The organism is Allobosea sp. 10L422 (assembly GCF_056395345.1).
This window is the reverse complement of sequence record NZ_JBFTJI010000010.1, coordinates 1-57671: the sequence shown is the minus strand read 5'-3', so window position 1 is coordinate 57671 and position 57671 is coordinate 1. Positions and strand designations below refer to the sequence as shown.

The window sequence follows — 57671 nt, the reverse complement described above, 5'->3', positions numbered from 1 at the left end:
TCTCGATGAGATCCATCGTCGCCCCGGCAAGGCGAATGGCAGCTGTGTCGCAGGTCGTGCGGTGATAATGCGCGCAGCCGAACAGCACGAAGGCGAGATCGTAGAGGTCGCGACGCGGCACGCTCGCCGCTCCATCGGGCAGGAAGCGCTTCGGCACATAGCCGTTGGCTTCCTGCGCCTTCAGCAGCAGCGAGAAGCCGTACTGCGCTGCCTCCAGCGCCGCCTGGCTTCCGCTCAGTCGGGCAGCGTGGCTAAAGGTATAGGTCAGGCGCGCCGTCGTCAGCGCGCTGCGATCAGGCGCGGTGACCGGCCGACCATCCGACGTGAACTCTTCGACGAAGCCGCCCACCTTGCGGTCGACCGCGCGCTCGATCCAGGCCGGGATCAGCGTTTCATGAGTCCAGCGCTGCAGGCCGGCAGGCGACAGGTCGAGCATCGGCCGGCTCAATGCGCCTGCGTCTGCGCGTGCAGGATCTGGCCGAGGAACTGGCGGGTACGCTCGTTCTGCGGCGAGGTGAAGAACCGGTCGGGCGGCGCGACCTCGACGATCTCGCCGGCATCCATGAAGATAACCCGGTCGGCGACCTTGCGGGCGAAACCCATCTCATGGGTGACGCAGAGCATTGTCATGCCGCTCTCGGCGAGCTCGACCATGACGTCGAGCACTTCGCTGACCATCTCGGGGTCGAGCGCCGAGGTCGGCTCGTCGAACAGCATGATCTTGGGGTTCATGCAGAGCGAACGGGCGATCGCGACGCGCTGCTGCTGGCCGCCGGAGAGCTGGACCGGATATTTGTTCGCCTGTTCCGGGATATGGACGCGCTCCAGGATCCTGCGGGCATTGGCTTCGGCCTGTGGCCGCGGAATGCCGCGCACCTTCATCGGAGCGAGCGTGCAGTTCTCCAGCGCCGTCAGATGCGGAAACAGGTTGAAGCTCTGGAACACCATGCCGATCTCGCGGCGGATATCCTCGATGCCCTTGAGCCTGGCATCGACGGTCGTGCCGTCGATGACGATCTCGCCCTTCTGATGCTCCTCGAGCTGGTTGAGACAGCGGATCAGCGTCGACTTGCCCGAGCCCGACGGCCCGCAGATGACGATGCGCTCACCGCGCGACACGGTGAGGTCGATATCGCGCAGGACGTGGAAGTCGCCGTAGAACTTGTCGACCTTGCGCATCTCGATGATCGGGGCGCCGATCTCGGCTGCGGTTGAGGCGATAGCGGCCATCTGGAAAACCGTTCTGGACTGGCTGGTGGAAGAAGAGCCCGGCCTATGACCGGGCGCTTCCGCTGTTACGGGAACCGATGCGATTGCGCTGGCCCGTATGTCATCCTGGATCAAATCCGGGACGAAGTCGTGGTTGAGAAGGCAATCAGAACTTTCCGGATTCGAACACCGGCATCGGCGGCAGCTTGGACAGCGGGATGCCGAACCACTTCTGGTTGATCTTCGAGAGCTCGCCATTGCCCTCGATCTCGGCGATGAACTTGTTGGAGAACTCGGCCAGCGCGGTGTCGGACTTGCGGAAGGCCATGCCGTTGGCCTGTTCCTTCAGCGTGATCTTCGGCTCGATGCCGAGCTGCGGATAGTCCTTGTTGAGCTGGGCGAGGATGGTGTTGCTTGCGCCCATCGCCTGGACCTGGCCGGAAATCAGCGCCTGGAGGGTGGTGGCATCGTCGTCGAAGCGCTTGAGCGGCGTGCCCTGCGGGGCGACGGCGCTGATCGCGATGTCCTGCGTCGAGGCGCGCGCAACGCTGATGGTCACGTTCTTCAGGTCTTCCGGCGTCTTGATGCTGAGGCTCTTGGGAGCCAGCACATAGATCGTCAGCGTGCTGTAGGGGTTGGAGAACAGTACCTGCTTCTGGCGCTCGGGAGTGATGCCGAAGGTCGCGATCAGCAGGTCGACCTTGTTGGTCAGCAGATAGGGGATGCGGTTGGGCCCGGTAACCGGCACGAGTTCGAGCTTGACGCCGAGCGCCTTGGCCATCAGCGCCGCGACATCGGCATCGTAACCTGCCGGCTGCTGGTTCGCGTCGGTGCCGCCGAAGGGCGGATAGTCGGTCAGCACGCCGACCATCAGCTTGCCGCGCGCCTTGATCTCGTCAGGCGTCGCGGCCTGTGCCGGGGCCACGTTGAGTGCAGCGGCAGCGAAGCCGGCGAAGACCAGCGCGCCGAGGCTGCGGCGGCAAATCGATTTAAACAGCGACATGGACGTTCTCCTCTGAGGGGCAGGCTTGGTGTTGCGCAGCCGCGCTCAGCGCGCGGCGACGAGGAGCTTATGCTCCATTCTTTTGCTGTAGGCCGAGAGCGGCCGGCAGATGACGTAATAGACCAGCGCGACGAGCGCGAAGATGGTGAAGGGCCGGAAGGTGGCATTATTGATGATCTGCCCCGCGCGTGTCAGCTCGACGAAGCCGATGATCGAGGCCAGCGAGGTGCCCTTGATCAGCTGCACGACGAAGCCGATCGTCGGCGGGATCGCAATACGGATCGCCTGTGGGGCGATGATCAGCGCCATCTTCGGAGCATAGCGCAGGCCGAGCGAGGTCGCAGCCTCCCATTGCCCGCGCGGCACCACCTCGATCGCGCCGCGCCAGATCTCGCCGAGGAAGGCGCTGGCATGGAGCGACAGGCCCAGCGCCGCCGCCGTCCAGGGGTCGACCGACCAGCCGAACAGTCCGGGCACGAAGAAGGCGAGGAAGAGCTGCATCAGCAGCGGCGTGCCCTGGAAGAGCTTGATATAGCCAGCCGAGGCGATCCTCAGCCATTTGAACTCGCTGGTCCTGGCGAGGGCGACCAGCGCCCCGCCGATCGCCCCGCCGAGGAAGGCGACGAGCGACAGCAGCAGCGTCCAGCGCACCGCCATGATGATATAGATGATGTCGGCTGATCCGAGCGTGCGCATCGTCGTCACCTCACCGGGTTGGCTTGCGCAGGAAGGCGCGCTCGATCCCGGCGAATACCGTCCAGAAGAAGACGGACAGGCCGAGATACATGCATGTGACGACGAAATAGACCTCGAAGCTGCGGAAGGTGCGCGACTGGATGTCGCCCGCCACCGCCGTCAGCTCGCTCGCCGCGATCGCCGAGCAGACGCTGGTGTTCAGCATCAGCAGGATGAACTGGCTGGTCAGCGAGGGATAGATCGCCTGGATCGCCGGCTTCAGGATGATGTAGTGGAAGATCTGGAGCGGGCGCATGCCGAGCGACTTGCCCGCCTCGACCTGCCCCTTGTGAATGCTCTCGATACCGGCCCGGATGATCTCGATGCCGTAGGCGCCGACATTGACGACGAGCGCCAGCAGCGCTGCCGCGTTCGAAGACATCTTCAGCCCCATCGAGGGCAAGCCGAAATAGATCACGAAGATCTGGATCAGGAACGGCGTATTGCGGATCAGCTCGATATATTCGTCGATGATCCAGCGCAGCCATTTTGGCCCCGAGGTCTTGCCGAGCGCGCCGGCTACCGAGACGACCATACCGATCGCCATCGCCAGCGCCGAAAGCACGAGCGAATTGAGGAGCCCGTGCAGCAGCTCCGGCCACGCCGCGAAGACGTCGGCAAAATCGAATTCATAGCTCATGCGAACTGCCCCTGCCGGGCCGCGAAAGCAGAACAGCCTTCATGCGCCTTCCTCATCCAGTCCTCCCGGCCGGCATTGTTTCACCAGCTCGGCCGATGCTGTCGCACCATCCCTACAATCGCGGAATCAGCAAGCCGCCATCGACGTTGATCACTGTGCCTGTTGCATAGGCGAATTGCCCGCTCGTCAGAGCGGCGACGCAGGCCGCGACATCCTCGCCCTCGCCCCAGCGCCCGGCGGGGATCAGGCCCTCGGCGATGCGGGCATCATATTTGGCAGCGACCTTGGCGGTCATGTCGGAGCGGATCACGCCGGGACGGACCTCGAAAACGGGAATGCCTTCTGGCGCGAGCCTGACCGCCAGCGCTTTCGCCCACATCGAGAGACCGAGCTTGGAGACGCAGTATTGCGCCCGGTCGATCGAGACCAGCTCCGTCGAGGCCGAGGTGATGAAGACGATCGCCGGGCGTTCCGGCTTGTCCGCCAACATCGCCTTGGCGATTTCCTGGCTGAGGAAAGCCGCGCCGCGCAGATTGACGTCCATCACGAGGTCGAAGCTCTCCTCGGTGATCTCCAGCATGTCGCCGCGCACCGGCGCGCCGATGCCGGCATTCGAGACGAAGACATCGAGCCGGCCAAAGGCCTTTTTGACGTTCGTCACGAGGTCGGCATGGCTCGCGACAGCCGCGACGTCATGCTTGAAGAAGCGGGCCTTGACGCCCTCCGCCTCGAACAGCCTCAACGCTTCGGCGACAGCCTCATCCTCGGCGATATCGGTGAAGGCGATGTCGTGACCAGCCTTGGCAAGCGCCACGCCGATCGCGCGGCCGATGCCGCGTCTTGCGCCGGTGATCAGGGCGACGGGACGCATCATTTCACTCTCCGCGGTAGGTTGGCGTGCGCTTCTCTTGGAAGGCGGCGACGCCCTCCTTCACGTCCTCCGTATAGGAGACGAGCGAGCTCGCCAGCGTCTCCAGGATCGCGCCGCCATCTTCGCCCTCTGCCGCGTTGATGAGCTGCTTGACGATGAGGTTCGCGACCGGCCCGCGCTGGCTGATACGCTCGGCCATGGCTTGCGCCGCGGCCAGTGCCCCGCCCTTCTCCACGACCTGATCGACGATGCCGAGCGTCAGCGCCTGTTCGGCGGTGACGATCTCGCCGGTCAGCGCAAGGCGCCGCGCCACCTGCCCGCCGAGCCGCCTCACCAGGCGCTGCGTGCCCGACCAGCCGGGGATCATGCCGAGACCGGTCTCGGGCAGGCCGATCTTGGCCTGGACCTCGCAGATGCGGATATCGGCGGTGACCGCCAGCTCCAGCCCGCCGCCGAGCGCGTGGCCGTTCATTGCGGCGATGACCGGCGGCTTCATCCGCGCAAGCTTGTCGAAGGCGCGGTGGCCGGTGCGCACCCAGCCCTGCCCCATTTCCAGCGGCGAAAGGCCGCCCCAGGCGACAATGTCGCCGCCGGCGCAGAAGGCCTTGCCCTCGGCGGTCAGGATGACGGCGCGCACCGAACGATCGGTGTCGATAGCGTCAGCGAAGCGACCGAGCAGGCCCACCATGACGTCGTCGAGCGCATTGAGCTTTTCCGGCCGGGCGAGCGTGATCGTCGCGATACCCGCGGCGATGTCGAGGCGAACGGGATCGCTCATGCTGCCCTCTTGGGAACGTTGAGGCCGATCAGCGCCTCGTCGAACAGAGCGGCGTCCATCAGCTTCGGCGGATTGGGGACGAGGAGCGGGAATTCACTCCGGCTGAGGATCTCGCGCTCCAGATCCACGCCGGGCGCGATCTCGGTGACGACGATGCCTTCGGGCGTCAGCTTCATCACGCAGCGCTCGGTGATGTAGGTCACGTCCTGCCCTTGTGCGACGGCGCGCGGGCCGGAGAAGGAGATGTGTTCGACCGCCTCGACGAGCTTCTTCACCTTGCCTTCCCTCTCGATCACGAGCTTGCCCTCAGTGATGGCGAGCTTGGCCGCAGCGCTGAAATAACCGGAGAAGACGATGCGCTTGGCCCGCGCGGTGATGTCGATGAAACCGCCGGCGCCGGCCGTGACATGCGGCCTGACGCCGAGCTTCGAGACGTTGACGCAACCCTGCCGGTCGATCTGCAGGAAGGAGAGCAGCGACATGTCGAAGCCCGCCCCCTGAAAGTAAGTGAACTGGTAAGGCGAAGGCACGATCGCCTCGGCATTGGAGGCGCAGCCGAACTGGAATTCGAGCAGCGGCACGCCGCCGACGGCGCCCTGCTCGATCACCCAGGTCACGGCGCCGTGCTGGCCTTCCTCGATCAGGATACGCGGGACATTGGCGGAGATGCCGAAACCGATATTGACGGCATCGCCATGGCGCAATTCCTGCGCGACGCGGCGCGCGATGACCTTGGCGACGTCGAAGGCCGGCGTCTCGAAGCTCGACAGCGGCCGCCGCACCTCGCCGGAAATCGCGGGGTCATAGACGGTCTGCGTCGTCTGCATCTGGTCGGGGGCGACCACGATCGCATCGACGAGGATGCCGGGCACGAAGACAGCCTGCGTGTTGAGGCTGCCGGCCTCGACCACGCGTTTCACCTGCGCGATGACGATGCCGCCATTGTTGCGCACCGCCAGCGCTTGATCGAGCGGACCGAGCAGGCCGCCCTCGTGCTCGTAGGAAAGATTGCCGCGCTCATCAGCCGTGGTGGCGCGGATGATCGCGACCTTCGGCACGATGCTGCGGAAATAGAGCCAGTCATCGCCGTCGAACTCCACGCGGGAAACGATCGGCTCGGCGGCGGCGCGCGCATTCATGGCGCAGCCCTGGTGCTTGGGATCGACGAAGGTGTCCATGCCGATCTTGGTCAGCACGCCCGGCCGCTTGGCGGCGGCTTCGCGATGCATGTCGAACAGAATGCCGCTCGGGATGTTGTAGGCCGGGATCTCGTCGCCTGTGACCATCTTCCAGATCGCGGGCGGCTCGGCCGAGGAGGGGCCGGATGGGTAGGAGCCGCCCATGATCCGCGCCAGCAGACCGGGCTTGGCGAGATGGTCGATGCCCTTGACGCCCCACATGTCGCCGGCCGCGATCGGATGCAGCGTCGTCAGGTTGCGCGGATGGCCGGAGGCGTCGAAACGCCGGCCGATCGCCGCCAGCACCGCATCGGGGCAGCCGAGGCCGGAGGAGGAGGAAACCGTGACGATCGCCTCGTCCGGGATCAGGGCGGCGGCTTCGTCGGCAGAGAGGATGCGGGGAAAGGCCATGATTTTGTCTCTTGGGAGGTTTCAGCCGGCGGCGGCGAGCGCGCGCTGATAGGCGCCGCAGGATTCGCGGATGACGAGATGGGCGGGGCCGATGAAGCTCTCAGGCTCTGCGGCGGGATCGGCGATCTGCTTCAGCAGCAGCGCGGCGGCGCGCTCGCCCAAGCCCACGGGATCGACCGCGACGGTGGTCAGCGCCGGCGAGACATGGCGCGCCTCGCTGGTGTCGTCGAAGCCGACGATGGCGATGTCGCGCCCGACGACGAGGCCGTGCCGCGCCGCCGCCAGCATCGCGCCGATGGCGGTGACGTCATTGTAGCAGACCACGGCGGTCGGCCGGTCGGCGAGTGAGAGTACGGCGCTCATCGCCCCGAAGCCGCCGTCGCGGGTCGGCATGCTTTCGAGGTTGAGCGCCGGATCGATGCTGCGGCCGGCCGCCTCCATGGCGGCAAGGAAGCCGCCATGTCGTTCCTGCCGCACGACCATCGAATGCATGCCGCCGAGAAAGGCGATGCGCTCATGGCCGAGATTGATGAGATGGCGGGTGACCCGGCTGGCGCCGACTAGATTCTCCGGCACGACATGGCTGACATCGACACCCGGCAGGCGGCGGATCGCCACCAAAAGCGCGGTATCAGCCGCCCTCACCCAGTCGAGATGCTCGGGCCGCGTATCCAGCGCCGGGCAGAGGATGATGCCGCCGGCGCCATGTTCGCGCATCATCCGCATCACCTGCTCCTGCCGCACCACGCTCTCGGCGGTGTTGGCCATGAAGGCGACATAGCCCGCCATCTGCAGCACCTTCTCCACGCCGATCGCGAATTCCGCGAAGAACGGGTTGGAGAGGTCGTTGAGGACGAGTCCGACGATGCGGGATTGCGCATTGCGCAAATTGGCGGCGCCGCGATTATAGACATAGCCGAGCCGGTCCATGGTCGCGAGGACATGCTGACGTGTCTCGGACTTGACGCTGCCCCGCCCGGTCAGGACGAGCGAGACCGTCGATTTCGAGACGCCGGCAGCGTCCGCGATCTCGATGATCGTCACCTTCCCCTTGCTGCCTTGCGGCTGCGGCATCGTTTCATCCCTGATGCGCGTGGCGCCGTTCTTCTATTGGAACGTTCCATTATCAGTCTTTCGCAAGCCGCGCAATATCCCCTTTCAAACGATTTTATCGCCTAGTATAAGAGTTGAAACGCGTTTCGTCACTGGAACGTTCCAATAATCAAAATCGGAGGAAGCTATGGCCGAGATCACCCTGCCCCGCATGGACGGCAGCAGCGAGCGTTACCGGCTGTCGCCGGCGTCTCCCTATCCGCGCACGGCCCCGGCCAATGGCGTCCGCACCGTCTATGCCGCCGCCCATGTCGTCGCGGACCCGCTGAAGCTGATCGAGCCTTGGCGCGAGCCCGCCATTGACTGGGACGCGACGCTGGCCTTCCGCCATCACCTCTGGGGGCTCGGCTTCAAGATCGCCGAGGCGATGGACACCTCCCAACGCGGCATGGGGCTGGACTGGCAGAACGCGGCGGAACTGATCACCCGCGTCCTGGCCGAGGCCAAGACGACACCGGGCGCCGATCTCGCCTGCGGCGCCGGAACCGACCAGCTTGCTCCTCAGGATGCCCGCAGCCTCGACGACGTCATCCGTGCCTATGAGGAGCAGATCGGCCATATCGAGGAGCATGGCGGCAAGATCATCCTGATGGCGAGCCGCGCGCTCTGCCGCGTCGCGAAGGGGCCGGACGACTATCTTGCCGTCTATGGCCGCCTGATCCGCCAGTGCCGGAGCAAGGTGATCCTGCATTGGCTCGGGGAGATGTTCGATCCGGCGCTCGCCGGCTACTGGGGCAGTTGCAATTTCGAGCCTGCGATGGAGACGGTGCTGACCCTGATCCGCGAGCACGCCGATAAGATCGACGGCATCAAGATCTCGCTGCTCAACGCCGGCAAGGAGATCGCGATGCGCCGTCGCCTGCCGGAAGGCGTCGTGATGTATACCGGCGACGACTTCAACTATGCCGAATTGATAGCCGGCGACGCGCAGGGCTTCTCGCACGGCTTGCTCGGCATCTTCGATCCGATCGCTCCGGCGGCTGCGGCCGCCTTCGCCAAGCTGGAGGCAGGCGACCGCGCCGGCTTCCACGCCATCCTCGACCCGACCGTCGCGCTGTCTCGCCGGCTCTTCGAGGCGCCGACGCAGCATTACAAATGCGGCGTCGTCTTCCTCGCCTGGCTCAACGGCTTCCAGAACCATTTCCGCATGGTTGGTGGCGCGGAATCGGCGCGAGGCATTCTGCATTATGTCGATCTCTTCCGCCTCGCGGACCAGTCGGGGCTGCTGATCGATCCCGAATTGGCGGCCCGCCGGATGACGCATCTCTGCGCCCTCAACGGCATCGCCTGAGGAGCAAGCCATGCACGCCCCGCTGCTCGACGCCGAGATCTACGACCAGATCCGTGAGACCGCCCGGCGCTTCGCCGAGGATGTCGTCAAGCCCGCCGCCGGAGATCTCGACCGCGACGAGACCTTCCCCGCCGACATCTACCGCCAAATGGGCGAGCTCGGCCTGTTCGGCATCACCGTTCCGGAAGAGCATGGCGGCGCCGGCCTCGACACCTTCGCCTATGCGATCGTGATGGAGGAATTGTCGCGCGGCTATTCCTCGGTCGCTGACCAATGCGGCCTCGTCGAGCTGATCGGCACGCTCCTCACGCGCTACGGCACGCCGGAGCAGCTGAAACGCCTGCCGGACATCCTCTCGGCCAAGACCCGCATCGCCTATTGCCTGACCGAGGCGGAGGCAGGTTCCGACCTCTCCAATGTCCGCACCACCGCGCGCGAAACGGCTGATGGCTATGTCATCGACGGCGGCAAGCTTTGGATCCACAATGCCCCGGTCGCCGATCTCGGTTTCGTGTTGGCTTCGACCGATCCGGCCGCCGGCCATCGCGGCATGAGCATCTTCCTGGTCGACCTCAACGCGCCCGGCGTCTCGCGCGGCCCGAAGGAACACAAGATGGGCCAGCGCGCGAGCCAGGTCGGCGCGCTCAATTTCGACGGCGTCACCGTGCAGCGCGAAGCGCTGCTCGGCCCCAAGGGCCGCGGCTTCCACATCATGATGAGCGTGCTGGAGAAAGGCCGCGTCGGCATCGCCTCGCTGGCGGTGGGGATCGCGCAGGCCGGCCTCGAAGCGGCGCTGGCCTATGCTCGCGACCGGCGCCAGTTCGGCAAGCCGATCCTCGACAATCAGGGCCTGCAATGGATGCTGGCCGACATGGCCAAGGACATCGCCGCCGCCCGCGCCCTCGTAGAGCGCGCCGCGCTGCTGATCGACCATGGCAAGCCCGCGACCTCAGCCTCCTCGATGGCAAAATGCTTCGCCAGCGACATGGCGGTGGCGCAGACGGCCAATGCGGCGCAGATCTTCGGCGGCTCCGGCTATATCCGCGGCTTCGAGGTCGAGCGGCTCTATCGCGACGCCAAGATCACGCAGATCTACGAAGGCACCAACCAGATCCAGCGCACCATCATCGCGCGGGAGCTGATCAAGGGCGCCTGACAGCGCCAAGACCCCTCCGACGCGGTGCCCTGCCGCGTCGCCTCCGGCACAATGCCCTCGACATCGCCTGCCGATCGCGCTCGGCTGCGGAAAGGCGAATCCTGCAGCCTTGGGATTCGCGTCGAATGCGGGAGCGACAGGGATGAAAACGATCAAGGGACCGGCCATCTTCCTCGCCCAGTTCGCAGGGGATGCGGCGCCGTTCAATGATCTTGCCGGCATCGCCCGCTGGGCAGCGGGGCATGGCTACAAAGGTGTCCAGATTCCAAGCTGGGATGCGCGGCTGTTCGATCTCGCACGCGCCGCCGAGAGCAAGGCCTATTGCGACGAGGTGAAGGGCATTCTCGGCGAGGCCGGCATCGAACTCACCGAGCTCTCCACCCACCTTCAGGGCCAGCTCGTCGCGGTCCACCCTGCCTATGATCGCACCTTCGACGGCTTCGCCGCGCCGCAGGTGCGCGGGAACCCGAAGGCGCGCCAGCAATGGGCGACGCAACAATTGCGGCTGGCCGCGAAGGCCTCCAGCAATCTCGGCCTCTCGGCCCATGCAACATTCTCCGGGGCGCTCGCCTGGCCATTCATCTATCCCTGGCCGCAGCGCCCGGCCGGCCTCGTCGAGACCGCTTTCGAGGAGCTGGCCAAGCGCTGGCGCCCGATCCTCGACGCCTTCGACGAAGCCGGCATCGATCTCTGCTACGAGATCCATCCCGGCGAGGATCTGCATGACGGCGTTACCTTTGAAATGTTCCTCGAACGCGTGGGCAATCACCCGCGCTGCAACATCCTCTACGACCCCAGTCATTTCCTGCTGCAGCAGCTCGACTATCTCTCCTTCATCGATATCTATCACCAGCGCATCCGCATGTTTCATGTGAAGGACGCGGAATTCAATCCGAGCGGGCGGCAAGGTGTCTATTCCGGCTTCCAGCCCTGGATCGAGCGTGCCGGGCGGTTCCGCTCCCTCGGCGATGGGCAGGTCGACTTCGGCGCGATCTTCTCGAAGCTGACACAGTACGATTTCGATGGCTGGGCCGTGCTGGAATGGGAGTGCTGCATCAAGGATTCCGAGCAGGGCGCAGCGGAGGGAGCGCCTTTCATCGCCAGCCACCTCATCAACGTTGCCGCGCGGGCCTTCGACGACTTCGCGGCGAGCGGCATCGATCTGGCCACCAACCGTTCGCTGTTGGGACTGGATGGATGACGAGAGCGAGGGCAGGCAACCGAAGGCGGATCAGATCGGAGAGGCGATGATCCGCCTGTGATCGCGCCCGATCGGCGTCAGGCCACGAGAACGACGACGTCATTCTGCCGCGCAAAGAAGCTCTGCGAATGGCGTCGCTTCAGATCGGCCTCGCGCGCTTCGAGCGAGGCATCGGACAGCTCAGGCGAATGATGGACGCATGCGAGGCGCTTCGCCCCGACAGCCTGCAGCAGGCGCAGCCCCGCCTGCCAGGTCGAGTGGCCCCAGCCGCGATGCGGTTCGTAATCGAGCGCTTCGTCCCACATCGCGTCGTAGACGAGAAGATCGGCACCGCCGCAGAAGGCGGCGAGCGCGGGGTCCGGATCACCGTCGGCATGTTCATGGTCCGTCAGGATCACGATTGTCTGCCCGCCATGGCGGAACCGAAAACCGGCCGCGCACGGATCATGCTGTAGCGCGATCGTCGCGACGTCGACTCCCCCAAGCCCGGGATTGCCTCCCGCCGTGAAGCTTGAAAAGCGGACCCGGCTGGGAGCTTCGGCGAAGCTGACGGGGAAGAACGGCTCGCTGAACAGGGCCGACAGCTTCGCCTCCGCTTTTGCTGCCGTGCAAGCCGGCACATGCAGCGCAATCTCGCCGCCCATGCGCCAGAGCGGCGCAAAGGCGCTCAGGCCGATGACATGGTCGAGATGCAGGTGGCTGAAGAGCAGCGTCGCGTCGCGCTCCCCGGCAGCGGCCATCGCCTGCCCGAGCCGGCGCAGTCCCGATCCCGCATCGACGATGACACGGCGCCCGGCGATCCGCACCTCGAAACACGTCGTATCCCCACCGAAGCGGTTACAGAAGCGGCCGGAAATCGGAATCGATCCGCGCGTTCCCCAGAACCGAATGCCGAAGCCGCAATCGAGCAACCGCGTCGTCTCAGTCACGCGTCGGGCCCTCGAGCTCGCGCTTGGAAACAATCGCGACATTGTCCTGCAACCGCTTGACCATCAGCCGCATGACGGAGAGCGTCATGTCCGGGAATTCTTCCATCAAGGCGGTGAACACCTCCTTACGGAGCTTCAACGCAGTCAACTCGCCGGTAGCACGGATGGTCGCCGACCTGACCTCGCCGGTGACGACGCCCATTTCGCCGACGATCGCCGGCGCTTCGACCGAGGAAACCCAAACGGCGCTCCCTCGAGGTCCGATCAAGACCTCTGCCGTGCCGGCGATCACAACATAGGCTGCGTCGGATTCCGCGCCCTGCTCGAACAGCATGTCGCCGGCTGCGAAGACGGCCCGCTCGCTGGTGAAGGCCAGCAGCTTGATGCGCGCAAGATCGAGATTGGCAAAGATCGGCACGGCTCTGAGCGCTCTGACATCGTCGCGCTCGCTGCCTTCCTCTTTGATCGGGGGGGCGGCCGAAGCGGGTTGCAGGCCGGCTGCCCGGCGCAGCCTGGCGCCATCGAAGACGACCGACCGGTCCATGGGAATATCGCCATCGTCGTCACGCGCGACGACGATCAGGGTCCTGCCGTACATCGCAGCGCGAAGGCGCCGCAAGATCGCCTTGCCCTCGGTCGGGCTCAAGCTGCCCAGGGCATTGTCCAGGATCAGCAGCGAGGGGCGCTTGATCAGGCAGCGCGCCAGCGCAATCTGCGTTTTGACCGCCGGGAAGAGCAGACGGCCAGCATAGCCGGCCGGCTGCATGAGCCCTATCCGAGAAATCTCGTGATCGAGCCCGAGTCCGGTCACGGCTTCGCGGATGGCCTCGTCGACCCGCTCGCGAATGCCGGCGCTCGCTTGTGTCACGCGCCCGAACAGTAGGTTCTCCCGGACCGATGCAGCTCCCCATTCGCCGGAGTCGTAGAAATCGATGGTCTTCGCAGCGTCCTGCGAAATGCGAATGCGAAAGGCCCTGCGCGCCAGCAGGATGCGCTGTTCCATCCCCTCGTCGAGAAGGCCGAGCCGGTGCAGGGGTTCGGCATAGAGAAATGACAGCCCCAGGAACCGGGCCCGGTCGGCTTCGTCGATCTGCCCAGCCTCGGCCCGCGCCAGGCGCTCGCGATAGGCGGGAAACTCCTCGGCGGCGATGAAGGAAAAGCTGTCGAGAAGGAGATGGTCCGGGGCCAGGTCAGAGAAGATTTCGAGCATGGTCGCGGCGATGCGCTGGCCAGCCGCCGTGAGATCATCGCTCAGGCCCAGCGAATCGAGAATGCTCCGCGTCAACGCGTGCCCGGCCAGCCGGCCTCCGCCGAACAGGGCAGTGTTCGGAACGCCGAAGAGGATGTTTTCACCGATCGTGGCGGTGCGGATGTACTGCGTCGCATCATAGGGCTCGACGGCATCCTGCGCGCCTTGTGCGGCCAGAACCGCGCGAATACGGGCCCGGATTTCCGTCAGGCGGGCAGCCAGGACGGGGACTTCGTCCACGTTGAGTTTGCTTGCGAGGCCATAGCGGAACACGACGTCGGCAAGGCCGACGATATCCAGCGTTGCGGCCAGTTGGGCTGCCGACAATTCGCCCTCGGCTCCTCGCAGGGTCTCCCCGTCATGCGTCGGATCCGCATCGCGATCGGTCCTCACGCCGTCACCGCGCAGACCATAGGCGATGTTGTCGCGCAGTGATCCATCGAAGATCGCCGGCTCGCTGCCCGCATAGGCGATGCAGCGGCCGCGAGCCGCCACGGAAATCGCGTCGAGCGCGACATCGCCGATCTTGATGGAACCGCCGCTCGGCGTCAGTCGTCCCCCGAGGATGCGCGCGACGCAGCCGGCGCCCTCCCCCATGCCCGACAGCAAGACATGCTGCTTCAGTGGCAGCGTCAGCGAGACCCGGTCGAGCATTCGATCGCCGGTTGCGCTGACCGCGCTGAGGCCCTGCAGGGCGATCACGCCGGCCTCGGGGAATGGGTCGTTGACGGGCTCCGGTTGCGCGGAAGGAACCGAGAGCGCGAACTGTTCGGTGACCTGCTGAAACTTGGCTTCGACATCGAGACGCTGCTGGTCCCAATCGATGAGGTCCTTCACGGGCGGAGGCAGGTCGCGATAGGCCGCGATGACCGCCACAAGCTGGCCGATCCCGAGATTTCCGGTCAGGGTGGCATAGCCGCCGATCGTATAGAACAGGAACGGCGTGATCTGCGCGATCAGATTGTTGAGGGCTTTGACGGCGAATTTCCGCCCGTAGAGTCGGTACCGTATGCCGAACAGCGTTTCGAGCCTTTGCGCGACCTCTCCGCGTTCGAGCGCGGCGGTCCCGTGATTGGAGACCTCGTCCAGCGTCTCGACAACTTCCCCGATCTTGCCGGCCAGGGCGCGCGAAGCGATCTGGCGCTCCCTGCCGAGCCGGATCTGCTCCCGCCGCAACCGTGGAATGACGAGGACCTGCGAGGAGATCATCGCGACGGCGACAAGGCCGAGCAGAGCATTCTGTATCAGGATGAAGACGAGTGCGGTCATTGCCTGCCCGCCCAGGAAGACCGGCTGAACGAACGCATCCCCGACGAAGCCCCCGATAGGCTCGACCTCATCCTTGATGATCGAGGCGGCCTCCGAAGGCTTCAGGCGCTGGCGCTGCTCGGGCGTCGACGAAAGCAGGGACGAGAACAGATCGAAGCGGAGCCGCTGCAGCAATCGTTCGCCGAGAGCCCCCTTTTTCATATTGATTGCATATTTGAAGTAACCGTTGATAACGATCAACGTTAAAAATGAAAAGGACAAAATAAAAAGATAAGAGATACGATTTACTTTAACCCCATCGTATTTCACCTCTGATCCGAATAAATCAACGCCTGTACTGAACGACAGGAATACCGCGTATTCGCTGCCATCCCGAAAGGCATTTCCCTGCAAGGCGCCCGCGATGATGTATTTGGGCAACTCGAGAGAAAGATAATAGAACGGCAGAGACAGAATGACGATTGAAATAATCCTGAGCTGCTCTCGACAACTATTCTTCCAGATATAAGAAAAAAGTTGATTCAAACGGGGCATTATTTTTCCCCTTCGAAACGCTCACCCGTCCTAGGCGCCTCAAGCCGTGGAACACGAACAGACATCGTCAATATAAGGCGGAGCGATACGATCCGGACGCACCCGCGACAGCGTAGCCGGTCCCGGCGGCAGCAGGTTAAGGAAGCAGCGTCGCCATCCATTGACAAGAGGCACACGCCGGCCGAGCCGTTTGCGGGGCTTCTCGACCGGCTGAGCCTTCGTCCGGCTTCCAAGGCGCGGCTCAGCCGCCTTCTTGCGCGACCTTGCTCTGGCGGGACCGGATCGATCGCCACCTCGCATGCTGCATACTCGCATGCTGCATATCCCGTTCGGGTCCACCGCAAGACCCTGTGGTCGTCGAGGCGGCTCGGCGCTCCGTTGTGACTAGCCCGATGTCGCGCTTGCTCCCGGGACGCGGTTAAGTTTCATTAACCATGTAGTCGGGGGGCTTCATGTCGACGCGTCCTGCCAGATCGGGGTTGGTCATGACAGGGTCGAACATGGAGCTCGCGGAATCGGCCGCAAGGCCGCGCACGCGCGAAACACAGCCCGCATCGAGCTCCGTAGGGACGGAGCGGAACAGGCAAGCCCCGTCGGAGGCGAGTTGGCCATCGACCGATGTCGGCACGCTGCTGCTGCATTGGCTGACGGTCGCGGCCGTCATGGTGAGCCTCGCCACCGGATTGCGCATCTCGGCCGATGCACTCGACGCCGTGATTTCGCGATGGATGGCGCCGATCCTGCCGCAGGGCGAGATCTGGAGCGTCCATATCATCGCCGGCCTCACGCTTTTCGGCACATCGACCGCCTATCTCGTCTATATGGCGCTGAGCGGCCTCGGCAACCGCGTCGCTCTTCGGCGCCTTAAGATGTGGCGGATGGCCACGACGTCGAAGCTGCGGTGGATGAGCGCGAACATCCTGCTCCATTGGCTGCTCTATGCTCTGGTCGTCGTGCTCACCATCACGGGCATCCTGCTCTATCTCGGCTTCGGCGGCTGGGTCGTTTCCGTCCATGTGACGGCAGCGATGAGCATGCTCGCCTACACATTCGTCCATATCCTGACGCATTTCGGCTATGGCGGCTGGCTTCAGCTGTTACGCATCTTCAGGCCGGCCAGGCTCGTGCCGGCCGCGGGACAGCGTAGCCGGCGGCCGCTGCTGATGGCCGCTGTTATCGCGATCCCGGCCGCCGCTGCTGCGGCCGGATTCGATTTCGGCACCCGCGACGAACTGATCGTCGCGCAGACGCGGACCCCGCCGAAGCTGGATGGGGTGCTCGACGACGACGTCTGGCGCAGCGCCCGGCCGGTTCGGGTCAGGACGCAGCAGGGAGCCAACCTCGGCGGATCAGGCGAATCGACCGTCGAGATCCGCGCCGTGCATGACGGCGCCAAGATCTATTTCGCATTCCGCTGGCAGGATCCGACGCGCTCGCTCGCCCGGCTTCCCCTGCTCAAGCAGCAGGATGGCTGGCATGTCGTCGGCGCGCGTGCCGGCGAAACCGATGTGGTCGATTTCTACGAGGACAAGTTGGCGGTCATCTTCTCGCGCTCCGATGGGTTTGGAGCAGCCGGAGCGACGCATCTGGGTCCGAAGCCGCTCGACGACAAGCCGTCGTCGCTCAATCAGCGCGGTCTCCATTACACCACCGATGGATCGATCATCGACATGTGGCAATGGAAGGCCTCCCGCGGCGGCCTGCTGGGCTACATGGACGATCAATATATCGGCCCCCCGCGCGAGCCGACGGCCGACGAGGCCGCCAAGCGGGCACGTTACCAAGGCGGCTACTGGAACGATCCCGGCCGGGCCTTCTACAGCTATAATTTCGGCTTTGAAGGGCCGGGCGGCTATGCCGGCCCGGTCACACCGAAACGGTTGCCCAACGACCCGGCTGCCGCCATGTCTGCTCTCGGCCGGTTCGACCCGAAGAATCCCGAGCTGATCCATGACGAGGGCACCCGTTGGTGGCTGACCGAGACCGACAGCGCCCCCTACAGCGCGGAGGCCGACGCACGCATACCGGTTGGCACCGTCATGCCCGGCGTGGTGATCACGGGTGCCTATGAGGGAGATCGCGCCCAGATCCGGGCGGGTGCGCGCTGGAAGGACGGGTACTGGACCCTGGAAGCCTCGCGCGATCTCAAGACGGGCAGCGCCTACGATGTCGACTTCGAGCCCCAAACACCCGTCTATATGTGGGTGGCGGTATTCGACCACACGCAGACGCGCCATACGCGGCACGTTCGCCCTGTCACCCTCACCCTGCGCTGAGGCAACGAACCGCTTGTCGGCGAAATCCGATACTCGAACGAGCGCCCGGGTCGCCGCGCCCGTCCGATAGGACCTGCGGCGATCGAACCAGGGCAAGTCGCCTCAATCAGCACCGCGAACAGAGCAGGCCATGGCTAAGCAGGCATCCCTTGTCGTGAATGGCAAAGCCGTCGCGGTCTCGCGCGGCGACAGTTTGCTGGAAGCGGCCATGGGCGGGGGTATCGTGATTCCGCATGATTGCTGCACGGGGCAATGCGAGACCTGCCGTGTCCGCGTCTATGCCGGCGAAGTCGATGCAATGGGAACGCGACAAGGCGATACCGTGCTGGCCTGCCAGGCGCGGGTCATCGGCGACGCCGTCCTCCAGTTCGATGCGGTTCCCGAGATACGCAAGCTGGCGGCGACCGTCTCGGCCATCCGCCCGCTCTCTCCCGACATCATCGAAACGACGCTCCTGCTCAGGAAGGATTTCACCTATCTCCCGGGGCAATACGTCAAATGCAAGTTCAGCGGCTATCCGAGCCGCGACTACAGCCCGACCCTGCGCTGCGATGGAACCGGAGAACGCAATGAGCTGATCCTGCAGATCCGGCGCCAGGTCGGCGGGGTCGTGTCGCCGGATCTCGGGACGCGCATCCGCCCAGGGCACAAGGTGGCCGTGCAGGGACCTTACGGCAGTGCATTCCATCGGACAGACGGCGGGCGGATCATTCTGATCGCCGCCGGCACCGGCTGGGCTCCCATCTGGGCCATTGCCCGCGCCGCGCGTTACCGGGAGCCGTCGCGGGAGATGATCGTGATCGTCGGTGCGCGCGATCCCCGCAATCTCTACATGGCAGAGGCGCTGGCATGGTTGGCTGAAACGGGCGTTGCCAGCATCGCCCGCACCAGCAGCGACGGCAAGGCAGCCGGCATCCTCAGCGGTCGCCCCACCGATCACATGCCGGCGCTTCGGCCGGATGACACGGTCTACGTGGCCGGCTCCTGCGAGATGGTGGCGGCGGTGCGGATGCGTTGCGAGGCTGCCGGCACGACCTGCTACGCTGACCCGTTCATCGCCTCGGTGGCCAAGCGGACGATCCGGGACAGGATCGCGGGCCTCCTCTTTGCGCGCACTGCAAACTGGCCCGGGACATCGCAGACCCGGTCCGCCGCCGAAAACCTTCGCCCCTGACGCGGCCGCGCCTCTCGGCGCTCAGGGCGCAATCGGAATCGCGCCGAATTCCCGGATCACATGGCCCGCATCCGGGATGCGGGTGAAGGCGATGAACTTCTCCGCCGCCGGCGTCAGCGCCCCTTCCTTGTAGACATAGGCCACCTCGCCGCTGCTCGAATAGCGCGGATCCAAGGGATGCAGACCATCGATCTTCAGCACCTGCGTGCCGATGTCGAGAACCCGGCTATACGGCCCGAAGCCGATCGTGCCCTCCGTCAGGCGAACGGTCTCGACCGCTTCCTGGGTCGACGTCGCTGTCTTCGAGCGCTCGGTGATCTCGAGTTCTCGCCAACCGGGCATCGTCGCCCGCAAGGTCGTGAGCGTGCTGTCGGCTTCTTCGCGCCGGACGACGCGAATGCGCTGGTCGGCTCCGCCGACGTCCTTCCAGTTGGAAATCCGGCCGGCATAGATGCCCGTCAATTGCTCGCCGCTGAGCTGCGCGACGCCGGCGCTGGGATGAACGAAGAAGGCGCACGCGATCTTGGCCACCGGCACATAGATCAGGCCGCGTGCCCGCTCGGCATCGGTGAGAACCCGGGCGACGCGCGCCAGCTTCGCCGTTCCTGAACCGACCGCGGCGATACCACCGCCTGAGCCGATGCTGGGTGGAATCTTGACCTCGATGGTCGGCTCGGCCGCCCGGAAGCGCTGGGCCACGGCCTGAAGCATCTCCACGCCATCCCCGGTGCCGACCACGATCAACTCGTCTGCCCTGGCAGGGTTACAAAGGGTCAGAAGACCAAGAATCAATGCAATAGAGCGCGGTGTCATAGATCGATAAAATCTTCTGCCACGGGATGATCAGAATTGCCATGACTCCGTGAACAAATTCTAACCGAAAGCGCAAAAATGATAGGTAACTTCTTATACTTATGAATTTACGTAAGCTTCAATGGTTGCTGCTAGAGTGGATGAGAATTTCCGTTGTGGAGTAGGCTTCGTGCCGCAGGATCGGGCCAGCGTCAGGCAGATCGATGAATCCGGCCGAATGGATGGAGGCTTGCTGCGCCGTCTCTGGAACTCGATGGGCATCCGGAGAGCGCGCCTGCGCACGGCTTGGCGCGACTGGATTTCAACCGCGCATATCGGAACGCATCTCGCCTTCGTGGTGATGGTGACGGGAGCCGTAACCTTTGCCGTCGTCGGGCTCGTTGCCCTGTGGCGCCTCAGCGAGGATGCCGTCGAACAGGCCCATGCGCTGGCACAGCTATCCCGCCAGCAGATCGCGCGCAGGCTCGATGCCGAGGCCCTGCTCGCGCAGGCGCGCGTCTCGGTGCTGCTCGGCGAAGCGAGCCGGCAGACGCGGTATCTCGCCCAGCGGCTCGACATCGTGAAGGCGGTCGGCTCCGCCAATCACGTCGCGATCCAGGAGTTGCTGGCCCCCGCCAGCGTGACCGGCGAACTCGACGCTTTGCTCGTCGCCGATGCGACCGGAACCGTCATCGGCGGCAGCCGCGCGTCAGACCTGCTCGCGGCTTCGGAAGCCCTCTCCGCCCTCGGCGTGAAGGAGGCCATCACCTCGATTTTCAAGGATAATCGACGCCTGGTCAGATGGTCGCATCATGCAACCTACCGGGTGTCCGAAAGCTTCAATGTCGCGGTAGGGCTCCCGGAAGGCCGAACGATCGCACATCTCGCGATCGAACCCGTTTTTGACGACTTCGGCGATGTGGTGGGAGCGCTGATGGGGCTGAGAACACTCGCCCCTTCGGAGAAGACGCTCGAGCTCTTCGCCGGAATCGTCCAGGCCGGGGTCGCGGTCGTGGATGGCGACAGGATCATCTCCGCCGGCGGTGAGCCGCCCGTCGGCCTGAAGCCACTCGCTCCGCAAACGCCGGACGGTCTCATCGGCATGGCCGGCAGTGGACGCGTGGCGCGCTGTGTCACCGACGAACTCGGCCTTCGGATCTGCGTTCACGTCGACGCCGCGCAGGTCGAGGAAACGCAAAAAGAGCTGCAGCGCATCAGCGAGCGTCAGGCGGGGACCCTGTTTCGCTGGTTCCTGTTTCTCGCCGCCGGCGCGCTCGGCGTGCTGGTCGTGGTGGTCTTGATCAGCGTCAAGCGCGCGACCCGCGGCCTGCCTCAATTGGCGTCCGCCGCGACGTCGGTGGCGCGCGGCGATCTCGACATCCCCTTCAACGCATCCGGTATCGGCGAGGTACGCAGCCTCGGGCAAGCCTTCGAAGTGATGCTCTCGAACCTTCGCGAGAGTCTCGGCCGCATTCGGCAGCTTGCCTTCTTCGATCAGATGACGGAGCTCGCCAACCGGGAGAAGATCCGCATCGACGGGATGAGCACCCTGCTGAGCGGCAAGGATGTCGTGGCCTTCTTCTTCATCGACGTCGACCGCTTCAAGTCCATCAACGATACGTTCGGCCATAAGACGGGCGACGTCCTGCTTCGGCAGTTGGCCTCTCGTCTCAAGCAGTTCTTCGAGGAGCGGCTGGAGGCCGGAGACTTCCGTCATTTCTCGGCCGGACGCTTGAGCGGTGACGAGTTCCTGATCATTTTGAGCGGTCCGCTGACCATCGATGGTCTCCGCGCCTGTGCAGAAGCTCTGATCCACAGATTGAGCGAGAATTACGTTATCGATCGTACCCATATGACGATCGGAGCAAGCATCGGAATCGCGGTCTCCGGTCGGGACGGCGTCAGATATGACGAGCTTCTCGTCAACGCCGATGTCGCGATGTACGAAGCCAAACGGAAAGGGCGGAACTCTTTCGCGTTCTTCACCGCGGAAGCAGCGGAGCTCATGCATGAGCGGCGAGCGCTCGAGCAGGATCTGCGCACCGCCTTGCGGAACGGCTCGCTCGACGTCTTCTACCAGCCGATGATCTCTCTGGCCGACAACGGAGTTGTGGGAGCCGAGGCTCTGGTGCGTTGGGCGCATCCCTCGCGAGGCGCTATTGCGCCTGGAAAATTCATCAGTATCGCGGAAGAGGCAGGCCTGATCGCCGAACTCGGCCAATTCGTCCTCGCGCGGGCGATCGAGGAGCTTCGCCATGCGAGCGACATCAGGATCTCGGTCAATGTCTCGGTCCTGCAGCTGGAAGACCCGACTTTTGCGGTCTCGGTGGAGAACTGCCTCCTGAAGGCAGGGGTGCCGCCCTCGCGCCTGGAGTTGGAGGTGACCGAGTCCGTAGCGATGCGGGCCTCGGACGTCGTTCAAAGACAGTTGCGGCAATTGCGGGCGCTTGGCGTCCGCTTCTCGATCGACGATTTCGGAACCGGCTATTCCAACCTCTCGATGCTGGCCCGCCTGAAGTTCGATACGCTCAAGATCGATCGTTCGCTGGTTCAGGGCGCGCGAGCGGGCGTCGAACAACAGGTGATCGTCCGGACGATTCTGTCGTTGTCGCGCTCGCTGGGCTTCGGCACGATCGTCGAGGGCATCGAGCAGGCCGAGGATCTGGCCTTCGTGATGAGGGAGGGCGCGGACGTGGCTCAAGGCTACTATTTCAGCGAGGCAATTCCGATCGGGAGCTTTGAGGCCTTCGTGAATGCGAGACGCCTGCGCCGGATTTCCAGCTCAGGTAAATCGCACCTGACCCGGCTCGAATCTTATGCGGATATTAAGCGCCTCTCGCGATAGACCGCCGACGCTCGGGCCGACTTGCCTGACGATCGCATCGGACCCGATCTCGCATGCCTGCTTACTTGGAAGCGCGGTGAGAAGCGGCGGCCCCAGCGGCCTGCGGCGCTTGAGCAGGCCCTCTTCCAGCCTTTGGCCTGGTCGTCGGAGGGAAACCTTCGCGAGCGGTCAATCGAGCGGTCGCGGTTTTTCAGCGGCCGTTTACCGGAGCGCGATAGTTCATCATGCATGTATTCCCGTCCAGTGACGGAGGAGCCGCCGTGCCGCCCAGAGCAAATGCCCCTGCCGGCGGTTTCGCCCCACACCTGCATCGCTTCATGAGCGTGACGCTGGAACTTGCTCCTGACGTTCTCGTGCCGCGCCAGGAGACCGAGCTGCTCGGAAGAAACGCGATCGCGATCCTTCACGATCGCGCTCCGGGCTCCACGGTGATCGACATGTGCTGCGGCTCGGGCAACCTTGCTTTGGCCATCGCGGTGGAGGTTTCATCGGCCCGGGTCTGGGCGGCGGACATGACCGACAGCACGGTTGCGCTGGCCCGCAGCAACGCCGAACGTCTGGCCGTTCAGGACCGTGTCGCCGTCAGGCAAGGAGATCTGTTCGGTGCTTTGTCGGAGGATGGGCTTGCCGGCGCGGCCGACGTCATCGTCTGCAACCCGCCCTATATCTCGACCGCGCGCCTCGAAGGCGAGAGCGCCCATCTGCTCGAAGCCGAGCCGCGCGAGGCCTTCGACGGTGGGCCTTACGGCATCTCGATCCATCAGCGGCTGATCCGCGACGCGGTCGATTTCCTCAAGCCGGATGGCTGGCTGCTATTCGAATTCGGGAAGGGGCAGGACCGCCAGATCGCCGCGCTGATAGCCAGAACCAAGACCTATGACCCCGTGACCTTCGCTACCGACGAGGACGGCGTGCCGCGCGTCGCGCTCGCTCGCAAACTGCGGAACGCAGATTCCGCGACCTCATCCTCGGCCGGTTGAGCATGAGCCAGGTTCGTCCCCTGCAGGCCGCGGATATTCCGGCTGTCGCCGGGCTCTTTCAAAGGACCTTCCGGAACGGCAGGAGACCGCCACCTCCGGCGCTCGAAACCTATCTGCGCCGGCTGTATCTTGAGGGGCCGGTGTGCGACCCGGATATCGCATCCCTTGTCCATGTCGCGAGCGAAGGCGACATCTCCGGCTTCGTGGGCGTGAACGTGCTGCCGATGAGCCATGGCCCCCGCAAGCTGCGTGCGGCCATCTGCGGTTCGCTGATGGCCGAGCAGCGGACGAACGACCCGATGGCCGGCGCAAGGCTGCTCAGGACATTCCTGGCCGGGCCGCAGGAAATCTCCTTCAGCGAGACCGCGAACGCCCTCTCGACCCAGATGTGGACGCGACTGCGCGGTGTCGCCCTGCCCCAATACAGCCTGGACTGGCTCCGGGTGATCCGGCCCTCGGCCTTCATGCTCGACATGGCCTCGCGTCGGATCGGAGCCGCCCGCCGGTTCGATCCGCTCGCGCGCGGCCTCGACCGCTACCTTCGCGGGCGGATGCAGGAGAACGAGCTGCGTTGGACCGGTGTCCCGGCGATCTGGACGAGCAAGGGCCTCAAGGTCACCGAAATCGATCAGGCCGGCTTTGCGGCCCTCGTAGAGCCGCTGACGCGGCAGTTCGCCCTCCGCCCCGATTGGAGCGAGGAGCAGCTTGCACACATCATCGCCGAGGCGTCCCGGAAACCGGACTATGGCGAGGTGGTCTTCGCGTCCGTCTCCTCTGCCACAGGGGCCCTGATCGGCGCCTTTCTCTACCATGCCCATCCCGGCCGGGTCGCGCGCGTCCTGCAGGTTCTGGCCATGCCGGGACAGGCTGGTGCCGTCATCGACTGCCTGATCGGCGATGCGGCTGAGCGCGGCGCGGCCGGTCTGCGCGGCCGGACGCAACCTGCCCTGCTCGCCGCGATGCTGGGTCGGCGGGTTGCCTTCACGCAGCCCGCCTCAACGGTCGTGCATTCGCGCGACGAGGAGCTGGTGAACGCGTTCCTGAGCTCGCAAGGCTTCTTCAACGGGCTGGCCGGCGAACACTGGAACCGCCTGGCCGGAGAGCCGTTCGAGTAAGCCGCCGTTGCAAGCGCGGCGAAGCCATCAAGCTGGCCGCGCACGATCGCTGGATCCCTCGGCTCTGCAACGATGCTGATCGGCGCCCGTTTCCGCGGTGCCGATCTCAGCCGTCGATTTCTGTGACGGGGCGCACGAGCTGCGGGCCAAGGTGCAGATAGCGCGTCGCCCTGCGCTTTGCGGCGATATCGGCCCAGACCCGTTCGACCTCGACCGCGGTCAGCTTCGCGGCAGCGCCGACCTCTGCTGCCGAGATGCCGTTGTTGAGGCCGAAGAGGCAAAGATCCATGCGATCGTAAGGCAGGGAGAAGTAGAACTCCTCCTGCGTCTGCGCGAGGGAATAGGTGTCGGTCGTCGGCGGCCGCCGGCGGATCTCCTCGGGAATGCCGAGATGCGCGGCGAGCGCATAGACCTGGCTCTTGTAGAGATGCGCGATCGGCTTCACGTCCGCGGCGCCGTCGCCGTTCTTCACGAAGAAGCCCTGGTCGTATTCGAGCCGGTTCGGCGTACCCAGCACGGCGAAATTCAGCCGGTCGGCGTGATAGTACTCGATCTGCTTGCGCGTGCGCTGCTTCATGTTGGTGGCTGCGACGATGCCGAGATAGACCGCCGGCGGCATACGCAGCTTGGTCTGGCGGCCCTCGGGGTCCTGAACCACCAGTGAAGAGATGTTGTAGCCGTCCCCGGCGAGCGAATTGGCGATGACGATCTTCGAGGCCCAGCCAGGCCCGTAACCCGGCACCAGCTCGCGGATGAAGGCATCGCGCCGCTCATAGCAGCCCATTGCCTGCAGCGTCGGTCCGATATCCTCCACGACCGCCTCGACGCCAAAGGTCTCGGCGACCAGCCGGCCGAGGCGCAGGCTCTCGGGATCGGAGTCGCTTTCCGGCATGAACAGGCAGAAGACGTTCTTCGCCCCGGCAGCGCGCACGGCCAGCGCGACCGAGACGCTGGAATCGATGCCGCCGGAAAGACCGAGCACGAGGCCGCGCTTGCGCATGCCACGGAGCTGCCCGCGCAGTCCGGTCACGATGCGGTCGGTTTCCGCGGTGTTGTCGAGCATCAGCACGTCAGCCGAGAAGGCCGGACGACTCGGGGCAGGAGAGATGTTCATTCCGCCGCTCCCAGCGTTTCGGCCGCCAGCCTTCGGCTGACCTTTCCGGTATCCGTCTTCGGCAGCTCATGGCGGAATTCGATGAGCTTCGGCACCATGAAATCCTCGAGATGACCAGCGCAGTGGCGAATGATGTCCCGTTCGCTCAAGCTCTCGTCCGAGCGAACGACGACTGCGGCGATGGCGTGGCCAAGCACCGGGTCCGGCACACCGGTCACCACGGCTTCGGCAATGCCGGGATGGGCATGGAGAACGGCCTCGACTTCCTTCGGAGCAACCTTTTCGCCGCGCGTCTTGATGATGTCGTCCTTGCGGCCGACGAAATAAAGGAAGCCGTCCTCATCCGTCCGGAACAGGTCGCCGGTATGGAGACGCTTCTCCCAGGGAAACGGACCGGGGCGCAGCATCTGCGCGGTTGCAGCATCGTTGCGCCAGTAACCCTGCATGACATGCGGTCCGCGGATGACCAGCTCGCCCGCGACGCCGGGCGGCGCGCGGTTGCCCTCATCGTCGACGACGATCGCTTCCGTGTTGGGAATGGCGATGCCGACGGAGCCCGGCCGGCGGTCCAGCTCCTCCGGCGGCAGATAGGTGCAGCGCTTGCACTCGGTCAGGCCATACATCGAATAGAGCCGAACGCCAGGGAAGAGTTCGCGCAGGCGCGCGATGTGCGGGGGCGGCAGGGCCGCGGCGGTGTTCGAGATATAGCGCAGGCTCTGCAGGAAACCCGGTTCGACGTCGCGCATCTGCAGGATCAGCGCGGCCATCGTCGGCACGAGCGGGAAGCCGGTGACCTGCTCGGCGCGGATGCGCTCGAAGATCGCCTGCGGAAAGGCGAAGGACTTTTCGAGGACGAGGATCGCACCAAGCCGCATCGCCATCAGCAGCTGATAGAGGCCGTAGTCGAAAGCCAGCGGCAACACGTTGAGGATGATGTCGTCGGGGGTGTTGCGCAGATAGCTGGTGATCGAGTCCGCGGCAGCATCGATATTGCGATGCGTCATCATCACGCCCTTGGGGCGGCCGGTGGAACCCGAGGTGTAGATCAGCATGGCGAGGTCGACGTCGATCCCGCCATGGTTCACTGGCTCAGGCGCGACTTCGAGACAACGCTCGAAGGAGGCGGCGCCATCCAGAACAAGGCCCGATGGTCCTTGCGTCGACGCGACGAAGAGCGGCCGGTCCGACAGCGCGCGCGCCTGCGCCACGATGGGCATCAGCTTCGCCTGGGTCAGGATCGCCGCAGCCTCGCAATCGCCGATGACATAAGCGAGCTTGTCGGCCTTGGTGGAGGCGTTGATCGGGCTGAAGGTCGCGCCCGCCTTGAGAACCGCGAAGATCGAGACGACGGCTTCCCAGCAATTGTCCATGAAGACGAGAACGCGGTCGCCGCGTTGCACGCCACTCGCGGCGAGAGCAGCCGCGAGCCGGTTCGACAGGTCGTCCAACTCGTCATAGCGCAACCGCTTCTGCTCGGTGACCAGCGCGGTCTTCGCGCCACGCGCCGCCGCGCTTGTGATGAGGAATTGCTCGACCCGCATGAACCAGAACCGTCAGGCCGCCGCGAGCGCCGCGGTCTTCAAGGCGATGAAGGCCGTGATGCGCGCCAGTGAATCGAGATTGGCCGGCACGATATCGGCGTCCGCGACGGCGATCTCGTAACGGTCTTCGATGAAGGCCACGAGTTCCAGAACGCCGGTCGAGTCGATGATGCCGTTCTCGATGAGCGAGTCCGTATCGGCGATGGCGTGGGTGGTGTCGCCGAACAGAAAATTCTCGATGACGAAGGCCTTCACTGTGTCCCGGATCGTATCAGTCATATCGTTTTCCTCTCTTGATGGTGTCAGGCGGCCTTGGCGCTGCAACTGCCTGTGCCGGTGAAGGCCGCCAGCCACAGTTGCGTCGACAGAATGCCGACGAAGGCCGCATTGTCGCGAAAGCCGGAGGCCGGGTGGCGACTGCATTTCTCATGCAGCTTTGCCACCGCCTTTGGATTGAAGAGGCCGCGGGCGCCGATCTCGGCTTCGCTCAGCGCCGTCCGGACATAGTCTCCCGCCCCCGCCCCCACGAAGGATTGACTGTCCGGTGCACGATAGGGTTGCTTGGGTCGCCTGCCGATCGCAGGCGGCAGCAGATCCTTGGTCGCCTCGCGGAGAATATGCTTCTCCACGAGCCCCTTCAGCTTCATCTCGGGAGGAAGACCGGCAGCGAACTCGACCAGACGATGGTCGAGGAAGGGAAAGCGGCCCTCGATGCCATGGGCCATCGCCATGCGGTCGCCCTGGCTCGACAGGATATAGCCGGGCAGAAGGAAGCGGGCTTCCAGATATTGCGCCTGGTGCAAGGGGTGCCAGCGGGCGAAAGCCTCGGGCAGCCGCGCGGCGAGGTCCTCGGCGGCATCATATCCCGACAATGTGGCCCGCAGGTCACCCGAGAAGAATAGTTTCGTCGCTGCCGTGCCGTCGAGCCGCGCCCGATGGGAGAATAGCGGATCGTCAAGCCCCGTGCCGCCAGCCCCGAAGAACGAGGCCAGATATTCGGCCGATTGCTGCCTCAGCCCCGGCAGATAGGGGTAGAGCTTGCGGAACAGATGCGGCCGGATGCGGGAGCCGGGCTGCCTGGCGCAGAAGCGGCGAACCCTGGCTTCCTTGAAAATATCGTAGCCGGCAAAGACTTCATCCGCACCTTCGCCGGTCAGCACCACTTTCAAGCCGGCCTCGCGCACAAGGCGCGAAAGCTTGTAGAGCGGGGCCGGCGCAGTCCTGAGGATCGGGCGCTCGGTGAAGCGGATCACATCGGGAAACACGGCGGCGATATCGCCTTCGCCGCAGGCGACGGCGCTGTGATCCGTGCCGAGTGCGCGGGCCATCTCGAGCTGAAAGGCGCTCTCGTCATGTTCGGCGCTGTCGAAGGTGACCGAGAAGGTTTTCAGGCCGCCCGGCGCCATGCCCGCCGCCAGCGCCGAAGTGATGGAGGAATCGAGGCCGCCGGAGAGATAGGAGCCGACCGGCACATCGGCGCGCATGCGGATGCGCGTCGCCTCCGTCAACAGGGCGCGCAGTTCCTCGGCCGCGGCGCGCTCGTCCCGGTGCCGGGGCGGCGTCTCTCGGTCGGGATAGTCCAGTTTCCAATAGGGCCGCGTCGAGACGCCGCCCTCCTGCACGATCATCAGGCTGGCAGGTTCGAGTTCGTAGATGTCGCGGAAGGCCGTGCGCGGCGCGATCGGAGCCCAAAGCGTGAAGATCTGGTCGAGCGCGACCGGATCGAGCTCGGCCACGACGCCCGGGACCTGGAGCAGCGCCTTGACCTCCGAGGCGAAGTAGAGCCGTTCGCCCTGCCTCGTATAGAAGAGCGGCCGAACCCCCATCCGGTCGCGCGCCAGAACCATGCGGCGGCGGCGACCGTCCCAGAGCGCAAAGGCGAAATCGCCATTGAGCATGGAGACGCAATCCTCGCCCATCTCGTCATAGAGATGCAGGATCACTTCAGTGTCGCTGCTCGTCCGGAATTGGCGACCTTTGGCGCGCAACTGCTCGCGCAGTTCCACATAATTGAAGATCTCGCCGTTGAAGGCGATCGTCAGTTCCCCGGTCGCATCGGACATGGGTTGCTGGCCGTCGCCGAGGCCGACGATGGACAGCCGCGCATGGCCGAGGCCGGCTGCTTTTGCGGTGAAGAAGCCCTGCCCGTCCGGGCCGCGATGCGCAATGGCGGCCGTCATCCTTTCAAGGAGCGCCCTCCCATCCCGGACAAGGCCGAAATAGCCGCCAAAACCGCACATGCCGAGATATTTCCGAGTCTATCAGCGCGGCTCGGACTATAGCCAGCAACACACCGGCAGGCGTTAAAGATCCGCGGCTATTCGCAGGAATGGTAAATTTGATGTCGCGTCCGGGACGCTCTTTCCCCGCAAATGCGGCTCCGCTGAGAGGCGTTCGTCAGGCCAAGCGGAAGAACGCGCAGAAACATGGGTCCCGCGCGGACGTGGCGACCTCGCCCTCGCAAGCCGACGCGCAAGACAGGAAACGTCAACGCGAAATGCCCGTCTCGCGGGTTCACCGGCGGTGAGTTGACCGTTCCGCCGGTCGGTCCCGGCATCAAATTCGCATCGACGGAAACGGAGCTGGCCCGGCAGCGTCGTCCTCGGCGCATCCGGAAATCGGTCAATCGCGAGGAGGCTTACCAGTGCATATACACGTATATGCCGAGATTGTGATTCCAGCGTTACTTGATCGCCTCATAATTCATACTAATTCGTGAGCGATAATACCTAATACCACCTCGACAAAAATTTCCATCGATTTAGATTAGGTTTTCATTTTATTTTATAGATATTTTTATATTCGGAAAAAGTACGTGGATATCATCAGCAATACGTTCATTAATATCGATCTCCCTTCCGTTGAAGTCGAGCATTTGATCTCATATTATGAACGTATATTGGGTTACAATTTTAGGCACGAGGCAGAAACGAGCGGATCAGGCAGCAACAAACTCCTCTCGATCAAGGTCGCCAACACGACAATCATGTTGTCGAGGGTGTCGCAGAGCCTCGAAGGAGCTTTCGCCGATTGCCCGGATAACATCACCGCCATCTTCGTCCTGTCGGGGGATGTGAGACTGGAGGTCGAGGATGGGCTCCTGACTTGTCGCAGAGGCGACGGAGTTGCGCTGAACACCTCCCTGGCGCGCCGCGTGACCTTTTTGGCGGGAACTGAATTCTGCATGTTCAGGGTCAGGATCGATGACATCGTTCCGCTCCTGGAAAGACTGGCCGGCCGGCGGCTTGAAGAGCAGCTCCAGATCACCACCAGCTTCGATATCCGTTCGGGAACCGGGTCCGTGCTTGCCGCGATTCTCGCTGCGACCGTCGTCGGATCGGCGGGGGACGATACCCAGGCGATCTCGCCATGCGCGGCCGATTTCCTCCAATCGAGCTGGGTCGCGCTCGTTCTGGAAAACCTCCCGCATAATTACTCGCAGGGCATGTCGCGCGGTAGCACGCAACATGCTCCCCTGCACGTCAGGCGAGCCGTCGACTACATTCTCGCCCATGCTTACGAGGATATTGCGGTCCAGGACGTAGCTCGCGCGGCGGGGATCGGCCTTCGAACGCTGCAGCAGAGTTTCAGAAAGGTGCTGCAGACGTCACCGCAGGAATACATCAAAGCCGCCAGGCTCCACGGCGCGCGCCGCGAGATCGAGGACCCGCATTCGGAGCACTCGGTCGAGGAGATCGCGCGCAAATGGGGCTTCGCCAACCGCGGCCATTTCGCCGCGCAGTACCGCAGGCTTTTCGGCGAGTTGCCGTCCGAGACCCGCCGCGCACGCTGAATGCCGGGCCAGCCGAGACGGAGCGGTTCCGGCGACGCCGACGCACAAGTTTCGCACATGGTAAACGCGGGGTTACGCAACGACCCCGCAGTGACTCCGGGAGCGCACGCCCGACTCGTCGCGCGAATAATCGTAAAGAATTGGATAATATTCGCCGCAGCACTCTTAATATGTCGTCAATCTAGCTCGTAAGAAATGCGCCCCCAGATGATGCTTTCATTTGGAGGCCGCCAAGGATGCCGCGGACGACACCGGAACGGATCGCCACAGCGGTTCGGCTCAGCTTGCCGACCGATTGTTCGATCAGGGGCATCGGCGCCGTCGCGGAAAGGATGCGCGACCTGCTTGCCGCAGGCCAACCCGCCGAGATCGACTGCGCGAATATCGAGGCCGCCGACATTGCCCTCGTGCAACTCATCGTCAGCGCCCGCCGCAGCTTCGCCGCGCACAGGCTGCCGCTGACGATCGAGGGGGCTTCGGCCGCCGTTCGTTCGGCCTTCGCCCGCGCCAGCGTCTCGCTGGCGTAAACACCCGCCTTCTTTCCGGAAAGTGACGATTATGGCCAGCGTTCTGACGGTGGACGATTCTCCCAGCATTCGACAGATGATCAAGCTCGTCCTTGGCGGAGCCGGCCACGAGGTGGCCGAGGCCGGCGATGGCGCCGATGGGCTGGCGAGGGCGAAGGCGCAGCGCTTCGACCTCGTAATCACCGATCTCAACATGCCGGTGATGAACGGGCTGGACATGATCCGCGGCATGCGGGCGCTGCCTGGGCTCACCGGCGTGCCGATCGTCTTCCTGACGACCGAATCCAATGACGCGGTGAAGCAGCAGGCCAAGGCCGCGGGCGCAACGGGCTGGATCACCAAGCCCTTCAAGCCGGAACAATTGCTGGCGGTTGTCGCCAAGCTGGTGCGCTGATGCTGGACCTCGATCCGGCAGAGACCTTTCGGCAGGAAGCCGCCGAGCTGCTCGAGACGCTCGAGACGGTCCTGCTCGACCTCGGTCAGCGGCCCGGAGAAGGCCATCTGGTCGATGCAGCCTTCAGGGCCCTGCATACCATCAAGGGCTCCGGCGCCATGTTCGGCTTCGACCGCGTCGCCGCCTTCACCCACGATTTCGAAACCGCCTTCGACCTGATCCGCAAGGGTCGGATCGAGGCGAACCATGACATCGTTACCGTCGCGCTCTCGGCCAAGGATTACATCCGGATCCTCATCGAAGATCCCGACTCCACAGACGAGATTATCGGGGAGGCTATCGTGGCGGCACTCCACCGCTTGGTCTCGGGGCTCGAAGCAGCGCCGGCAGAGGCGCATGCGCCGACCACGTCTGATCAGGCGCCGGGTTGGCTGATCGACATAGCGTTCCGGCCGGACATCCTGCGCAACGGCACCAATCCGCTGAACCTCCTGGACGAACTGCGCGACCTCGGCCCCTGCACGGTCACCGCCCGTCTCGACGATGTGCCCGATCTCACCGCGCTCGACCCGGAGGGCTGCTTCATCGCCTGGCGTGTCGCGTTGAGAGCCTCGTGCCCGCGCGAGGCAATCGAAGACGTCTTCATGTTCGTGCGAGACGAAATGGCACTCGCGATCAGGCCGTTCGACGCCGGCGCCTCGAGAGAAACGTTGGCTCCGTCCGGGGGCGTGGTCGATGCCGATGCCGAGATAGCGCCCGCATCGGACGCGCCCCATCCTGCGGTCGCCACCACGGACAGGCCCGTCGAAAAGACCGAATACAATCGCCGGGCGGACGACAAGAGCTCGACCGTGCGCGTCCAGGCCGAACGGCTCGACGAGCTCATGGATCGAGTCGGGGAACTGGTCATCGCCCAGGCTCGGCTCTCCCAGCTTGCCCATGCCAGCGACGACCTCGCCATCAAGGCGATCGCCGAGGAGATCGAGAGGCTCGCCTCCGGCCTGCGCGACACGACCATGGGCGTGCGCATGGTGCCGATGGGCTCGCTCTTCGGGCGCTTCCGGCGTCTCGTCCACGACCTCGCCCGCGATCTCGCCAAGCCGGTCGAATTCGTCACGGTCGGCGAGGACACCGAGATGGATAAGACGATGATCGAGCGCCTCGCCGACCCGCTGGTCCACCTCATCCGCAACGCCATCGACCACGGCATCGAGAGCCCCGAGCGCCGTGCCATTGTTGGCAAGCCGGCTATCGGCCGCATCGAGCTCTCCGCACGCTATGTCGGTGCCCAGGTCCTGGTCTCGGTGCAGGACGACGGCGGCGGCCTCGACACCGCCCGTATTCGCGCCAAGGCCGAGGAGCAGGGCCTGCTTCAGGCCGGCGCTGGCCTCTCCGACCACGAGGTCCATCAGTTCCTCTTTCACCCGGGATTCTCGACCGCGCGGACCGTCTCCGCACTGTCCGGCCGTGGCGTGGGGATGGACGTGGTGAAGCGCACCGTCGAGGGCATGCGCGGCTCGATCGATCTGGCCACCCTTCCCGGCCGAGGCTCGTCCGTGACGCTGCGCCTGCCCCTGACATTGGCGATCATCGACGGACTGCTGATCCGGGGGCCGCTACATCATCCCACTCTCGGCGGTCGAAGAATGCATTGAGCTGACCGCGGCCGACGAGAACCGCTCCAGGGGCCGCAGCTTCCTCAGCGTGCGCGGAGAGCTCGTCCCCTTCCTGCGGCTGCGCGAGCAGTTTGGCGCGGAAGGCGAGCCCGACCCACATCCCAAGGTCATCATCATCTCGACCGGCGAGGTCAGGGTCGGCCTCGTGGCCGACCAGATCATCGGCAGCCACCAGACGGTGATCAAGTCGCTATCGAAGCTGCATGCCGACGTCACGATGTTCTCGGGCGCCACCATTCTCGGTGACGGTTCGGCGGCGCTGATCCTCGACGTGGCCCAGCTGGTAGGGCTCGGGCAGATGCAGGCCGAAATCGACAAGATGACGGAGGCGGCGTGATGACGCGGACGCAAACGCCCCTCATGCAGGGCAGCCTCTCTCCGAACCCCGCTTCGCGAGGTGCCATGAAGGCCCTGATGATCGGTCTCGGCCCGGAGATCTTCGCGATCGAAACCGAGATGGTCCGGGAGATCATCGATCCCGTGCCGCTGACGCGCGTCGCCGGAGCCCGTCCGCACCTGCCCGGACTGATCAATGTCCGCGGCAACATCATCCCGCTCGCCGATCTGCGCGAGCGCTTCGGGATGCCGCAGGCCGAAGCCACGCCCGACACCCGCATCGTGGTGATCGAGGTCGAGATCGACGACGACCCCGTGACGCTCGGCATCATCGCCGACAAGGTCTACGAGGTCACGGAGATCTCGCGAGATGATATTCAGACGGCGCCACGAATCGGTATGAACTGGCGACCCGAATACATCCAATTCATTACCAAATGGAACGACGAATTCATCATCGTTCCGAGTATATCGACCATATTGATCCAATAAAATCGGCGAAAATCGGGGCTACACATGCGATTTACCATCAAAGCGAAGCTTGCGACGTCGTTCGGCGTCATCATCGCCCTTTCGGTCGCCGCGGGGGGAATTGCCTATAACCGCCTGGCGGAGATGGAGGCGGCCCAGCAGCGCATCTTGCGGCAGGCCAAGCAGGTGAGCCTCCTCGGCGACCTGCAGGCGGAATTCGAAGGCCAGGTCCGCTCCGAGAAGAACGTGATCCTGGCGTCCGAGGGCCGCGACATCGAGGCTTTCGCTGCCGATGTGCTCCAGCGGCGGGAGAAAGCCGGCAAGATCCTCACGGAGATCGAGCAGCGGGCGAGCGATCAGGGCAAGCTTCTGCTCGACAAGGTTATCGGAAGTCGAAAGGCGCTCGACGCCATTCAGGACGAGACCATCCGGCAGGCCAAGCTCAATTCCGGCAACAAGGCCGAGGCACTCTGGACCGCGCGCGGCCTTCCCGCTCTGAACGCCCAGAATGCCGCCTTGGACAGCCTCGGCCGCGATCTCGCTCAGCAGGGCGGCGCGGCATCCGAGGCAGCTGCGCGCCAGGTTCTGATGATGCGCTATCAGACCGCTCGCGCCCTCCGGATGACCTATGAGATCTTCACCGCGGCTGCCGAAGGCGAACTTGCCAGCCGCAGCGCGGCCGCTCTCGCCCAGATGGACATCCTGCGCCCGGCCACCGCATCGGCCCTGTCGGCGCTGAAGGACGCGGGTCTCTCGATCGGGCCTATCGAAGTCCAGTCCGAGCAGTTGCAGACGGCCATGAGGAGCGCCATCGAGGTCGCGCGCGAAGGCGGGAACATCAAGGCGACGCAGCTCAGCAAGGGTGAGGGGCGCAACGCGCTGAACGCCACGATTGCCGCCATGGATCAATACGCCGCCTTCGCCGAAAGGCGGATGAGCGAGATCAGCGCCGACGCGGCCGAGGTGGCGAGCTTCGCCAAGATGCTGCTGACGGCGATCGTCGCGATCTCGGCCTTGATCTCCGTCGCCGTCGCGGCCTGGATCGCTCTCGGCATCAGCCGTGGTCTCGCCGGTGCCGTCGGCCTCGCTAATGCCGTGGCGGCCGGCGACCTGACACGCACCATGAACGTCCGGAGCGATGACGAGGTCGGCGACCTGCTGACCGCCTTGAACGGCACCGTCGAGCGGCTGCGCGAGGTCGTGTCCGATGCTTTGCGTGCCGCCGAAAACGTCTCCGCCGGCTCGCAGGAGCTGTCGGCGAGCGCCGAGCAGCTTTCTCAGGGTTCGACGGAGCAGGCCTCCTCCACGGAGGAGGCCTCGGCCTCGATGGAGGAGATGGCGGCGAATGTGAAGCAGAATGCCGAGAATGCCAGCCAGACCGAGCAGATCGCGGCCCAGTCGGCCAAGGATGCGGAGGCCTCGGGCACCGCGGTCGGCAAGGCCGTGGACGCCATGCAGACCATCGCCTCCAAGATCACCATCATCCAGGAGATCGCGCGCCAGACCGACCTGCTGGCTCTCAACGCGGCCGTCGAGGCGGCTCGGGCAGGTGAGCACGGCAAGGGTTTCGCCGTCGTCGCCTCCGAGGTCCGCAAGCTCGCCGAGCGCAGCCAGGCGGCGGCCGCCGACATCGGCACGCTCTCGACCGATACGGTCAAGGTCGCGCAGGAGGCCGGCTCCATGCTCGCCAAGCTCGTTCCCGACATCAAGAAGACCGCCGAGCTGGTCGAGGAGATCACCGCCGCCTGCCGCGAGCAGGATGTCGGCTCCGCGCAGATCAACCAGGCCATACAGCAGCTCGACAAGGTGACGCAGCAGAATGCCGCGGCTTCGGAGGAGGTCTCCGCGACGTCCGAAGAGCTCGCGGCCCAGGCCGAGCAGCTTCAGACCGCCATCGCCTTCTTCAAGATCGATGCGGCCGGCCCGGGCGTCGACCGTGCGGTGGAGCAGCTCAAGGCGCAGGCGGCCAGGATGAAGACCGCCTCCGCCCCGAAGGCAGCCAGGCCCGTGGCCAGCAAGCCGCCCGCGGCCAAACCACAGACCAAGGCGGCCTCGGGAGGGTTCTCCTTCGATCTCGACGACGCCCATGATGCGCGGGACGCCGAATTCCGCCGCGCCTCCTGAAACGCGCGGGCGCTTCGCTCCAGCGGAGCGCCCATCTCGCCGGCATCCGGCGCCCGACGATTTCCCTTGGCGGAGACGGCTTTGACCCAAAACGCACAATATCTGACGCTCGGGATCGACGGCGAGTCCTTCGGCATCGACATCGCGCATGTGCGAGAGATCCTCGACATGCGGCCGATCTCGAAGCTCCCGCATGCCCCTGACTTCCTGCTCGGCATGATCGACGTGCGCGGCACCGGCTTCCCGATCGTCGATCTGCGTACGAAGCTCGGCCTTCCGCGCGTCGCGCCGACGGAGGCGACGCGGATCATCATTCTGGACGTGCCGCTGGAAGGCCGGACTCTCGGCGTCGGCTTCGTCGCCGACCGTGTCTTCGAGGTGACGAGCCTCGATTCGGCGCAGACCGACGCGCCGCTCGACGTCGGAGGCCGTTGGCAGTCGAACTATATCGCCGGCCTCGGGCGCAAGGGCGAAGCCTTCGTCATCGTCCTCGACCTCGCACGGCTCATGGCAGGCGCGGGGGTTCCCTCTCAGATCGACGCGAGCGAAGCCGCATGATGGCCCCGGCGACGACAGAGCCCATGGGCGATCATCTCAAAGAGCGGCATTTCAATGCCATCGCGAGCCTCGTCGAGCGCAATGCCGGCATCAAGCTGCCGCGCACCAAGCGCACGATGGTCGAAGGCCGCTTGCGCAAGCGGGTCCGTGCGCTCGGCCTGAGCGACCTGGCGGACTATGGCAGCCTGCTCTTCGAACGCGGCGGCCTGGACAAGGAATATGTGCACCTGATCGACTGCGTCAGCACGAACAAGACCGACTTCTTCCGTGAGCCGAGTCATTTCACGTTCCTGTGCGACACGGCGGTGCCTGCGCTCCGCCGCCTGCACGGGCTCCGCCCGACCAGGCTCAAGATCTGGAGCGCTGCCTGCTCGATCGGCGCCGAGGCCTATACCATCGCGATGGTTCTGCAGGACCTCGCGAACGCCACGCGCGGAAGCTCAGGCGAGCTGAGCTTCTCCATCCTCGGCACCGATATCTCGACGCAGGTTCTCGCCGCCGCGCGCGACGCGGTCTATCCGGCATCCTTCGTCTCGCCGGTCCCCGCCGCGCTGCAACAGCGCTATCTCATGCGGTCCCGCAACCCCGCGCAGGACACGGTGCGGATCGCTCCGGAGCTGCGCCGCAGGGCACGTTTCGAGCATCTGAACCTGATGGACGAAACCTACCCTTACGACCGCGACATCGACGTCATCTTCTGCCGCAACGTACTGATCTATTTCGACCGGCAGACTCAGGCCGCGGTGCTGTCGCGGCTGATGTCCCATCTGCGCCCCGGAGGCTACATCCTGCTGGGGCATTCCGAATCCATGGCGGGAGCCGGGGTGCCGGGCCTGCATTCGGTCGCGCCGACGGTCTACCAGGCGAAGCCGGCCGCCCTCGGGAGGAGCGCAGCATGACGCGCAAGCCCATACGCGTGCTCATCGTCGACGATTCCGCCTCGGTGCGGCAGGTGCTGAGCTCGATCCTGTCGCAATCGCCCGGCATCGGGGTGATGGGCACGGCTGCCGACGTCTACGCGGCGACGCGGCGCATGCAGAACGAAGTACCGGACGTGCTGATCCTCGACATCGAGATGCCGGGGATGGACGGCCTGACTTTCCTGCGCAAGATCATGGCGCAGCGGCCGATCCCCGTGATCATCTGCTCGACTCTGACCGGAACCGGCTCGCCCACCCTGTTCGAGGCGCTGGAAAGCGGGGCCGTCGAGGTGCTGGCCAAGCCGCGGATCGATACGCGCAACGCGCTGCTGGAGACTGCCGACCGGCTGCGCCATGCGGTCCATGCCGCCGCGCAGGCCAAGCCGCGGCCTCGGGCCGAGCGCCCCGCCATGCAGATCGAAGCGAAACTTACGGCCGACGTCATCATGCCGCCACCGCTTTCCGGCCGCTTCCACGCGCGCACGGATCGCATCGCCTGCATCGGCATCTCCACCGGCGGCACCGAGACGTTGCGCGAAGTGCTGGAGGCGCTCCCGGCCCATTGCCCCGGCATCGCCATCGTCCAGCACATGCCGGAGAAGTTCACCGCCGCCTTCGCGCGCCGGCTCGACGGCATCTGCGCCATGGAGATCAAGGAAGCCGAGGATGGCGACGAGATGAAGACCGGCCGCGTGCTGATCGCGCCCGGCAATCGCCATATGCTGCTGCAGCGCGTCGGCCAGCACTACCGTGTTGCGATCAAGGACGGCCCCCCCGTTTCGCGGCACCGCCCTTCCGTCGACGTGCTGTTCCGCTCGGCTGCGCAATATGCTGGCGGCAACGCGCTGGGCATCATCATGACAGGCATGGGCGACGACGGCGCGCGCGGTCTCCTGGAAATGCGCAAGGCCGGCGCGCGGACGCTGGCCCAGGACGAGGAAAGCTCGGTCGTCTTCGGCATGCCGAAGGAGGCGATCGAATTCGGCGCGGCCGAACGCGTCGTGCGCCTGCAGCTCATCGCACAGGAAATCATGGCCTGGCCGCTGGCGGCGAGTGCCACCGCTCCCGCATCGAGGCATGCGTGAGGGCGCGATGAACGCTCCAGCAAAACCTCTGACGCAGTTGGTCACGTCATTGGAGGATCACGCCCGCTCGGTCGATGCGACCTTCGCGGTCGCCGGCCGCGATCTCGGCAGGGGGCTGAACCTCTTCGACACCTTGAAGGAACGGCTGACCGCCCTCTCCGGCCGGCTCTCCGGCGACAGGATCATCACGGCGCGCGCCGCTCTGGCACGGCTTGCCGACGATCTGCGCCCGCTGCGGCAGACGCTGGCCGCGGAAACCCGCTCCTTGCTGGACATCGCCGCGCATAGCGCAGCCGCCGGCCAGACCTGGGAGAAGCTCGTCGAGCATATCCGGCTGATCACGATCATCGCCCATTACGCCCGCATCGAGTCGATCTCGTTTCAGGGCGTGAGGAGCGATTTCGGCGACTTCGCCAACGAGATCTTCGAGCTGACGACCCAGGCCCAGCGTACGATCGAGGCCTGCGCGCGCGATCACGCCCGCATGAGCAAGCTCCTGGCCGCAGCGCTGGCTTCGCAACGCGAATTCGAGACGCAATATGGCGCCGCGCTCTCGTCGCTCGCCGACAAGCTCTCGGTCACGCTGGGCGAGGTCGAGGCTCGGCAGCGCAGCGGCATGACACTCGCCAGCGAAGCGGCGGCGCGCTCCGGCAAGATCGCGATGGCGGCGGGGATGGCCATCATCGCCTTGCAATCCGGCGATAGCATCCGCCAACGGCTTGAGCATGCGACCGCGGGATTACGCATGGTGGGTACATTGGAGGAGGGCGGTCTTGCTCAAGGACTGCCGGCGGAGGCCCTGCCGCACGCCCGAGACCTGCTGCTCAGGATCGAGGCGGCACAGCTCGAGGCGAGCGCCGCCACACTCGGCGAGGACGCCGCGGCGATCGAACAGAGCCTGCTGCAGCTGCGAGACGATACCGTCGACCTGGTCGACCTCGTCCGGTCGCTCTACGGGGCGGGCGGCGCGGATACCGGCTCCTTCATGGCGCAGTTCGGAGCCGATCTCGCCCATGCTTCGGTGCTTCTGGGCAAGTGCAACAGCGCCCGTGCCGGTGCCGACCAGGTTGCACATGCGTTGACCGCGCTGCTCGACACCTCCCAACAGACGGTCGACGCGCTTGCCGCCACGGTCTCGAATATCGTTCTCATCGGCACGAACGCCAGCCTGCGGGCCGCGCGTGTCGGCAGCAACGGCCGCAGTCTTGTCATCATCGCGCAAGAGCTGAAACTGGCGGCCGACCTCGTCGCCAGCGTCTCCCGGCGCCTGCCGCCGATCTTCCAGCAGATGCAGCGGGCTGCGGGCGAGCTGAAGTGCCAGGATCGGCTCGATGCAGCGCATTTCGGCACGCTCGATCGCGAGATGAGCACCGCGCTCATCGTCGTGCAGGAGACGGCCTCTGAACTGGCCTTGGAGTTCAGCCGCCTGATGCGCGAGGGTGCGACCTTCGGCAAGGCCTTCGATCAGGCTCGGCTCGGCTTCTCCGGCGCCGCAGCAACGGGAGAGACCATCGGAGGGGCCGCATATGCGCTTGCCGCAATGGCCTCCGACGACCATGCCGTTCCCCCGGACAGGAACGAACGCGTCCGGAGCTGGCTGACCGACGCCATATGGCCGCATTACACGATGGCGATCGAACGGACGATCCACTTAGGCGTGATCGAGCCCGTCTGGGACCCTGCGGCGCAAGCACCGACGGCGACGCCTGCCCCCGATGACGTCGATGCCCTGCTGTTTTGATGCCCGGCGAGCAACGGATCCGCTGAACCCCGAGCCCGTCTCTGCCTTCCCAGCTGAACCCGCCATGCGGCCATCGCGGGTTCGGCCACTATCCGGTGACTCTCGCCGCGTTCACTCGGCGTAGGATTGCGTCGCCCAGGCGGCCTTCAGCTTCGGGCCGACATGGGCCCCCAACGGCCCGAACCACTTCAGGTACAAGGCTTCAGCCTCACCCGATTTGAACATCTTGCCCATCGTGTGATTGACGATCCAAAGGATCGTCGGATTGAGTTTGGGCACCATGAACCCCTGCGGCGCGTAGCCGTATTCGTCACCGACGATCTCGAGGGTGTCGGGCTTCTTCGATTGCTTGATCAGCCCGTAGAACGCGCCATTGTCGCTGAAATACGCGTCGGCGCGCCGGGTTTCGACCGCGATCAGGCCCGCCGCGTGGTCATCGACATTGATGACGCGCAGGTTGAGCTTCCGTTCGGCAACGAGCTTCTTGAGGTCGGGCTCGCTGGTTCCGCCGGTTGCGACGGCGACGATCTTGCCGTTGAGATCGTCGTAGTTCTTGATGCCCGTGCTCTTGAGAGCCAGGAGCTGGCTCGCCGAGACGTGGCTGACGGACGAGAAGTCGACCTGCTTGTTGCGCCCGAAGGTGTTGACCGTTCCCTCGCACTCCAGATCGACCGTTCCGTTGGCGACGAGCGCCTGCCGGTTCTGGATCGTCATCGGCACGTATTTGATCTTGATCTCCGGCAGGTTCAGCTCGGTCTTGATGTCGTCGATAATGCGCCTGCAGAACTCGACCGCATAGCCCGTCGGATTCTTGTTGTCGTCGAGATAGCTGAATGGAAACAGCGCCTCGCGAACGCCCATGGTGATGGTCTGGGTGTCGCGCAATTTCTTGACGATCGCGTCGACTTCTTGGGCCCCCGCCGCCGAGCTCGCCAGATTCAGGGCCAGAAATGCGCCTGCGGCTGCAGCAAGATGGAATCTCATAAGTTCTCTCCCGTTTTTGCGATCGCTCGCCTGGTGCCCGCCCTCGATGGAGGACGGTGTCTAGAATCCGTTCTTCGCCTGCGCGGCCAGCTCTTCGCGAGTCATCGCGTCGAAGCCGAGCGCGGGCAGCAATTCGTTCTCGCTTGTGAAGTCGCGGCCATAGGCGGCCGATAGCAGGGTCAGCCCCGCCTCGTGCAACGTCGCCGGCCGCCCGACGAGCCGGCCGAGCAGCACGGTAGGCAATAATCCGTACGGCGCATCTTCGAGAACATAGCGGCTCTCCAATGTCGCAGGCCCCAAGCCACCCTTTCCGCGGCCGTGCAGCTCGGCATTCATCTCCGCGATGCTGGCGACCGGAAGCTGGTAGGAAAAGGCATAGTGCTCGTGGATCGTCCTGACGGAAACGCCGAAGGCTTCGGCGATGGCAAGCCGCTCGGCATCCAGCGCCTCCATCACGCGCCCGACCGCGGGCGTGACGTTCTCGGCCTGCCCCCAGCTTTCGCCCCGCTCCATCCGGGTCAGATTGAACAGGGCGATGGCGAGATGGTTCTGCGGGTTGAGATTGCTCAACGCGATCGCGAGCAGGCCTTCGCGGAGAACGAAACGCTCGCCGAACAGGGAGGTGCACAGCGCCAGCGCCTCGGCCGACGCGTTCTGTGGCACCGACGCGAGATCGATCTTCGAACGCAGCGAATTCACGGCGACTTCGGTCGGGGAGACCTTGCGGCCGGTCGTCAGCGTGGTGCCCCATGCGATGATCGAAGCGCGCACTTTCCGCGCTGCCAGCAACCGCGAAAGATAGAGCGCGCCGAAGGAGGCATGCGAGCTGATGATGACGGGCTGCCCTTCCCTGAGATGAGGGGCAATCGCGTCGAACGCCATCTTGTGGGCATAGCCCGGCATCGCCAGCATCACGACGTCCGCGCTGGCCACGGCTTCCTCGGCACTGCCCGCGATGCGGGGGTGGAAGCTGGCTTCGATCGCGCCCGTCGCGCGCAGCGGTGCCCCGGCCGCGAGCGCCTCGGTGCTCCGGCCCGACGGTGACCAGAGCATGGGGTCATGTCCCATCGCCGATAGCTGGGCGGCGGCGCCGCAGGCAGCCGCCCCTGCGCCCAAGATACTAACGCGCATATGAAATCGCCTCTTCTGCTGGGAGCGGCCGTTCAGCAGAAATGGAGCCAGCCGCTTCGGAGAAACTGAAACTCGGTACATTTTGCGTCTTACGAGGCATTTCGACCCTTCGACGACTTGCGGTAGAGCAGCACCATCAAACCGCGCGACGGCTTCTCCGACGGGTTGCTGATGGAATGCGCGACGTCGACCGGGTATCGCGCTGTCTCACCTTGCCTCAGAAAATGGCGCGAGGCCCCGCTGGCGATCACGAACTCGCCCGACAGCGCCGTGAAATGCTCGACGGCTCCGGCTGCATGGGGGGAGCTGTCGAGGCATCCGTCCGGCGCGATCTCGACATCATACCATTCGATGTCGCCGGACAGGCTGGGCGGACTCAGGATGCGCAGCTGACAGGAGCTGTCAGCACTCCGGATCGTCGGCGTGTGCTCCAGCGACAGCATCTCGATGGCGTTGTCGGCACCTGACGTCGCCTGCCCCTCCCCCAGCAACGCAACGAAGTCGATGCCCAATCCACGCGTCAGGCTCCAGAGCACGGCAAAGGTCGGATTGGCCTCCCCGCGCTCGATCTGCGACAGCATGGATTTTGAAACGCCCGATAGCGCAGAGAGCTGCTGCAACGTCAGGCCCCGCTCCTTGCGTCGGCGTTGGAGAAGCGGGCCGATCTGAGGGGCGTTCAGCTCGCTCATCGGCCCCTCGTCAATGCGTCAGGACTTGCTTCAGGAATTGCTTCGCCCGCTCCGAGGCGGGGGCCGTGAAGAACTGGTCCTTGGGCGTATCCTCGACGATCTCTCCGCGATCCATGAACAGAACGCGATCCGCGACGCGCTGGGCAAAACCCATCTCATGTGTGACGACGACCATGGTCATGCCTTCGAGGGCAAGTTCCTGCATGACCTCCAGAACCTCGTTGATCATTTCGGGGTCGAGCGCAGAGGTGGGCTCGTCGAACAGCATCGCCTGCGGGTTCATCGCCAAGGCGCGAGCGATCGACACCCGCTGCTGCTGCCCGCCGGAGAGTTGAGACGGGAGGTTGCTGAGTTTGTCGCCGAGGCCGACCCGCGTCAGGATCTTTGCGGAACGCTCGTCGGCCTCCTTCTGCGAACGCTTGAGCACATGGACCTGCGCCAGGCTGACGTTTTGCAGCGCCGTCATATGCGGGTAGAGCTCGAAACTCTGAAAGACCATGCCGATCCGCGAGCGCAAGGCGGGAAGATCGGTTTTCGGCGATGAGACCGAGATGCCGTCGACGGTGATCGTACCCTGCTCGAAATGCACCAGGCCATTGATGCATTTGATCAGCGTGCTCTTGCCGGATCCTGACGGCCCGCAGACCACCACGACCTCCCCCAGACGGATTTCGGCCGAACAGCCCCGCAAGATTTTCTGGGAACCGTAAGATTTATGCACGTCATCCAGAACGATCATGACGGGCGCCCCTTCCTGTAGAATTCGGCGGTCTTCGTGACGGAGAGGCAGATCACCAGATAGACGACGGCAACCAACAGATACATTTCGGTCGCGCGCCCGTCGCGCGCTGCGACGACGCTCGCGGCGGTGAGGAAGTCGTGCAGCGACACGACATAGACCAGCGACGTATCCTGGAAGACGATCACGATCTGGTTGAGGATCAGCGGCCCCATGGCCCGCATCGCCTGCGGCATCACGATCAGCCGCAGCACCTGCCAGCGGCGTAGGCCCGTCGCCAGCCCCGCATCGCTCTGGCCCTTGCGAACGCTGCCGATGCCGGCGCGGATGATTTCGCAATAGAACGCCGCCTCGAACAGCACGAAGGCGATCAGGGCCGAGGTGAGCGAGCCGACCGGCCGCCCGATGGCGAGCGGGATCAGGAAATAGAACCAGAACAGCACCAGCACCAGCGGCAACGAGCGCATCACCGTGACGTAGGCGGCCGCGGGAACGGCAATCAGCCGGTGCACAGACAGCCGCATCAGCGCCAGCCCAAAGCCGACGACGAGGCCGCCCAGCGTCGCGACCAGCACCAGCAGCGCGCTGAGCGCCATCCCCTCCGCGAGGAAACCGGACGAGCGGGCGATGACGCCCCAGTCGAAATCGCTCACGTCGTGGCCTTTCGCAGCGCAGCCCCGCCCATCCGGCTATCGATGAGGCGCATCAACCCGGTCGCGCACAGGCCGATGACAAGGTAGCCGATGGTCGCGAAGGTGAAGGCCTCGAAGCCCTGGAAGGTGTAATTCTCCACATGGCGGCTCTGCGCGGTCAGCTCGAGCACGCCGATCGTCAGGCTGAGCGACGACAATTTGATCGTGATCAGGAATTCCGAAGTCAAAGGCCCGACGATGGCGCGCAGGCCGAGCGGCAGCGCGATCAGCCGAAAGGCCTGCATCGGGCGCAGGCCGGTCGCGAGAGCCGCCGGCAGCAGCGGCACTCCGACGGCCTCGATGCCTGCGCGAACCTGCTCGGCCACGCGAGAGCCGGCGAACAGGCCGATCGCGACCACGGCCGTGACGATCTCCGGATAGGGCAAATCGCGCTTCAACCAGAGGCCGACCGCATCGGGGACGATCTCCGGGAGGACGAAATACCAAAGAAACAGTTGGACGAGCGGGGGCACGCTCCGAAACACGTCGATATAGATGCCGGCCAGCAAACGAGCCACCGGCGACGGGGCGCTGCGAGCGACGCCCGCGACGGCGCCGATCGCGAGCGCAACAGCCCAACTCATCAGGCTGATCGCGAGGGTCAGGAGCACACCGCTCCACAGCCAATCGACGAAAGGCTCGCGTATCAGGACGGACCAGTCCCAGCGGTAATTCATCCGACCCCACCTATCGCCAAGGCAATCCCGAGACGCATTCCATTCCGATATACTGGAATTGGCCCATTGCCAGACGACAATGTCAATCTCGAAATTATCTTGCCGGAAATTTCAATACACGAGGGTTGGCGTTTGCTATATTGTCGTCAACATCGGAAAATAGGACACATTAGATAAGCATATTGCTTATTGTCGGCAATAAAAACAAGCGTCAAAGCGCGTAAACTATTCCACTATAATGAAAATAACATACGCGGCTAAGAAGCCGCCCGCACCGACCTCGCACCCACCGGAGGCAAGTCGCTGGCATTCGCTCACATCTTGCCAGCGCGCATCGTGAAAGCGTCGGTCGCGCGAAGCATGGCTACGCGAATCGCAGCGCGCCATGAGCGCGCGTCGGCGGGCAGCGCGAGGCGTGGGAGACCTGGATGGAGACGCCTGGGGCTGGGGCGAAAGACCTTCGCGTACCCTGCCCGATGGCTCATTGCAGGCGATCGCGCGTCGTGTGGAAAGGAAGACGCCCTTTGAACTATAGCTCGCCATGCGACGTCAGCACCGGCACGCGAACACCCCCGTCACATGGCGTGGCACCGCGGCAACCCCGGTCACATATGGATCGCGCCCGGCGATTCCCGATGGCCTATGCTCGTCGCAAGCCGCGAATCTTGCCGTAGACCTTGGCGTCAGGCCGCCGCTTTCGCCGTCACACCAAGCTCGGCCAGCACGGCCTGCGGGCAAAGGCAAGCCGGATCGGTCGGCGGGGGGCCCCAAGCGGGCTGCCAGTCGAGGTCCCCTTGCTGCCAGGCTGAAACGACCGCCTTCCATTGCTTGCGCTGCACAGATGCCTTTCGGCGCCGGACAGATCCGCTGTTTCGTTTAGCCATGATGGACTCGAAAGCTCATTGTGCGCCGCATCCGAAATTGTGCGACGCAGCAAGATAGCGGCCCGTCGCCCTAGCCGGCCATCCTCGTTTGGGCATCTCGACCATGCGTCGAAAGGACTAACCGAGAGGCTCCTTGCGCTTTGCCGCCCAGGCGTTCCTTCAACGGGCTGCGACAGGCGCCCTGAGATAGCCGCGAGAAGAAGCCGTGACTTCGCTCCTGCATCGCGGCAGGATCGGCTTGGACAAGGAGCCCTTTATATGAAGAAGTTTCTCGCGGCGGCGGCGTGCGGTCTGTTCTTGACGGGATGCGCTGCCTTCGGCGGCGCGATGGAGCCCCCGGGGCTCGATCCGATGCAAAGCACTGGAGAGACCTATGTTCCCCGATCAGCGGGAGGCTTCGAGCCGCCGCCGCCGGAGGAGCACATTACGAGCACCTGTACGATGAAAGGCCAAAACGTGAACTGCTACTGAGCGCGGAACTTTGGCGGAGCACTTTTCGGCCCGAAGAACGCCGGACAAGGCCGGCCGCGTGGTCATCGCCACCCTCGGAAACGCCTTCACAGTGAGCGGCGCGGGGTGGACCCCGTTCGAAATAATCGCGCGACGATCATGCTCAGCAACTTGATAATGAATGCGCCGATCAACAGCAGGATTCCGGCAATCACCACCGCCGCAGCGGTCTTTATGATTGCGATATCTTGCGAGTCAAAGAGAGAACACCACCAGGCGATGAAGTCCAGAAACCAGCCAAGTTGGGATTCATCCGCCGAGAATTGATACATGGCGCACCGGCTAACCTGTAGCTGAGCAGCGAGCACGCTAACACGCGCGCCAGATGCGCTCAATTCGAAGCAGTTCTCACGGGGCGGGTTGGGCCGCCATGGCGAGCCGGCATCGAGCCGCTCGGTGGCGCAGCAGGCGATGGCGAATGCCTCGCCCGACAGCATGAAGGCGTCCCCGGCAGGCTGCCGTCGATAGTCCGGCGCCCTCCTTCAGTTCGGCTCGGATTCGAAGCCGAACTCGAAGAGCGGGCCGCCCGCACGCAAGCCCCGATCACGGCACGGCGGAGGCGAAGGCCGGTTGCCGATTGGATCGGTCGCGCGTCGAACGCTCGGCCAAAGGCAAAAGCGTAGCCTTGATCGACCGTCTTCCCGCTCCGTCCGCCGCGCCCATTTCGCCACATGGCCCCTCTCCCCCGCGCGGTCGAAGAGGATGTCGCCCCGGGCATATCGTTCGCGCCTCAAACGCGACAATTATGTGAAAGTAAGATGGAGATTTATTCAGATATGCTTTCAATTTCAAACTAATTTTTCTTTCAATTACCTAGCTTGATTTAGATATCACGCAAAAACGCCATAATTATAGTGTTGACATGAGATAAGTTATACTCAGGATGTTGCACCGCACGCAGAACGGATTTTATGATTTCTGACCCATGGTGGACGCTATCTTGAACGAGTCACTGTCTGCGACCATTCATCGACTTCCACGTCGCAATCGCTATGTGGTTGCCTCGATCCGCGACCAGGATGCGCTCGAAGCCTCTCCGCTCAGCGACCTTCTCGTGTTTGTTGATCCGGAGTCCGATACCGAAGGCCTGCGGGCCACGTTTCCGCTCATCGGCGTCGCGACATCCGATGAGGGGAGCAGCGCATTGAGAGCCGCGCTCAAGCGGTTCCGCAAGATGGGTACGCTGCCGGATATCCCGGTCGTCCGGCTGCAGGAAGGGGCGCTCGCGTCAGACGCGGAGCTTGTGGCCCGCGTGCTTGAGGGCGGTCTGGGGCGCCTGTCGCGGCACATGGCAAGCGCCAACACCGAACTCGCGACGCTGCGACGGGAGCGCGAGACGCTTTTCGAGAACTACCGTGCGCTTGAGAACGCATTCCACGCCCACAACTGGGATTCGGTCTCGGAAGTGTTCGGCCACGGGCCTTTCGTCGACCCCAAGGACCAGGGGCTCGCGGCCTTGCTGTGCGAATCCGAGATCGTGCAGCTCTTCCCGATCTCGAGCTATGCGGTCTCCGGCTTCGCCCTGCATTTTCGCGAAGCCCCGACCGACAAGACCGGCCGGCTCATCGTCACTCTCGACTATGTGGAGAGCAGCGAGGGCGTCGCGGAATGGCAAATTCCCTATGGCAGCGTTACTCAGGGCTGGAACTTCTTCTCCCTGCCCAAGGCATGCGACGGCAGCCCCCGCACGCTGCGGCTGAGGATTTCGGCCAGCGGCGGGCTACCGCCCGAACTCTCTCTCGGCCACGTCATCACCAATGAGCGCTATGCCGCCCAGGCGCGGATGCCGCATGCCGACCTCGACATGCGCCCGCTCGCCCTCCGGATCTTCACCGGGCTCCCGGGCGCCCGTCCGACCGCCCTGCCGAATGTCTTTGCACCGTCCACGCTGATCTCCGGGCGGAAGATCGAGGACTATCGGCTGCCGGTCGAGCTCCTGCGTGCCGTCGCCAACGTCTCCTTGAGCCCGATCGAGCCGAGCTTTCAGACCGTGCGCTTTCTTGAGCTCGAGGATGCGATCGTCTGTCATCCGCTGAGCGAGGGCATCACCGCCGGCGCCGTCCGCCGGGTGGTTGCCCCTGGCACTGCGCGCATCTCGGCCCGCGCCGTCATCGATCACCCGGACGGCAAGCCAGGGACGGTCGGGCTGATGCTCGTCCCCTTGTCCGCCAATATCCGAAAGGAAATCGCTGCTCTGGTCGATGGCCGCGCATTGCCGCCCACGGCGTTCTTCAGCGGATGGATGGAGATCACGGCCGCGCAGCCGGTGGATATCAACTTCATGCTGGAAGCGCCGGTAACGCGTACCATGGATCTCGTCATCCTGAGCAAGGCTGCAACTCATTCGGTCGATTTCGCCTGGCTGAAGGTCTTCAATTTCCGGCTGGTGAAGTATCTGGAGAACAGCCCGGTCCGGGAGGTCGCCAATGCGTGACGAGCCTCAGGATCTGGTGGCCATCGCCATGCCGCTCTACGGCCATGCCGCGCTCGTGATCGAGGCACTGGAATCGGCCTTGGCTTCGGCAACGCAGTGCCGGCTCGCCATCGTCGTCTCGGTCGATGGCGACCCGCAGCACGAGGTGTTCGATCAGCTCGCGCTGCATGCCGCTGCGCATCCGGAGGTCCACGTGATCTTCGGAGAGAATGCCGGCCCGGGTGGCGCCCGCAACCGCGCGATCGACTACATCCTCGACGAACTGCCGGAGGCCAAGGCGGTCTATTTTCTCGACGCCGACAATCGCGTCCTGCCGAACACCGTCGAAACGCTCTATCGCCGGCTGAAGGCTGGCAAGGCGGGATGGGTCTACACGAATATCGACACCTTCTCGGTCAATTGGCGGGCCCATTACGGCAACAGCTATTCGCGCTTGATCCACTGCATCAGCGACAATATCTGCGACACCGGGTCCATGATCTCGATCGACGTCTTCCGGAGCGGCGTCCGCTTCGCGGAAGATCGGCAGAACGGCTTCGAGGACTGGGAATTCTGGCTCTCGGCCGTCGAAAACGGGTTTGTCGGCGAGCCCTGTCATGACACCGCCTTCGAATACCGCCTGCGCGCCGAAAGTCGCTTCAAAGAGGCGAACCGCGACCGCTCGGCCTCGATGAGCTTCCTCCGCCGGCGCCACAAGGCGCTGTTCCGCCGGCCGACCCTCGTCGGCTTCGAGCATGAGGAAGCGCCGCGCTATGCTCTGATCCGCACCGGCGAGGGCATGCTCGACCTCTTCACGGATCCGATGCTGCCGCCCGGGCAGATCGGCTTCGACGAAGCGGTGCGAGCCTTCTGGGGCAATGTCGGCGAGCCCGACAATGTCCATTTCCCTCCCTTCGTCGCAGCATGCAGCAGCGAGACGCTCAAGCTCCTCGCCCGCTCGCGGCTCCTGCCGAACATTCTCTGCCATCTCGAGACCTTTGCGGAACGGTGCAACGTCGTCTTCGTCGAGCTCAACAACGTCGTTTCGCAGCGGAGCATCGAGTGGGAAATCCTGCCCTCCGGCGCTCAGCGCAGTGCGGCGGATCTGACCTTCGTCTCGACCGATCTGATCAGGAACGTCATCAAGGACGACGCGCTCGATTGGTTCTCGTCGATTGGCCGCGACCAGGCCTGGCCGACATCGGCACGCCTGAAAGTCAGCTTCCCCTTTCCGAAGGCGCGGCAACGCCGGTCGCTGATCCGGCCGGAGCAGGCGCTGCTCAATCTCGTCAGCGCGCTCACGACGAGCCCGCTGCGGGCGACGGCCTCGACGCGCTGGACATGGCGCCCCCGCCGGCTGCCCGCTTTGTCCGAGCTCTACAAGTTGCTCAGAACCGAGCTCGGCGGCTCACCCGTGCTGCCGCTGGCGCATCCGGCCGTGCCGCGCCGGACGGCAGCGGTGCTGGTGCCCAACGCCTCGTTCGGCGGCGCCGAAAAGGTCGCCTACGCGGCCGGGCGGGAATTGAGGCAGAACGGCTTCGAAACCCATCTTTTCGTGCTCGGCTCCGGACGGATGGAGGTGCTCGACGAATTCGACCAGGCATTCGACCATCTCCATTTCTGGAAGGACGGCGTGCCGGCCTGGGGCGCGAGCGGCCAGTTCCTCGGCCAGGATTTCATCACCGACGAGCACGGCCTCGACTGGGCCGGGCTGAAGGGGCTGCTTTCCGGCTTCGACCTGATCGTCAACAACCATGTCATGGCGGCCCATCCGCTGATGGCGCAGTTCCGCTCCGCCGGAACCCGCACGGCCTGCTATCTCCACGTTGTCGATGAGACCGCGCTTCGGCGCCCGGCCGGGCAGCCCTATGCCGCCATCGCCTTCGAGCATGCCTATGACGCCTTCCTGACCTGCTCGGAGCAATTGAAGAGCTACCTGCACAGTTTCGGCGTCCCCTTCGGCAAGATCTTCGCCGTGCCGAATGCGGCGAGCTTCTCCATCGACGCGAAGCTGCGGACCCAGGTGACGGAGGCGCGCAAGGCCGGGCGCGGGAGTGAGCCGCTGCGCCTGCTCTACATGGGCCGGCTCGACCGGCAGAAGGGCATCGACCGGCTGCATGGGGCACTTGTCCAGCTCAAGCAGCGGGATGTCGCCTTCGAGGCCCGGGCCGTCGGCGGCGAAATCCTCTCCGACGACCGCAGCTCGTCCTGGATGACGCGCCTGCGGGATATCGACGTCGAGGTCGTCCCGCCGGTCTTCGCCGCCAAGGACCTCGCGGCGCATCTCGCCTGGGCGGATGTCCTGGTCATGCCGTCGCGCTGGGAAGGGGCGCCCCTGATGATCGCGGAGGCACAGCAGCTCGGCTGCGTCCCGATGGCGACCGCAGTCGGCGCCGTCGACGAATTGGTCGTCGACGGCCAGGACGGCGTCCTGATTGCGAATGCGGCCGACGCACAGATCGTGGTCGAAATGGCCCGGACGATCGCCATCCTCGCGCGGGACCGCGCCACGCTTGGCCGCCTGGCCGAAGGCGCGCTCGCGACGGCAGCGCAACGTTCCTGGAGCGCTTCCTTCGCCGATTTCATCGCATGGAGCGACGCTATCGCACCCGCTGCTCCCATCCAACGCAACGCCGCTGCGGGCAAGCTCGCAGACGACGAGGCCACGGCCGAGACCACGCTCTCCGTCCGTGCCGTCGCGTGACGATCAACGGAAGATCCTGAAGCCATGGCCCCCAGAATTCTTGTCACCGGCATACCGAGCCATCTCACCCGCCTCATCCAGAAGGCAGAGGGCGCCCAAGTCTTCTATTCGGAGAAGGCGCAGCAGCCCGAGAGCAAGGAGGCCTTCCTTCGAGAACTCAAGAACATCAGCAATACCGGCAACTATCTGATCGGCGAAGGCGCGCTGCGGGCGCTGTCGCCGAACGCGACGCATATCCCGTTCTGGCATCTGTGGAACGCCGTCAACAATGGCACCGGGCTCGACACGATCAACGATCGCTTCGACATTTGCGTCTTCACCTGCGCCAATCTGTTGCGCAAGGGCCTGTCGGCCGATGCCGAAGCGCTGGTGCTCTCAAAGCTCGACATGGCCGTCGTAATGCTCGGCATCGGCATCCAGAACCGGCCCGATCTCGAACAATCCTTGCCCGAGGGCACGCAGCGCCTGCTGAAGGTCCTGAAGGAAAGGGAGCATTATTTCCTGACACGTGGCGAGGAGACCGCCGCCTATCTCAGGGATCAGGGCTTCTCCTTCGTCCGGCCGGTCGGCTGTCCCTCGCTCTATTTCCAGCCGGCCAATGTCCGGCGCGCCTTGCGCCGGCTACCGGACGTGAAGGTCGGCGAATGCCGCACGGTCTTCACCGGCTATATGGGCGCCGAGCTCAACACGATCGGCGACATGAACGCGCTGTCCTCGAACGACGGGCGCTCATCCTATGTGGTGCAGGACGAGCTGCTGCATTTCGACATGCAGGTCGAGCCGGACGCCGATGGCCGCGTCTACAATTCCGCCTCGGGTGCGGTCATCGGGGACCTGGCATTCAAGGGCTCGAACGAGCTGAAGAAGAAGATCAACATCCATGCCTTCTTCGACACCAATCAGTGGCGGGCCTGGACCTCGTCGATGGACTTCGCCTTCGGCCGGCGCTTCCACGGCAACGTCATCGCGCTGCAGGCCGGTGTCCCCAGCCTGATCGTGGCCGTCGACGATCGCATGCGCGAGATGCTGAATTTTTCCGGGCTGCCCAAGGTCGAAGCCGCCGACTTCAACAGCGCCAATGATCGCGCCGCCTTCGTCGCCGATCACCTCGCCGCGATGAACATTCCGCAGGTCGTCGAGACCTATTCCGAGCGTGAGCGCAATTTCCGCTCGGTCTTGAACGAGATCGGCATCGCCTGATGCCGGTCGGAGCATTTTCGAGCGAAGCGGACACCGGTTCGCGTGAAGAAAATGCGGTGAAACGAAGAGATAGGGCACTTCCGTGTCGGAACGGCGCGGAAGTGCTCTGGGCAAAACGGGGCTTAAGGGCAGACTGACATGCGGATCATGGTCACAGGCATACCATCCTACCTGATGCGGACCGTCGAGAGTGCATCGGGAGCGACCGTCAGGCACCGCCCGTATTTCGAGCCGGTGCGAACCAAGAATGACCTGATCTCCCAGGTCAAGAAGATCGCCAATACCGGCAATTACCTGATCGGCGAAGGGGCCGCCAACAGCGTGCGTGGCCATGACGTCACCTACGTGCCGTTCTGGCATCTGGCGAACAACGTCAATTCGCCGGAAACCTACGAGGCGCTGAACCAGAGCTTCGATCTGTGCTTGTTCGCCTCGGCCAATCTGCTGCGGCCGGGCTATGCGGCGACGACAGAGTCCTTCGTGTTCGAGCGGCTCAACATGCCGATCGTGGTCATGGGCATTGGCATCCAGAAGAAGGAGAACCTTCAGGACGCGCTGCCGGAAGGCACGCGCCGTTTCCTCAACGTGCTCAAGAAGAAGGAAAGCTTCTTTCTGACGCGGGGCCATTTCACGGCCGATTTCCTCAAGGCCGAGGGCTTGAAATACGTCCGTCCGACCGGCTGCCCGTCACTGTACTATGAGCCGGCGGCAATGAAGCGCTCGCTCAGCCACCTCGCCGATCCCGATCTCGCGGACTCGCAGAGGATCGCCTTCGGCGGCTATCTCGGCAGCGTGCCGGACACGATCGTCGATGCCCATGCGCTGCTGCGGCAGGACAGCGTCGCGAGCTATGTCATCCAGGACGAGATCACCGTCTACAACCTCAACATCCTCGCCGAGGAGACATGCGACGCCTACGATCAGGCCGCCGGCCGCATCGTCGCCAAGACCGAATACAAGCACGCCGAGAAATGGCAGCGGGACTGCGAATTCCGCGTCTTCTTCGACACGCATAAATGGCGCAGCTGGGTATCGGGGCAGGATTTCTGCTTCGGCCGCCGCTTCCACGGCTCGATCATCGGCATGCAGGCCGGCGTGCCCGCACTGATGATCGCGGTCGACGACCGCATGCGCGAGATGCTCGATTTCGTGGGCTTCCCCTATATCGAGGCGTCGGTCTGGAACCGCGAAGCGAAGAAGAAGGCCTTCCTGCAGGATTTCCTCTCGAAGATCGACGTACCGGCGGCGATCCATCGCTATTCGGCTTGCGAGGAGAACTTCAACGCGGCGCTCAAGGATATCGGTATCCGCTGATGGCAGGAGGTGCGCGCAGAGCCATAGGATGGAGCTGGCGTACCGGAGAGCCGGCGCTGCTGCGCCGGCTGATCCCCCTCGTCGCTGCGTCGGGCTTGGCGGTTGCTGCCCTCGCGGCGCCGCCCGCGCCCACGCAGTTCGGCGTCAACCGCGTCAATCTGGCCTGGGTCGACGCCGCCGGCCGCGAGAAGGTGCTGGATCAGATCGCGCAGAGCGGCATCCGCTCGGTGCGGCTCTCCCTGACCAATCCGATGGATGGCAGCATCGACGCCGTCCGGCTGGCCCATCAGAAGGGCCTCGCAATCCTCCTTGAGATCTCGCTCAACAACGCCGCCCTCTACCCCGAGGGCACCAAGCCGCGCTCGGGCCGCGGCCGGATCTGGGACATGTATCGCCTCTCCGACATCTCTCCGGAGCACTATCGCGCGGTCCTGCGCGACGCCCTGCAACGGATCGACCGGCTCGGCGTCCCCCTCATCGCCGTCGAACCCGGCAACGAGATCAACTGGGGCGCCTATAACGGCGATCTCGATATCAGGCCCGAAGCCAACAGCCGGACGGCCCGCTCGCTTCGGGACGTATCGGACCCGGATGCGGTCGCGCGCGGTGCGGCGAACTACGTCGAACTGCTGAAGGTCACCCGCGCCGAACTGGCAAAGACGACGCTCAGCGCCGGCGCCAAAATCGTCTCGGCCGGGCTCTCGGACATCCCGCCGGAGCATGCCGACCGACGCGGCATCGATAGCATCGACCCGACGAGCTTCACCGCCCTCATGCGCGAGCATGGGCTCGATCAGGCGGCCGATGGCTATGGCATCCATATCTATCCCGGAGGCGACCGCTCGCCGGCCGCCCGCGAACAGCATATCGAGCAGGCCCTTACGATCTGCCGCGCGGGCCCGGCGGAGGGCAAGCCCTGCTGGGTCACCGAATGGGGCTTCGCCAACACCGCAAAGACCTGCCCCGCGGATGACAGCCGCCGTGAACGGCTGGTCAAGGCGACCCGCGAACGCTTCGCGGATCTCATGCGCGACGGCCGGATCGCTGCCGCCTTCTATTTCGACTGGGACGCGACGACCTATGGCATCTGGCGCTGCGGCGAACTCTCTCCCGCTGGCCGGGCCGCGGTGACGCCTTGACGATGAAAACCCTGATCATCGGCGGTTCCAACACTGTCATGCAGCCCGGCTACCTCTCCGCGCTGCTCTCGGTCATGGCGCGGCGCGGCGTTGCGCTCGATATCGTCGCGGACCTCGCGGTTGGCGGCACGACGAGTGCCTTCGGCCTCTACCAGCTCAAGCTGCATGAGCAGGAACTCGCCGATTGCGACCTGCTGCTGATCGAATATGCGCTCAACGACGCCTTCGTCTATGGCGACGAGCGGCGCCCGTTCCGGCACTGGGCGCGCTTCTACGAGGGCATCATCCGCTTCGCCCGCGAGCGAAACCCAAAGCTCAGGATCGCCACCCTCGTCTTCGGCGCCCGCAACGGCTCGTTCCTGACAGCCGTGCCCGCGATCGACGCCGGGATCGCCTATATCTCGCAATGGTATGGGACGACCTGCATCGATGTCTCGCGGCTGCTCATGCAGCGCCTCGGGCGCGAGGTCGTCGGCCATCCCAGCTTCTACTCCGACCAGGGCCATTATGCCCGGCCGGTGGCGACAACCATCGTCGCCAACCTGATCGCAGATGAATTGGAGCCGGCCCTCGCCGCCCCTCCTCGCTCCGCCGCGTTGCCGCCCGCGATCGATCCCGAGCATTTCGCCAATGCCCGGGCGCTCGACGGCGCGTGGCTGGCCAGGCGGCTCGGGCGGCCAGTGGTCGATTATGCCAACCGCCGCTTCTCGGTGGCGGCCGTAGATCTCGGGCGGGACCGGCTGCGTTTCGACATCGACAAGGGCATGCTGCTCGCCTTGAGCTATGTCTGCGAGCCCCGCACGCCGCCGCTGGATCTGCGGGCCGGCGACGAGATGCACCGTGCAGCGCTGCTCAAGGGCGGCGTGCGCGACGGCACCTACAAGTTCCTGGTCTCGATGCTGAGCTTCGAGTTCCTCTATGGCCCGGCGCTGCTCGACATGCAGCAGACGCGCACGCTGACGCTCTCCGGGGGAACCGCAGCCGCTGGGCACAAATTGCATGTGCCTAAAGATAGCGTTCGGCACGAAACCTTTCCGGCAGAGCCAGCCCTTCCGATCACGGGCATTCTCTTCACCGGAAATCTCAAGACCTGCGCCATCGAGAGCGCCAGCACGCAGCGGCCCTCGACCTCGGATCGACCAGCCGAGGCGGCGACCGCATAGCAGCGTCGGCCCGCGCTGGCACACATACCCGGACTGGCCGCCGCCGGCGGGAGGCCTCGGGTTGAGGCTTTGGCGATGCCACCCCATCGCATCCGGCAGCAGCTTCGTTTCGAGTTCCCGATGATTCGATCGCGTCGCGTCCTCTGCGTTGTTTTCGTTGTGTTTGCGTGCTTGCGCGGTCGGTTTCGGCGCGGCTCGCCACGACGAAGCCGCCCTTTTGGGGCGGTTTTTGGCGCTTTTCTCTTGTTTTTTTTGGATTTTAGACGCAAAAACCCGCCGCTGCTTGCGACGGGTTTTTGTGTTTGGTTGCGGGGGCCAGATTTGAACTGACGACCTTCAGGTTATGAGCCTGACGAGCTACCGGGCTGCTCCACCCCGCGGTAAGGATATGGGACCTTTTGAA

General features: G+C 64.6%; 48 protein-coding genes, 1 tRNA gene and 1 pseudogene (1 of these 50 running past the window's edge). 25 read left to right on the top strand and 25 right to left on the bottom strand.

The window, feature by feature from the left end:
- The 9 genes from AC1DEZ_RS19085 to AC1DEZ_RS19045 form a co-directional block, all read right to left on the bottom strand.
- Positions 1-436, bottom strand: the 5' end (the start) of a protein-coding gene (locus AC1DEZ_RS19085; protein WP_476780411.1) for an AGE family epimerase/isomerase. The gene continues 746 nt to the left of window position 1, outside the view; only the first 436 of its 1182 coding nucleotides appear in the window; its start codon is at positions 434-436; its stop codon lies off the left edge, out of view.
- A gap of 8 nt (positions 437-444) precedes the next feature.
- Positions 445-1179, bottom strand: coding sequence for an amino acid ABC transporter ATP-binding protein (locus AC1DEZ_RS19080; RefSeq protein WP_476780548.1), 735 nt, complete (start codon positions 1177-1179; stop codon positions 445-447).
- 196 nt (positions 1180-1375) lie between these two features.
- Positions 1376-2212 (bottom strand): transporter substrate-binding domain-containing protein, encoded by an 837-nt coding sequence (locus tag AC1DEZ_RS19075; protein ID WP_476780410.1) that lies wholly within the window; start codon positions 2210-2212, stop codon positions 1376-1378.
- A 45-nt stretch (positions 2213-2257) separates the two neighbouring features.
- A complete protein-coding gene (locus tag AC1DEZ_RS19070) occupies positions 2258-2908 on the bottom strand; it encodes an amino acid ABC transporter permease (RefSeq protein ID WP_476780409.1) in 651 nt (216 codons plus the stop codon).
- Between the two features lie 10 nt (positions 2909-2918).
- Positions 2919-3587: an amino acid ABC transporter permease gene (locus tag AC1DEZ_RS19065; RefSeq protein ID WP_476780408.1), complete on the bottom strand. Its 669-nt coding sequence runs from the start codon at positions 3585-3587 to the stop codon at positions 2919-2921.
- Positions 3588-3699: 112 nt separating this feature from the next.
- Positions 3700-4461 (bottom strand): 3-ketoacyl-ACP reductase, encoded by a 762-nt coding sequence (locus AC1DEZ_RS19060; RefSeq protein WP_476780407.1) that lies wholly within the window; start codon positions 4459-4461, stop codon positions 3700-3702.
- Between the two features lies 1 nt (position 4462).
- Positions 4463-5236, bottom strand: coding sequence for an enoyl-CoA hydratase/isomerase family protein (locus AC1DEZ_RS19055; RefSeq protein WP_476780406.1), 774 nt, complete (start codon positions 5234-5236; stop codon positions 4463-4465).
- Positions 5233-6825: an acyl CoA:acetate/3-ketoacid CoA transferase gene (locus AC1DEZ_RS19050; protein ID WP_476780405.1), complete on the bottom strand. Its 1593-nt coding sequence runs from the start codon at positions 6823-6825 to the stop codon at positions 5233-5235. The genes AC1DEZ_RS19055 and AC1DEZ_RS19050 overlap by 4 nt, the downstream gene beginning before the upstream one ends.
- A gap of 21 nt (positions 6826-6846) precedes the next feature.
- A complete protein-coding gene (locus AC1DEZ_RS19045) occupies positions 6847-7899 on the bottom strand; it encodes a LacI family DNA-binding transcriptional regulator (RefSeq protein WP_476780404.1) in 1053 nt (350 codons plus the stop codon).
- Between the two features lie 166 nt (positions 7900-8065).
- On the opposite strand from AC1DEZ_RS19045, the gene AC1DEZ_RS19040 reads away from it, so the two are divergent.
- The 3 genes from AC1DEZ_RS19040 to AC1DEZ_RS19030 all read left to right on the top strand — a co-directional run bounded on the left by AC1DEZ_RS19040 (position 8066) and on the right by AC1DEZ_RS19030 (position 11586).
- Positions 8066-9229 (top strand): dihydrodipicolinate synthase family protein, encoded by a 1164-nt coding sequence (locus AC1DEZ_RS19040; RefSeq protein WP_476780403.1) that lies wholly within the window; start codon positions 8066-8068, stop codon positions 9227-9229.
- A 10-nt stretch (positions 9230-9239) separates the two neighbouring features.
- Positions 9240-10385 carry an acyl-CoA dehydrogenase family protein gene (locus AC1DEZ_RS19035; protein WP_476780402.1) on the top strand — a complete coding sequence of 382 codons (1146 nt, stop codon included), beginning with the start codon at positions 9240-9242 and terminating at the stop codon, positions 10383-10385.
- 142 nt (positions 10386-10527) lie between these two features.
- The gene (locus AC1DEZ_RS19030; RefSeq protein WP_476780401.1) at positions 10528-11586 is read left to right on the top strand and encodes a sugar phosphate isomerase/epimerase family protein; all 1059 of its coding nucleotides are present in this window, start codon (positions 10528-10530) and stop codon (positions 11584-11586) included.
- A 77-nt stretch (positions 11587-11663) separates the two neighbouring features.
- Here the strand turns inward: AC1DEZ_RS19030 and AC1DEZ_RS19025 are convergent, their stop codons facing one another.
- The 3 genes from AC1DEZ_RS19025 to AC1DEZ_RS19015 all read right to left on the bottom strand — a co-directional run bounded on the left by AC1DEZ_RS19025 (position 11664) and on the right by AC1DEZ_RS19015 (position 16231).
- Positions 11664-12515 carry an MBL fold metallo-hydrolase gene (locus AC1DEZ_RS19025; RefSeq protein WP_476780400.1) on the bottom strand — a complete coding sequence of 284 codons (852 nt, stop codon included), beginning with the start codon at positions 12513-12515 and terminating at the stop codon, positions 11664-11666.
- Positions 12508-15567, bottom strand: a complete 3060-nt coding sequence (locus AC1DEZ_RS19020; protein ID WP_476780399.1) for a cyclic nucleotide-binding domain-containing protein — start codon at positions 15565-15567, stop codon at positions 12508-12510. The genes AC1DEZ_RS19025 and AC1DEZ_RS19020 overlap by 8 nt, the downstream gene beginning before the upstream one ends.
- Before the next feature lie 418 nt (positions 15568-15985).
- A complete protein-coding gene (locus AC1DEZ_RS19015) occupies positions 15986-16231 on the bottom strand; it encodes a hypothetical protein (RefSeq protein WP_476780398.1) in 246 nt (81 codons plus the stop codon).
- Between AC1DEZ_RS19015 and AC1DEZ_RS19010 the strand changes: the two genes are divergently transcribed.
- A complete protein-coding gene (locus AC1DEZ_RS19010) occupies positions 16230-17843 on the top strand; it encodes an ethylbenzene dehydrogenase-related protein (RefSeq protein WP_476780397.1) in 1614 nt (537 codons plus the stop codon). The two genes, AC1DEZ_RS19015 and AC1DEZ_RS19010, sit on opposite strands and share 2 nt — an antisense overlap.
- A gap of 130 nt (positions 17844-17973) precedes the next feature.
- Positions 17974-19017, top strand: coding sequence for a 2Fe-2S iron-sulfur cluster-binding protein (locus tag AC1DEZ_RS19005; RefSeq protein ID WP_476780396.1), 1044 nt, complete (start codon positions 17974-17976; stop codon positions 19015-19017).
- 21 nt (positions 19018-19038) lie between these two features.
- Here the strand turns inward: AC1DEZ_RS19005 and AC1DEZ_RS19000 are convergent, their stop codons facing one another.
- On the bottom strand, positions 19039-19830 hold the full coding sequence (locus tag AC1DEZ_RS19000; protein ID WP_476780395.1) for a PstS family phosphate ABC transporter substrate-binding protein: 792 nt from the start codon (positions 19828-19830) through the stop codon (positions 19039-19041).
- A gap of 229 nt (positions 19831-20059) precedes the next feature.
- On the opposite strand from AC1DEZ_RS19000, the gene AC1DEZ_RS18995 reads away from it, so the two are divergent.
- The 3 genes from AC1DEZ_RS18995 to AC1DEZ_RS18985 all read left to right on the top strand — a co-directional run bounded on the left by AC1DEZ_RS18995 (position 20060) and on the right by AC1DEZ_RS18985 (position 24749).
- A complete protein-coding gene (locus AC1DEZ_RS18995; protein WP_476780394.1) occupies positions 20060-22654 on the top strand; it encodes a bifunctional diguanylate cyclase/phosphodiesterase in 2595 nt (864 codons plus the stop codon).
- Between the two features lie 317 nt (positions 22655-22971).
- Entirely contained in the window at positions 22972-23634 is a 663-nt protein-coding gene (locus AC1DEZ_RS18990) for a N5-glutamine methyltransferase family protein (RefSeq protein WP_476780547.1), read from the top strand.
- Positions 23635-23636: 2 nt separating this feature from the next.
- On the top strand, positions 23637-24749 hold the full coding sequence (locus tag AC1DEZ_RS18985) for a hypothetical protein (protein WP_476780393.1): 1113 nt from the start codon (positions 23637-23639) through the stop codon (positions 24747-24749).
- Positions 24750-24855: 106 nt separating this feature from the next.
- Here AC1DEZ_RS18985 and nadE read toward each other — a convergent pair whose 3' ends face one another.
- From nadE to asnB, 4 genes are read right to left on the bottom strand one after another with little or no spacing between them, the layout of a single operon-like run.
- Positions 24856-25863 carry an NAD(+) synthase gene (gene nadE, locus AC1DEZ_RS18980; protein WP_476780392.1) on the bottom strand — a complete coding sequence of 336 codons (1008 nt, stop codon included), beginning with the start codon at positions 25861-25863 and terminating at the stop codon, positions 24856-24858.
- Complete coding sequence (locus tag AC1DEZ_RS18975) at positions 25860-27404, bottom strand: class I adenylate-forming enzyme family protein (RefSeq protein WP_476780391.1); 1545 nt, start codon at positions 27402-27404, stop codon at positions 25860-25862. The genes nadE and AC1DEZ_RS18975 overlap by 4 nt, the downstream gene beginning before the upstream one ends.
- A gap of 12 nt (positions 27405-27416) precedes the next feature.
- The gene (locus tag AC1DEZ_RS18970) at positions 27417-27683 is read right to left on the bottom strand and encodes an acyl carrier protein (RefSeq protein WP_441513897.1); all 267 of its coding nucleotides are present in this window, start codon (positions 27681-27683) and stop codon (positions 27417-27419) included.
- Between the two features lie 23 nt (positions 27684-27706).
- Positions 27707-29644 carry an asparagine synthase (glutamine-hydrolyzing) gene (gene asnB, locus AC1DEZ_RS18965; RefSeq protein ID WP_476780390.1) on the bottom strand — a complete coding sequence of 646 codons (1938 nt, stop codon included), beginning with the start codon at positions 29642-29644 and terminating at the stop codon, positions 27707-27709.
- A 575-nt stretch (positions 29645-30219) separates the two neighbouring features.
- On the opposite strand from asnB, the gene AC1DEZ_RS18960 reads away from it, so the two are divergent.
- The 10 genes and pseudogenes from AC1DEZ_RS18960 (at position 30220) to AC1DEZ_RS18915 (ending at position 41029) form a co-directional block, all read left to right on the top strand.
- On the top strand, positions 30220-31197 hold the full coding sequence (locus tag AC1DEZ_RS18960) for an AraC family transcriptional regulator (protein WP_476780389.1): 978 nt from the start codon (positions 30220-30222) through the stop codon (positions 31195-31197).
- Positions 31198-31433: 236 nt separating this feature from the next.
- Complete coding sequence (locus tag AC1DEZ_RS18955; RefSeq protein ID WP_476780388.1) at positions 31434-31724, top strand: STAS domain-containing protein; 291 nt, start codon at positions 31434-31436, stop codon at positions 31722-31724.
- 31 nt (positions 31725-31755) lie between these two features.
- Complete coding sequence (locus tag AC1DEZ_RS18950) at positions 31756-32118, top strand: response regulator (RefSeq protein WP_441513893.1); 363 nt, start codon at positions 31756-31758, stop codon at positions 32116-32118.
- Positions 32118-34131 (top strand): annotated as a pseudogene (locus AC1DEZ_RS18945) (chemotaxis protein CheA). The gene AC1DEZ_RS18950 and the pseudogene AC1DEZ_RS18945 overlap by 1 nt, the downstream one beginning before the upstream one ends.
- 23 nt (positions 34132-34154) lie before the next feature.
- Positions 34155-34622, top strand: coding sequence for a chemotaxis protein CheW (locus tag AC1DEZ_RS18940; protein ID WP_476780546.1), 468 nt, complete (start codon positions 34155-34157; stop codon positions 34620-34622).
- 24 nt (positions 34623-34646) lie between these two features.
- A complete protein-coding gene (locus AC1DEZ_RS18935; RefSeq protein WP_476780387.1) occupies positions 34647-36725 on the top strand; it encodes a HAMP domain-containing methyl-accepting chemotaxis protein in 2079 nt (692 codons plus the stop codon).
- 81 nt (positions 36726-36806) lie between these two features.
- A complete protein-coding gene (locus tag AC1DEZ_RS18930) occupies positions 36807-37283 on the top strand; it encodes a chemotaxis protein CheW (RefSeq protein ID WP_476780386.1) in 477 nt (158 codons plus the stop codon).
- On the top strand, positions 37283-38182 hold the full coding sequence (locus AC1DEZ_RS18925) for a CheR family methyltransferase (protein ID WP_476780545.1): 900 nt from the start codon (positions 37283-37285) through the stop codon (positions 38180-38182). Before AC1DEZ_RS18930 ends, AC1DEZ_RS18925 begins: the two co-directional genes overlap by 1 nt.
- Positions 38179-39288, top strand: coding sequence for a protein-glutamate methylesterase/protein-glutamine glutaminase (locus AC1DEZ_RS18920; protein ID WP_476780385.1), 1110 nt, complete (start codon positions 38179-38181; stop codon positions 39286-39288). The genes AC1DEZ_RS18925 and AC1DEZ_RS18920 overlap by 4 nt, the downstream gene beginning before the upstream one ends.
- Before the next feature lie 7 nt (positions 39289-39295).
- Positions 39296-41029 carry a hypothetical protein gene (locus AC1DEZ_RS18915; protein ID WP_476780384.1) on the top strand — a complete coding sequence of 578 codons (1734 nt, stop codon included), beginning with the start codon at positions 39296-39298 and terminating at the stop codon, positions 41027-41029.
- A gap of 111 nt (positions 41030-41140) precedes the next feature.
- Here AC1DEZ_RS18915 and AC1DEZ_RS18910 read toward each other — a convergent pair whose 3' ends face one another.
- The 6 genes from AC1DEZ_RS18910 to AC1DEZ_RS18885 all read right to left on the bottom strand — a co-directional run bounded on the left by AC1DEZ_RS18910 (position 41141) and on the right by AC1DEZ_RS18885 (position 45941).
- Positions 41141-42013 (bottom strand): amino acid ABC transporter substrate-binding protein, encoded by an 873-nt coding sequence (locus AC1DEZ_RS18910; protein ID WP_476780383.1) that lies wholly within the window; start codon positions 42011-42013, stop codon positions 41141-41143.
- A gap of 60 nt (positions 42014-42073) precedes the next feature.
- Entirely contained in the window at positions 42074-43144 is a 1071-nt protein-coding gene (locus tag AC1DEZ_RS18905) for an NAD/NADP octopine/nopaline dehydrogenase family protein (RefSeq protein WP_476780382.1), read from the bottom strand.
- An 89-nt stretch (positions 43145-43233) separates the two neighbouring features.
- On the bottom strand, positions 43234-43833 hold the full coding sequence (locus tag AC1DEZ_RS18900) for a helix-turn-helix domain-containing protein (RefSeq protein WP_476780381.1): 600 nt from the start codon (positions 43831-43833) through the stop codon (positions 43234-43236).
- 10 nt (positions 43834-43843) lie between these two features.
- Positions 43844-44572, bottom strand: coding sequence for an amino acid ABC transporter ATP-binding protein (locus AC1DEZ_RS18895; RefSeq protein WP_476780380.1), 729 nt, complete (start codon positions 44570-44572; stop codon positions 43844-43846).
- Positions 44569-45225 (bottom strand): amino acid ABC transporter permease, encoded by a 657-nt coding sequence (locus AC1DEZ_RS18890; protein ID WP_476780379.1) that lies wholly within the window; start codon positions 45223-45225, stop codon positions 44569-44571. Before AC1DEZ_RS18890 ends, AC1DEZ_RS18895 begins: the two co-directional genes overlap by 4 nt.
- Positions 45222-45941, bottom strand: a complete 720-nt coding sequence (locus tag AC1DEZ_RS18885; protein ID WP_476780378.1) for an amino acid ABC transporter permease — start codon at positions 45939-45941, stop codon at positions 45222-45224. The genes AC1DEZ_RS18890 and AC1DEZ_RS18885 overlap by 4 nt, the downstream gene beginning before the upstream one ends.
- Positions 45942-47083: 1142 nt before the next feature.
- Here AC1DEZ_RS18885 and AC1DEZ_RS18880 point away from each other — a divergent pair.
- Positions 47084-47296 (top strand): hypothetical protein, encoded by a 213-nt coding sequence (locus AC1DEZ_RS18880; protein WP_476780377.1) that lies wholly within the window; start codon positions 47084-47086, stop codon positions 47294-47296.
- A gap of 86 nt (positions 47297-47382) precedes the next feature.
- On the opposite strand, the gene AC1DEZ_RS18875 is transcribed toward AC1DEZ_RS18880, so the two are convergent.
- Positions 47383-47772, bottom strand: coding sequence for a hypothetical protein (locus tag AC1DEZ_RS18875; RefSeq protein WP_476780376.1), 390 nt, complete (start codon positions 47770-47772; stop codon positions 47383-47385).
- A gap of 488 nt (positions 47773-48260) precedes the next feature.
- On the opposite strand from AC1DEZ_RS18875, the gene AC1DEZ_RS18870 reads away from it, so the two are divergent.
- The 6 genes from AC1DEZ_RS18870 (at position 48261) to AC1DEZ_RS18845 (ending at position 57268) form a co-directional block, all read left to right on the top strand.
- Positions 48261-49769 carry a DUF6212 domain-containing protein gene (locus AC1DEZ_RS18870; protein WP_476780375.1) on the top strand — a complete coding sequence of 503 codons (1509 nt, stop codon included), beginning with the start codon at positions 48261-48263 and terminating at the stop codon, positions 49767-49769.
- A complete protein-coding gene (locus tag AC1DEZ_RS18865) occupies positions 49762-52452 on the top strand; it encodes a glycosyltransferase (RefSeq protein WP_476780374.1) in 2691 nt (896 codons plus the stop codon). The genes AC1DEZ_RS18870 and AC1DEZ_RS18865 overlap by 8 nt, the downstream gene beginning before the upstream one ends.
- A gap of 24 nt (positions 52453-52476) precedes the next feature.
- Positions 52477-53652, top strand: a complete 1176-nt coding sequence (locus tag AC1DEZ_RS18860) for a polysaccharide pyruvyl transferase family protein (protein ID WP_476780373.1) — start codon at positions 52477-52479, stop codon at positions 53650-53652.
- Between the two features lie 138 nt (positions 53653-53790).
- The gene (locus AC1DEZ_RS18855; protein ID WP_476780372.1) at positions 53791-54966 is read left to right on the top strand and encodes a polysaccharide pyruvyl transferase family protein; all 1176 of its coding nucleotides are present in this window, start codon (positions 53791-53793) and stop codon (positions 54964-54966) included.
- Complete coding sequence (locus AC1DEZ_RS18850) at positions 54966-56105, top strand: glycoside hydrolase (protein WP_476780371.1); 1140 nt, start codon at positions 54966-54968, stop codon at positions 56103-56105. Before AC1DEZ_RS18855 ends, AC1DEZ_RS18850 begins: the two co-directional genes overlap by 1 nt.
- 2 nt (positions 56106-56107) lie before the next feature.
- A complete protein-coding gene (locus AC1DEZ_RS18845; RefSeq protein ID WP_476780544.1) occupies positions 56108-57268 on the top strand; it encodes an SGNH/GDSL hydrolase family protein in 1161 nt (386 codons plus the stop codon).
- 303 nt (positions 57269-57571) lie between these two features.
- On the opposite strand, the gene AC1DEZ_RS18840 is transcribed toward AC1DEZ_RS18845, so the two are convergent.
- A tRNA-Met gene (locus tag AC1DEZ_RS18840) sits at positions 57572-57648 on the bottom strand.
- Between the last annotated feature and the right edge of the window lie 23 nt (positions 57649-57671).

Excerpts from the sequence above, each read along its gene's own strand:
- AC1DEZ_RS19005 (WP_476780396.1), top strand. The coding sequence starts at position 17,974 with ATGGCTAAGCAGGCATCCCTTGTCGTGAATGGCAAAGCCGTCGCGGTC.
- AC1DEZ_RS18885 (WP_476780378.1), bottom strand. The coding sequence starts at position 45,941 with ATGAATTACCGCTGGGACTGGTCCGTCCTGATACGCGAGCCTTTCGTC.
- AC1DEZ_RS18910 (WP_476780383.1), bottom strand. The coding sequence starts at position 42,013 with ATGAGATTCCATCTTGCTGCAGCCGCAGGCGCATTTCTGGCCCTGAAT.
- AC1DEZ_RS18895 (WP_476780380.1), bottom strand. The coding sequence starts at position 44,572 with ATGATCGTTCTGGATGACGTGCATAAATCTTACGGTTCCCAGAAAATC.
- AC1DEZ_RS18990 (WP_476780547.1), top strand. The coding sequence starts at position 22,972 with ATGAGCGTGACGCTGGAACTTGCTCCTGACGTTCTCGTGCCGCGCCAG.
- AC1DEZ_RS18940 (WP_476780546.1), top strand. The coding sequence starts at position 34,155 with ATGCAGGGCAGCCTCTCTCCGAACCCCGCTTCGCGAGGTGCCATGAAG.
- AC1DEZ_RS19000 (WP_476780395.1), bottom strand. The coding sequence starts at position 19,830 with ATGACACCGCGCTCTATTGCATTGATTCTTGGTCTTCTGACCCTTTGT.
- AC1DEZ_RS19070 (WP_476780409.1), bottom strand. The coding sequence starts at position 2,908 with ATGCGCACGCTCGGATCAGCCGACATCATCTATATCATCATGGCGGTG.
- nadE (WP_476780392.1), bottom strand. The coding sequence starts at position 25,863 with ATGAACATCTCTCCTGCCCCGAGTCGTCCGGCCTTCTCGGCTGACGTG.
- AC1DEZ_RS19045 (WP_476780404.1), bottom strand. The coding sequence starts at position 7,899 with ATGCCGCAGCCGCAAGGCAGCAAGGGGAAGGTGACGATCATCGAGATC.
- AC1DEZ_RS19040 (WP_476780403.1), top strand. The coding sequence starts at position 8,066 with ATGGCCGAGATCACCCTGCCCCGCATGGACGGCAGCAGCGAGCGTTAC.
- AC1DEZ_RS19015 (WP_476780398.1), bottom strand. The coding sequence starts at position 16,231 with ATGACGGCCGCGACCGTCAGCCAATGCAGCAGCAGCGTGCCGACATCG.
- AC1DEZ_RS19035 (WP_476780402.1), top strand. The coding sequence starts at position 9,240 with ATGCACGCCCCGCTGCTCGACGCCGAGATCTACGACCAGATCCGTGAG.
- AC1DEZ_RS18985 (WP_476780393.1), top strand. The coding sequence starts at position 23,637 with ATGAGCCAGGTTCGTCCCCTGCAGGCCGCGGATATTCCGGCTGTCGCC.
- AC1DEZ_RS19030 (WP_476780401.1), top strand. The coding sequence starts at position 10,528 with ATGAAAACGATCAAGGGACCGGCCATCTTCCTCGCCCAGTTCGCAGGG.
- asnB (WP_476780390.1), bottom strand. The coding sequence starts at position 29,644 with ATGTGCGGTTTTGGCGGCTATTTCGGCCTTGTCCGGGATGGGAGGGCG.
- AC1DEZ_RS18880 (WP_476780377.1), top strand. The coding sequence starts at position 47,084 with ATGAAGAAGTTTCTCGCGGCGGCGGCGTGCGGTCTGTTCTTGACGGGA.
- AC1DEZ_RS18935 (WP_476780387.1), top strand. The coding sequence starts at position 34,647 with ATGCGATTTACCATCAAAGCGAAGCTTGCGACGTCGTTCGGCGTCATC.
- AC1DEZ_RS19060 (WP_476780407.1), bottom strand. The coding sequence starts at position 4,461 with ATGATGCGTCCCGTCGCCCTGATCACCGGCGCAAGACGCGGCATCGGC.
- AC1DEZ_RS18865 (WP_476780374.1), top strand. The coding sequence starts at position 49,762 with ATGCGTGACGAGCCTCAGGATCTGGTGGCCATCGCCATGCCGCTCTAC.
- AC1DEZ_RS18925 (WP_476780545.1), top strand. The coding sequence starts at position 37,283 with ATGGCCCCGGCGACGACAGAGCCCATGGGCGATCATCTCAAAGAGCGG.
- AC1DEZ_RS19065 (WP_476780408.1), bottom strand. The coding sequence starts at position 3,587 with ATGAGCTATGAATTCGATTTTGCCGACGTCTTCGCGGCGTGGCCGGAG.
- AC1DEZ_RS19010 (WP_476780397.1), top strand. The coding sequence starts at position 16,230 with ATGGTGAGCCTCGCCACCGGATTGCGCATCTCGGCCGATGCACTCGAC.
- AC1DEZ_RS18875 (WP_476780376.1), bottom strand. The coding sequence starts at position 47,772 with ATGCTGTCGGGCGAGGCATTCGCCATCGCCTGCTGCGCCACCGAGCGG.
- AC1DEZ_RS18905 (WP_476780382.1), bottom strand. The coding sequence starts at position 43,144 with ATGCGCGTTAGTATCTTGGGCGCAGGGGCGGCTGCCTGCGGCGCCGCC.
- AC1DEZ_RS18955 (WP_476780388.1), top strand. The coding sequence starts at position 31,434 with ATGCCGCGGACGACACCGGAACGGATCGCCACAGCGGTTCGGCTCAGC.
- AC1DEZ_RS18900 (WP_476780381.1), bottom strand. The coding sequence starts at position 43,833 with ATGAGCGAGCTGAACGCCCCTCAGATCGGCCCGCTTCTCCAACGCCGA.
- AC1DEZ_RS18860 (WP_476780373.1), top strand. The coding sequence starts at position 52,477 with ATGGCCCCCAGAATTCTTGTCACCGGCATACCGAGCCATCTCACCCGC.
- AC1DEZ_RS18915 (WP_476780384.1), top strand. The coding sequence starts at position 39,296 with ATGAACGCTCCAGCAAAACCTCTGACGCAGTTGGTCACGTCATTGGAG.
- AC1DEZ_RS19055 (WP_476780406.1), bottom strand. The coding sequence starts at position 5,236 with ATGAGCGATCCCGTTCGCCTCGACATCGCCGCGGGTATCGCGACGATC.
- AC1DEZ_RS18920 (WP_476780385.1), top strand. The coding sequence starts at position 38,179 with ATGACGCGCAAGCCCATACGCGTGCTCATCGTCGACGATTCCGCCTCG.
- AC1DEZ_RS18870 (WP_476780375.1), top strand. The coding sequence starts at position 48,261 with ATGGTGGACGCTATCTTGAACGAGTCACTGTCTGCGACCATTCATCGA.
- AC1DEZ_RS18970 (WP_441513897.1), bottom strand. The coding sequence starts at position 27,683 with ATGACTGATACGATCCGGGACACAGTGAAGGCCTTCGTCATCGAGAAT.
- AC1DEZ_RS18950 (WP_441513893.1), top strand. The coding sequence starts at position 31,756 with ATGGCCAGCGTTCTGACGGTGGACGATTCTCCCAGCATTCGACAGATG.
- AC1DEZ_RS19050 (WP_476780405.1), bottom strand. The coding sequence starts at position 6,825 with ATGGCCTTTCCCCGCATCCTCTCTGCCGACGAAGCCGCCGCCCTGATC.
- AC1DEZ_RS18850 (WP_476780371.1), top strand. The coding sequence starts at position 54,966 with ATGGCAGGAGGTGCGCGCAGAGCCATAGGATGGAGCTGGCGTACCGGA.
- AC1DEZ_RS18855 (WP_476780372.1), top strand. The coding sequence starts at position 53,791 with ATGCGGATCATGGTCACAGGCATACCATCCTACCTGATGCGGACCGTC.
- AC1DEZ_RS19080 (WP_476780548.1), bottom strand. The coding sequence starts at position 1,179 with ATGCGCAAGGTCGACAAGTTCTACGGCGACTTCCACGTCCTGCGCGAT.
- AC1DEZ_RS18845 (WP_476780544.1), top strand. The coding sequence starts at position 56,108 with ATGAAAACCCTGATCATCGGCGGTTCCAACACTGTCATGCAGCCCGGC.
- AC1DEZ_RS19075 (WP_476780410.1), bottom strand. The coding sequence starts at position 2,212 with ATGTCGCTGTTTAAATCGATTTGCCGCCGCAGCCTCGGCGCGCTGGTC.
- AC1DEZ_RS18975 (WP_476780391.1), bottom strand. The coding sequence starts at position 27,404 with ATGCGGGTCGAGCAATTCCTCATCACAAGCGCGGCGGCGCGTGGCGCG.
- AC1DEZ_RS19020 (WP_476780399.1), bottom strand. The coding sequence starts at position 15,567 with ATGCCCCGTTTGAATCAACTTTTTTCTTATATCTGGAAGAATAGTTGT.